The organism is Brevibacterium sp. LAARM2_SD2, assembly GCF_057364785.1.
This window is the reverse complement of the sequence record NZ_JBNFOM010000024.1, coordinates 1-55857: the sequence shown is the minus strand read 5'-3', so window position 1 is coordinate 55857 and position 55857 is coordinate 1. Positions and strand designations below refer to the sequence as shown.

Genomic DNA, 55857 nt, shown 5'->3' with positions numbered 1-55857 from the left:
CGCTGCAGCGCCTCGTCAGCGAAGGCAGCGTCAGTCATGCGCCGGGGCGCGGAGCCTGGGTCAAGCGGATGGAGGCCGCCGACATCGACGACGTCTATGCCGTGCGGGAGGCGATCGAAGTCCAGGCGGCCCGCCTCATCATCCGCGGGAACCGACGGACGGCGCTCATCGACGACGCGCTCGCCGATCTCGAGGCGGCCATCGACGGCAATGTCGCGCGCGCCATCGGCGACGCCGACCTCGACTTCCATCACGCGATCGTCGCGTGCTCGGGCTCGCCGAGGCTGGGCTCCCTCATGCAGGCATCGATGGTCCACACCCGCCTGCTCTCACTGTCGGCCCCTGACGGCTACGAGGTCCGCTGCGACCTCGTCGACGTCCACCGCAGGCTTGCCGAGGCGATCGCCGCTGGCGACGAAGGCGCAGCCGTCGAGCTCATCGGCAGGATCTCCGCCGAAGCCGTCGCCCGCCTCCACCATGAGAAGTCCGACCCCGAGCCCGTCGTCGTCCGCGGGGAGGGCTCCGCCGCCGGCGATGACCAGTGGTCGAGCCTGCGGGATACGATGAGGCCATGACCGCCTCGCCGACCTCGTTTCCCGCCCGCTTCCGGGTGCTCGTCGGCGAAGCCATTGTCGTCCTCCTCATCGCCATCGCCGTCGTCATCGTCCTCGTCCGCCCGTCCGTCGGGTCATCGACGGTCATCGTCGCGTGGTTCGGTCTCCTCTTCGGCACGAGCGCGGTGGCGGCCTCGCTCGGCCTGGGGTCGTCATCGCCCGCACCGCCCTGCCGCTGACGACCGTCATGCGCCTGGGCTGGCTGGGTCTCGTCGGACTCAGCGCCGCCCTGCTCTCGGTGCTCACGATGAGCGTGCTGGCCACCTCGGCGGGGGACGGGTCACCGCAGCTGGCGGTGAAGTTCCAGGCCGTGCATTCCCTCATCTTCTGCGGGGCCATGCTCGTCACCGGCGCCGTGTGGCACGCGTGGCTCATCCAGCGCGAGCGCGGACTGCCGTTCGGACGGCATGCGGACTGACCGCGCCGCGACGAGGCGGCGGGATACGATGAGGCCATGAAGGTCGTCTGCCCCGGTTCCTATGACCCGATCACCATGGGTCATCTCGACATCATCGCCCGTGCCGCGAAGCTCTTCGACGAGGTCGTCGTCGCCGTCGTCCACAATCCGTCGAAGACTGGGCGCTTCGCCCCCGAGGTCCGCGCCGACCTCATCCGCGCCTCCCTCGCCGCCGACGAGCGCACCCGGGACGCCGAGAACATCACGATCGATCTCGTCCCCGGCGGCCTCCTCGTCGACTACTGCCTGCAGATCGGCGCACCCGCCGTCGTCAAGGGCCTGCGCTCGGGCACGGACTTCGCCTACGAGCTGCCGATGGCCCTGATGAACCGGCACCTGACGGACCTCGAGACGATCTTCGTGCCCGGCAACCCCGAGTTCGAACACGTCTCGTCCTCCCTCATCAAAGAGGTCCACAGGAACGGCGGCGACATCACCGGACTCGTGCCGGCCCCGGTGCTCGACGCGCTGAACGCCGACGCCTGAGGCATGGGGGCAGCGGCACACTCCTCTCGGGCCTGGTTCACCGGCCTCGTCCTCCACACGGTCATCGCGCACGCCACCTACAACGGCGTGCGCGTCCTCATCTCCTACCGCACCCTCGAACTCGGCGGCTCCGGGGTCGTGCTCGGCCTCATGACCGCGTGCTACTCCCTCGTCCCGCTGCTCACCGCGCTCTTCGTCGGTCGCCTCGTCGACCGCGGGTACGCGACCGCGGTCCTCTGGGTCGGCACCGTCCTGTCGATCGCCCCGGTCGCGCTCGCGGCCCTCGCCCCCAACCTCGGCGTGCTGCTCATCGCGACGATGAGCCTCGGGTTCGGGCAGCTGCTGACGACCGTGGCCTCCCAGGCGCTCATCCCGCAGTCCTTCCCCGCCTCCCGGCTCACCGCGAAGTTCGGCCACCTCACCCTGGGGGTGTCGATCGGGCAGACGATCGGCCTGCCCCTGGCGGGCATGATCGCCGACGCCACCGGCGGGTCCCCGCACATCGTCGGCGCCCTGTGGTTCATGACCGGGCTCTCCTCGCTCATGCTCATCGCCGCCGTCGTCGTCATGCTCCGCGGGCGGACCCCGCACGTCTCCCGCGCCGAGGCGGCCCAGGGTGTGCGCACCCCGTGGGCTCTCCTGGGGATCCGGGGGATGAAGCCGGCGATCCTCGCCTCGATGGCGACGCTCGCCGCCGTCGACCTCATGACCGCGTACCTGCCGCTCATCGGGCAGGAGAACGGGCTGAGCGTGACGACGGTGACGTGGCTGCTCGCACTGCGGACGTTCGCCTCGGTGATCTCCCGGATGATCATCGGCGTGCTCGCCCGCCGGTGGGGGAGTCTGTCGCTGCTGTGGACGGCCTCGGTGACGGCGGGCATCTGCGTCATCCTCATCCCCGTGCTCAGCCAGACGTGGACGCTGGCGATTCTGCTCGCGGTCGCCGGCTTCTGCTTCGGGCTCACGCAGCCGCTGACGATGACGTGGGTCTCGACGCTCGCGGATCCGGCGAACCGAGCCGCGGTGCTCTCGATCAGACTGGCCGGGAATCGGCTCAGCCAGGTGGCGATCCCCTCGGTCGCCTCGGTGCTGACGATCGTCGCGGGATCGGGGATCGTCTTCGGCATCTCCGGGGCGCTCCTCGTCCTCGCCGGGGCGGTGACCTGGCGCAACAGCCACGAGAAGTGGTGAAGGTCCGGCTCAGGGACGTCAGCGGCGTCGTTCGGTCCCGGTCGCCTCGGCGAGCTTCCTGCGGCGCCGGCTCCGACTGCGCAGGACGATGTACGCGCAGAAGCTGGTGACGACGGACCAGATGCCGACGATGACGGCGATGGTCTTCCACATTCCGCGCGGCTCATCGAGGTAGACGACCGGGGTCTCGGTGTCGCCGTTCCACAGGACCTGCTGGGTCTGCGCCGCGTCGGCGGCAGAGAGGTCCACGTCGAGGAGGGCGTCCTCCACGGTCGTCCCGTCGGCGGCGGTGTACGTTCCCCGCCACGAGCACAGGAGGTCCCCGCTCTTGGGCTGACCGCAGTCGCGGGTGATCGCCTCGAACCGCCCGGGCCTGCCGTCTCCGGCGAAGACGCTGCTGACATCGGCGATACCGATGGCGGCCAGGAGCGTGGCGACGGCGAAGATCAGCACGCCGACGGCGATCCAGGCGGCGTGGGCGATATTGACGGTCAGTCTCGAGGGCACGAGGACACTGTAGCGAGATTCGTCCCCCATCCGGACCTCCGAGGCCGGCAACCGCGCGTAGGCTGAGGTGACCAGGAACACCTCGGCGACGCCGGGCCTGCGATTGGCAATGGTCGCCGGTGTTGATTAGAATGGTGAGTCGCGTGTGAACGCAGGAGCGCACTTCTCATTCGCATACGGAGGAGAGAGCATGAAGAAGCGGTCAGAGTTCGTTTACGATCTCCGGTCAATGGGATTGCTCGGTCATCCGGGGGAATGGGAACGTGTCAACGCCACAGTGCCGGCTCCAGCGGACCTCAGGATCGAAGTGATCGGGGTCGCCGAAGGAACGCCTATGACCCTCGAGCTGATGTTCGAGAGCGTTTCCGAGGGGATCTACGTCACGGGCACGGTTTCGACCGTCGCCCACGGCGAAGACGCGAGGACGCTCGACGAGATCGAGCTGCCCATGGATGTCGACATCAACGAGATGTACGTCTATGAGCAGATCGAGGGCGACGAGGACTCCTACGTCATCGACCGTGATCAGCTCGATCTCGAACCCGCGATCAGAGACGCAGTCGTGATGGCTCTGCCCTTCAGTCCGGTCAAGGACGGAAGCGAAGAGTTCAGCTACACCCTCGGTGAGGACATCGAGGACGGCGACAGCGAATCCGATTCGCCGTTCGCACAGCTGCAGAACTTGTTGGATGAGAAGAAAGAGAGCTAGACGTGGCTGTTCCCAAGCGTAAGATGTCGCGCAGCAACACCCGCCACCGTCGTTCGCAGTGGAAGGCTCAGGCTCCGAACCTGGTCAAGACTGTGGAGAACGGTCGCGTTGTGTACTCGCGCCCCCACCAGGCCAAGGTCGTCGAAGACGCAGCCGGCACCCCGCTGTTCCTTGAGTACAAGGGACGCAAGGTCGCTGACGCCTGACCTGTGGAGACTGACACCACAGCAGAACTGAAGGAGAGTCTCGGGATCGACATCGATCCCGAGACTTTTCGTCTTGCCCTGACCCACCGGTCCTTCGCATTCGAAGCCGGCGGCATCCCGACGAACGAGCGCCTCGAGTTCCTCGGCGACTCCGTCCTCGGCCTCGTCGCCACCGAATCGCTCTACTACGACAACCCGGACCTGCCCGAGGGTCAGCTGGCGAAGATGCGCTCAGCCGTCGTCAACACGCGGGCGCTCGCGGCGATCGCTCGCCGCTACGGCATCGGCCGCCACATCCTCCTCGGCAAGGGCGAAGAGCTCACCGGGGGTCGTGAGAAGGATTCGATCCTCGCCGACACCGTCGAAGCCCTCATCGGAGCGACCTTCGTCTCCCGCGGCCGCGAGGCCGCGTTCGCCTTCGTCCACCGCCTCATCGACGGGATGCTCGCCGACGCCGTCAACCTCGGCGCGGGCATGGACTTCAAGACGACGCTTCAGGAAGCCGCCGCTGACCTGGGGCTCGGCGCCGTGAGCTACGAGATCACCTCGACCGGTCCCGACCATGCGATGGTCTTCACCGCCACCGCCCGCCTCGGCGAGAACGGCTGGGGTTCCGGGGACGGCTCCTCGAAGAAGGCCGCCGAGGCCGCCGCCGCCGAAGTCGCGGTCAAGGCGATCCGCACGCTCTACCCCGACTACCGGCGCTGAGGCGCTCAGTCTCCGATGCCTGAGCTGCCCGAGGTCGAAAGCGTCCGCCGCGGGCTCGCGGAGTGGACGACCGGGGCGCTCATCACCGGCGCCGAGGTGATCGACCACCGGATCCTCGGCACCACCTCGGCGCGGCGGATCGATCCCGGTCTGGCCGCCGACTTCACCGACCGGATCGTCGGCGAGCGGATCACCGGCGCCGAGCGCCGCGGCAAGTTCATGTGGCTGACCGTCGGCGGGGAGTCGGGCCTGCTCGTCCATCTCGGAATGAGCGGACAGATGCGCGTCCATCCCTCTCACGCCGAGGTGCACCGCCACACCCGTGCCGTGTTCCGGCTCGAGAAGGGCGGGGATTTCGCTGCGGAATCTTCCGAGGCGAGCGCACCGGAGCGCTATGATCTGCGCTTCATCGACCAGCGGATCTTCGGGCATCTCAGCGTCCAGCCGCTCGCGCTGGCCCACGGCCGGCTCGTCCCCGCCTCGGCGATCCACATCGCCCCCGACCCGCTCGAGGACTCCTTCGATCTCGATGCCGTCGTCGACGCGCTCGCGCGCAAGCGCACCCCGCTCAAGGCCGCCCTGCTCGACCAGACCGTGGTCAGCGGGATCGGCAACATCTACGCCGATGAGGCGCTCTTCCGCGCCGGGGTCCACCCGCTGGCCATCGCCTCCCGCACCCGGCGGTCCCGTCTGGTCGCCGTCGTCGAATCCGCCGCCTCGGTGATGGGCGACGCCCTGGCCGTGGGCGGGACGAGCTTCGACGCGCTCTACGTCAACGTCAACGGCGAATCCGGGTACTTCGACCGCGCGCTGCTCGCCTACGGCCGCGACGGGCAGGAGTGCGTGCGGTGCGGAACCGAGATCGCCAAACTCACCGTCGGCGGCCGCGGCAGCCATTTCTGCCCGACCTGCCAGCGGATGCCGCGGTACCGGTGATGTGCTCTCCGCTCATCTCACGGTGATGCCGCGATCCTCGAGCGTCTTCCGGGCACGCGGACCGAGGAAGCCACCGACGTCGTCGACCGACCGCAGTTTGGCGAATGGCGCAACATCGTCGTCTTTGAGGCTCCTGATGTCGAAGGACTCGTCCTCTCCGTCCCATTGCGGGATGAGCTGGAGGTAGATGTCATTGCCGCCGTCAAGAACGAGGTGCTCGATGTTCTCCGCCAGGGCCGCGGGGACGGGCAGCTTCCGGAACCAGGTGCGCACAGAGGGGATCATCTCTCCCATGTAGTCCTGGGGATCGAAGGAATGCGGTCCGCGGTCCCGGGCGAAGTCGTCGACGTCGAACCGCGGCTCGAGCACACCCTGTTCGTACATGAGCTCCTGAATGATCGCTGCCCGCCAAGCAAACGTGGGAAGCTTCACGACCGGGACCGTGGGTGGGGACTGTTTCCATTTCCCCGAGGGCTTCGTGGTCGGCTTTCTCCTTCGACCCGGCGTGAAGCTGCCGATGGCCAGTTCGCGGAACGGGTTGGCGATTGCTCTGAGCGCGTCGGCGACACCGTCAGCACCCTGCTCGTCGACCGTGCCGTTGAGAGCCGATCCCATGACGCCTGCAAGCTCCGTGTGGTTGAGATAGCAGAGGACCTCCCATTCGCCGGCCTCCGCCATGACGCCGGTCTGGGCATTCCGGAGCTTCTCGATCGGCACCGCGTCGACTGGCTGCGCCCCTGACACGGTGACCGTGCCGGCGAAGACGGTCTCGGGGACGATGCGAGTCCGCGCTCGCGGATCGTGGCCCTCGCGCTGCGGATCCTCGGCGAGCCTGACCCACAGATCACCCGGTTCACCCGAACGCGAGAGTCCTGCCGCCACACCCTTCTCATCCCAGACCATCCAGCTGCGGGCCAGCTGTCTGTCGGGGTCGGCACTGGGGTCGCCGGGTTCGACGATGCGAGGTTCGCCGAAGATCTCCGTGAGGACACCGCGTTCGAGCTGAGCGACGAGAGCGCCGTCGATGACGAGGCCATCTGCTGTGACATCGATCGTGTGGGTCATGCCACGGATTCTGTCACGGCCGAGGCATATTCGCACCGGTGCGAGCGAGGACAGATGATCGGGCAGTCAGCCCTTCGGATCCGCCTCGGCGCCGGTGTCATCCGGTGGATCGCTCTCACCCGCCGGTGGTGCGTTCCCGCCCTTGCCGACACCCGCGTGCGTCCGAGTCGCCTCGGTGCCGCCTGTATCCGACACACCCGCCTCGGCGCCGTCGGTCGGGACCTGCCGCAGCTCCGAGGTCGCCAGACCGAAGGCGTGACCGTCGTATTCGCTCACCCCGGTGGCGACGGACTGGTCGAGCAGGTGCGTGGCGAGTTCGCGCTGGATGACGAGCGGATCCTGGCACAGGTCCTTCCACAGCGCCACGCAGAGAAGGAGCATGACGACGACGAACGGCAGCGCGGACACGATCGTGATGTTCTTCAGCCCGTCGAGCGCCTCGGCGGGATCACTGCCCCCGGCCAGGAGCATGACCGCGGCCACCGCACCGGTGGCGACACCCCAGAAGATGACGAGGCGCTTGCCCGGTTCGAGTGCGCCGTTGGCCGAGAGCGTGCCCATGACGATCGACGCGGAGTCGGCGCCGGTGACGAAGAAGATCGCGATGAGGATGACCGTGACGATCATGAGGATGATCGCGATGAGGTTCGGCAGGGGCAGGGCACCGAGGAGGTCGAAGAGGATCGTGTCCATGTTGATGTCCGGCTCCCCGTCGACGATGTTCGCCAGCGCCTGCACGGTGCCCTCGCCGCGTTCGGCGCGCTCCTGGATGCCGATGGCGCCACCGCCGAAGATCGCGAACCAGAGCGTCGAGACGACCGAGGGGACGATGAGGACGCCGGTGACGAACTGGCGCACGGTCCGCCCGCGGGAGATGCGGGCGATGAAGAGACCGACGAAGGGCGACCACGAGATCCACCAGGCCCAGTAGAAGACCGTCCACGACGACAGCCATTCGTTGACGCCCTCACCGCTGGCCGCCGTCCGCGACGCCATCTGCGGCAGATCCTGGATGAAGGAACCGACCGCCGAGGGCACGACATTGAGGATGAAGAGCGTCGGACCGCCGATGAAGACGATGGCCGCGACGATGACGGCGAGCACCATGTTGATGTTCGACAGCCACTGGATGCCCTTCTCGACACCGGAGACCGCCGAGGCGACGAACGCCGCAGTGAGGATCGCGATGATGATGACGAGGACGGGGGAGGAGACATCGGGAAGAATCCCCGCGGTCTCGATGCCGCCGCCGATCTGGATCGCCCCGAGGCCCAGCGAACAGGCCGAGCCGAAGAGCGTGGCGAGGATCGCGAGGATGTTGATGATCTTCCCGCCGATCCCGTTGACGACGCGTTCGCCGAAGAGCGAGGTGAACATCGAGGAGAACAGCTGGGAGCGGCCGAGCCGGAACGACCCGTACGCGACGCCGAGCCCGACGATCGCATACATCGCCCACGGGTAGAGGGTCCAGTGGAAGAGCGTCGTGCCCATCGCCGTACCCATCGCCTCCGATGTCGAGCCGTCGACGGTCGCCGGCGGCGGGGACATGTAGAAGAACAGCGGCTCCCCGACACCGGAGAAGACGAGGCCGATGCCCATGCCGGTCGCGAACATCATCGCGATCCACGACGACGTCCGGAACTCCGGGGTCTCCCCGTCCTTGCCGAGCGGGATCCGGCCGAACCGGCTGACGGCGACGACGATGACGAAGATCGTGAAGACCGTGGCCGCGATGACGAAGAGCCACCCGAAGTTGTCCATCACCCCGGTCAGGGCGGCCCCGGCGACGACGCCGAGGCTCTCCGGGGAGACGAAGCCCCAGATGACGAACGCGACGGCGAGGATGCCGGCGGTGAAGAACACCGTCTTGTCGAGGCCGATGCGCCGCAGGTACCGCTTCTTCGTCGGCGGGTTCTGCAGATGCGTGATGAGCTCGCGGGTCCTGTCCAGCGGTGTGGTCGGGGTGTCCGCCTGCCCCTCGCTGCCGGGACTGCTCGGTGCGCCGGAGGTGTTCGGTGAATCGCTCATGGGTCCGGTTGCCGCAACCACGCCCTGGTGCGGCGTTCCTTCCTTGTTGTCGACGGCGGTGGAAGGCCCGACCGCCGTCGCCGACGGGTCGGGTGGAACCGTCGTTCGTCCCCACACCGGTCGACGTCGCTGTCGACCGTGCGGCGCCCGAACGGCGACGTGCAGCACGTGAGACGAAACACTACCAAAATGCGGGTCTTTGACAAGAGGGCGTCTGCGCCCGGCCCGGCAGGGCCCGCCCCGCTATGCTTGGGGACACGATGCATCTGAAAAGCCTGACCCTGCGCGGATTCAAATCCTTCGCCTCGGCCACGACCCTGAAGTTCGAGCCGGGCATCACGTGCGTCGTCGGCCCCAACGGCTCAGGCAAGTCCAATGTCGTCGACGCCCTCTCCTGGGTGATGGGGGAGCAGGGGGCGAAGAACCTGCGCGGCGGGAAGATGGACGACGTCATCTTCGCCGGCACCTCGAAGCGCCAGGCCCTCGGACGCGCCGAGGTGACCCTGACGATCGACAACACCGACGGAGCCATCCCCGTCGACTACACCGAGGTGACGATCTCCCGGACCCTCTTCCGCACCGGCGGCAGCGAATACGCCGTCAACGGGGCACCGGCCCGCCTCCTCGACATCCAGGAGCTCCTCAACGACTCCGGCCTCGGCAAGGAGATGCACGTCATCGTCGGCCAGGGCCGCCTCGACGCGATCCTCCACGCCGACCCGATCGAACGCCGCAGCTTCATCGAGGAGGCCGCCGGCGTCCTCAAACACCGCCGCCGCAAGGACAAGGCCGTCCGCAAGCTCACCGGCCTGCAGACGAACCTCGACCGCCTCTCCGACCTGCGCACCGAACTCAACCGCCAGCTCGGCCCGCTCGGCCGTCAGGCCCAGGCCGCCGCCCGCGCCGCCACCGTCCAGGCGACGCTGCGCGATGCCACGGCGAGGCTGCTCGCCGACGACGCCGTGCGCCTCCAGGCCTCCCTCTTCGCCGCCTCCGACGGCGGCGGCGACCACACCGAGCGCATCGCCGACCTCGAGAGCCGCCGCGCCCGCACCGAGGCGCGCCTGGCCGAGATCGAGACCCGACTGACCGCAGTCGAGACCGAACTCGAGGCGATGCGCACCGCAGAATCCCGTACCCAGACCCAGTCCGTGCGCGCCGCCGGGCTCGCCAGCCGGGCCGGGGACAAACGCTCCCACCTCCTGTCCGAGATCGCGAGCCTCGGCCGGCGCGAGGGCCGCTCACCGGACGAGCTGCGCTCCCAGGCCGAGGGCATCCGGACCGAACTCGCCGCCGCCGATGAGGCGGTGAGCGAATCCGCTGCCGCCCTCGACGCCGCGAACTCCCGCAAGGACGAGCTCGCCGGTGAGCTGAAGGACGCCGAAGCCGCGGTCAAGGCCGCGCAGATCGCGATCACCGAGGCGGTGAAGAACCGCTCGAGCCTCCACGCGCGGCACGAGCAGGCACAGTCGCGCATCAGCGACCTGCAGGCGCGCATCGACACCGGGCAGGCGGAGATCGCCGCCCTCGAGGCGAAGATCCGCGACCGAGAGACGGCACTGGCCAGCGCCGAGTCCGCCGTCGAGAACGTCGAAGAGGGCGAGAGCACGCTCGACGAGACGTACGAAGCGGCGACCGCGGCCCAGACCGCCCTCGAAGAGCGACTGCGCGACCAGCGGACCGCCCGCGCCGAGGCGGCCTCGGAACTGGCCTCTGCCCGGGCCCGGGCCGAAGCGCTCGCGCTCGGCACCGCCCTCGAGGCCGACCTCGACGACATCATCACCGCGGGCCTGCCCGGCGTCGACACCGCCGTGACGGAGAAGCTCACCGTGACCACCGGCTACGAGATGGCCGTCGCCGCCGCCCTGTCGACGACCGTGAGCGGCGTCCTCGTCGACTCCGGACGGGCCGCCCTCGGCGTCCTCGACCACCTCGGCGAGGACACGAACGTCTCCCTGACGATCCCCACCGGCACGCTCGCCCCGACCCACCCCGACCCGGACCCCGCCGCGGCGGCGCTGCGCTCCGGAGGCAAGGGCGGGGACACGGAGACGACCCGACTCGCCGACTTCGTCCGGGCCGAGGATCCCGCGCTCGACACGCTCGTCAAGACCGCGCTCGCCGCCGTCGTCTGCGCCCCCGACGCCCCCACGGCGCTCGCCCTCGTCGACGCGCACCCGCAGCTCACCGCCGTCACCGTCGACGGCGAGGTCATCACCTCGACGCGCGTCAGCCGCGCCCGCACCGCCTCGGGCACCCGGCTGGCCTCCCAGACGGCGCTGACGGAGACTCAAGAGACCATCGCCGGGCTCGAGCAGACCGTCGCCGGCCTCGACGCCGCCATCGCCGAGACCGACGCGCAGCTGGAGGAGGCGAAACCCGTCACCGCTGCCGCCCTCGAGGCCCTCCACTCCTCGGACGCCGCGATCATGGCCGCCGGCGAGGAGGTGTCCCGGATCGCCGGAGAGATCGACGCCGCCCGCACCCGGCTGGCCCGCGCCCAGGACAACGACGCCGAACTCCACCGCCGTCTCACGCCTCCCAGCAGGAGGCCGAAGCCGCCGAGGCGGCGCTGGCCGGGGCCGACGACGTCGACGAAGTCGTCGACACCTCCCAGCGCGACGAGCTCAGCCGCGCGGTCTCCGCGACCTCCGAGGACGTCATCGAGACCCGCATCGCCCACAAGGCGGCAACCGACCGCGCGCGGTTCCTCCGCGACCGCGTCGACTCCCTGCTCCGCCAGGCCGGCGCCGAGGAGGCCGCCCGGGAACAGGCCCAGCGGGCGATCGCGCGGAAGACGGCAGCGGCCGCCTCGGCGGGCATCATCGCCGAGATCGCCGAGGAGGCCGCCACCCTGGCAACGGACACGGTCGCCGAACTCGGCGAGACCATCACCGTCCTCGTCACCGAGAGAGGGGGCCTGCGGGAGGAGAAGAACCGCCTCGGCGAGGAGATCGGTCGACCCGCACGGAGCTCGGCAGGCTCAAGGACGCCGCCGCGGAAGCGGAGCTCGCGAAGGAGCGGTACCGTCTCAAGCTCGAAGAGGTCGAGCACCGGGCCGAACAGGAGACGGGGCTCGGACTCGAACGCCTCATCGCCCAGTTCGGGCCCGACACCCCCGTGCCCGGGTTCGAGGAGGGGGAGGAGGAGCGGCCCTACGTCCGCGCCGACGTCGAGAAGCGGCACAGGGAGGCGACGAAGCAGCTCAACCGGATCGGCACCGTCAACCCCCTCGCGCTCGAGGAGTACGAAGCGCTCAAGGAGCGCCACCAGTTCCTCGAGAAGCAGATCGCCGACATCGAATCCTCCCGGAAGGACCTCATGCAGCTCGTCGAGGAGGTCGACCGGCACGTCGAACGCGTCTTCGCCGAGGCGTATGCGGACACGGCGCGGGAGTTCGAGGACATCTTCTCCCGTCTCTTCCCCGGCGGTGAGGCAGTCTCAGCCTCACCGACCCCGACGACATGCTCACCACCGGCGTCGACGTCCACGCCCGACCCGCCGGCAAGAAGGTCAAGCGCCTCTCCCTGCTCTCCGGCGGGGAGCGTTCGCTCGTGGCCGTGGCGATGCTCGTCGCGATCTTCAAGGCCCGGCCGAGTCCCTTCTACGTCATGGACGAGGTCGAGGCCGCCCTCGACGACCTCAACCTCTCGCGCCTGCTCACGGTGTTCAGGGAGCTGCAGGATTCGAGCCAGCTCATCGTCATCACCCACCAGAAGCGGACGATGGAGATCGCCGACGCCCTCTACGGCGTGACGATGCACGGCGACGGCGTCTCGAAGGTGATCTCGCAGCGCATCCCCGCCCAGCCGGAGCAGTGACGCACAGCGGAGTCCCAGGGAATTCTCCACGAGCCACGCGACCCCGGATCACTCCCGACGTGGTCTGGGGCGATAGACTGGGCCGTTGAAGCAGCATTGTCGAAAATCTTTGAGGAGCGGGACGTCCATGGCCGAGTCGGCTGAAGCACGGGGTGACTGCCGGGCATGAATGCAGTTCTCGTCGTCATCGTCGGCCTCGCCATCTCCTTCGCTCTCGCTCTCGTCGTCGTCCTCCTCGTCGCCCTGCCCGGCCTCAAGGCCGAAGGGCGGCTGCGCTACTCCTCCGATGTGCAGCGCTTCCGGCTGCCCGGACAGTGGACGGGATACGACGACGAGGTCCACGAGTTCTTCGGCCATGACGACGGCACGTCCCACCTGGCCACCCGCGAACAGGCAGCCGTCACCGCGATCCGCGACCACTCCTATGTGCTCCGACCCCAGCCGCGCAGACACGCGGCGCCGTCGCTGCTCACCGTCAGGCCGCGCACCCGCCACTGGAAGATCCCGGACTCCGGAACCGGCTGGCGCACGACCGCGGGACTGCTCTTCGGCTCACGCGGCACCTGAGGCCCGCGCGCCCGACGCCGTGAGACCGACACAGCACTGACACCGCCGTGAGACGAACACGGCACACCGACAGCAGACCAAGGAGGACGTCCACTCATGGACCAGCCGGTTATCCTGCTCATCGTCGCAGCCATCGTCTTCATTCTCATCGTCGCCGTGGGCATCAGCCTGCGCATCAACGCCCGCCGCAAGGGGCTCGACGACTCCCAGACGATCGACGCCGACTTCACCGGTGAGCTGACGATCGATGAGATCTCCGAAGCCGTCACCAAGGAGCGGGAGGCGGCGAAGGGCTCGGAGGTCCCGACCGAACCCGCCAGCCGTCTCGTGCGGCTGCGCGAACGCCTCGCGAAGTCGAACTCGGGCCTCGGCCGCGGCCTGCTCAACCTCCTCTCCCGCGACACCCTCGACGAGGCGACGTGGGAGGAGATCGAGGACACCCTCATCCTCGCCGACGTCGCGTCGAACCGACGAGCGAACTCGTCGACACCCTGCGCGAACGCGTCAAGGTCCTCGGCACCCGCGACCCCGATGAGGTCAGGGGCCTGCTGCGCGAGGAACTCGTCAGACTCGTCGACCCGACGATGAACCGCGAGCTCGCCACCGACGGCGCCTCCGGGGACCCGGCCGTCATGCTCGTCGTCGGCGTCAACGGCGCCGGGAAGACGACGACCGTTGGCAAGATCGCCCGCGTCCTCGTCGCCGAGGACAAGTCCGTCCTCCTCGGCGCCGCCGACACCTTCCGCGCCGCCGCCGCCGAACAGCTGACGACGTGGGGCTCACGCGTCGGCGTCGACACCGTCCGCAGCGACGAGGGCGCCGACCCCGCCTCGGTGGCCTTCTCCGCCGTCGAACGCGGCAAGGCCGAGGACGCCGACGTCGTCCTCATCGACACCGCCGGCCGCCTCCAGAACAAGGTCGGGCTCATGGACGAGCTGCGCAAGGTCAAGCGCGTGGCCACCCGCCCGCTGTCCGAGGGCCACGACATCGACGAGGTCCTCCTCGTCCTCGATGCGACGACCGGTCAGAACGGCATGCAGCAGGCCAAGGTCTTCGCCGAGGCGGTCGACATCACCGGCATCGTGCTGACGAAGCTCGACGGGACGGCGAAGGGCGGCATCGTCATCGCCGTCCAGCGCGAGCTCGGCGTCCCCGTCAAGCTCATCGGCCTCGGCGAAGGCGCCGACGACCTCGCCCCCTTCACGGCCGAGGGCTTCGTCGACGCGCTCCTCGACTGAGGATCCAGCCGGTCCGCAACGAAATCGGTTGCGGTCGTGTTCGCCCGTTGAGACGGTTCCCTCAACCGCCTCGGCGGGCTTTCACTGCCTCTCACCAGGTGCTTCGCTTTCTCCGAGGCTCCCGTCACATTCCTGAAACATCGGCGAATCATTCCCGTGACCTCAGTCATGAAGACTGATTCCGTTCGGTTCGAACCGGGACCGACGGAGACGAATGAGAGACGACAATGGAACTCGATGCAGTGAATGTGTGGATGATGGTCGCTGCGGGGTTGGTGCTGCTGATGACCCCCGGTGTGGCCTTCTTCTACGGAGGGATGACTCGAATCAGCTCGAGCATCAACATGATGATGATGGTCTTCTCGGCCATGGCCGTCGCGGCGCTCGTCTGGGTGCTCTTCGGATACGGGCTGAGCTCGGGGGACTCGATCGGCGGCATCGTCGGCAACCCGCTGAGCGAACTCGGACTGACCGGAGCGGTCGAGACCGACCCGACGACGCTCATCTCGATCGGCTACGGATCGACGTTCGCGATGATCGCGATCGCCCTCATCGCCGGAGCCGTCGCCGACCGCGCGAAGTTCTCCACCTGGCTCGTCTTCTCCGCCGCCTGGGTCACCCTCGTCTACTGCCCGCTCGCGTTCATGGTCTGGGGCGACGGTCTGCTCAGCGCCGACGGAGCGATCGGCAGCATCTTCGGTGAGGCCATCGACTTCGCCGGCGGCACGGTCGTCCACATCAACGCCGGCATCTCCGCCCTCGTCCTCGTCGTCGTCATGGGCCGCCGCGCCCGCTACTCGACGCCGCACAAGCCGCACAACATCCCCATCACCGTGCTCGGTGCCGCGCTGCTGTGGTTCGGCTGGTTCGGGTTCAACGGCGGCGCGCCTCGACGATCGAACAGGCCGGTCTCATCTGGATCAACACCCTCGTCGCACCCGCCGCGGGCATGATCACGTGGATCACCATCGAGCGCCTGCGGGCCTCGCGGCCGACGAGCATCGGCAGCGTCTCGGGACTCATCGCCGGCCTCGTCGCGATCACCCCCGCCTGTGCCGACGTCGAACCCTACGCCGCGATCCTCATCGGCGTCGCCGCCGGAGCCGGAGCCTACTTCGCGGTCATCGCGAAGAACCGCCTGCGGTACGACGATGCGCTCGACGTCGTCGCCGTCCACCTCGTCGCCGGCATCATCGGCACCGTGCTCATCGGCTTCTTCGCCGTGCCGAGCGAGGAGACGGCCGCCGGACTCTTCTACGGCGGAGGCCTCGGACTCCTCACCGCGCAGATCGTCGCATGCCTCGTGGCGCTCGTCTACGCCGGACTCGTCACGCTCGTCATCGCCCTCGTGCTGCGCACGACGATGGGCCTGCGCATCGATCCCCGCGACGAGCTCGGCGGCATCGACAACTTCGAACACGCGGAACGCGCCTACTCGTTCCGCTGACGCCCCAGGCTCCCGCGCGGGGAAGCCGGTCGGTCTCGCCGGCCGCCCGGCGCGGGGGAGTACGCCGGAGTGCTCACAGCTCACCCCACCCACGGTCCCAGCAGACATCGTGGGTGGGGTGTTCTGGCATCTGAAAGGGATTCGGCCCCGCCCAGGGGGAGTTGTTAGTCTAGAGAGTCGACCAACACTGACGAAGAAGGCCTGCACGTGTTCAACTCTCTCTCCGATCGGCTCACCGCGACATTCAAGAATCTGCGCGGCAAAGGTCGGCTCTCCGAAGCCGACGTCGATGCCACCATCCGCGAGATCCGTCGTGCCCTCCTCGATGCCGACGTGGCCCTGCCCGTCGTCCGCGCTTTCACCGGTCGCATCCGCGACAGGGCCCTGTCGGCCGAGGTCTCGGGGGCGCTCAACCCCGGCCAGCAGGTCGTCAAGATCGTCAACGAGGAACTCGTCGGCATCCTCGGCGGGCAGACCCGGCGGCTGACCTTCGCCAAGCGCCCGCCCACGGTCATCATGCTCGCCGGCCTCCAGGGCGCCGGCAAGACGACGCTGGCGGGCAAGCTCGCCCACTGGCTGAAGTCCGAAGGCCACCGACCGATGCTCGTCGCCGCCGACCTGCAGCGGCCCAACGCCGTGAATCAGCTGCAGATCGTCGGTGAGCGCGCCGGTGCCGTCGTCTACGCGCCGGAACCCGGCAACGGCGTCGGCGACCCGGTCAAGGTCGCCACCGATGCGATCGACGTCGCGAAGTCGAAGCTCCACGACGTCGTCATCGTCGACACCGCCGGTCGCCTCGGCATCGACGAAGAGCTCATGCAGCAGGCCGCCGACATCCGCGCGGCCGTCAACCCCGACGAGGTCCTCTTCGTCATCGATGCGATGATCGGTCAGGACGCCGTGAAGACCGCCGAGGCGTTCGCCGACGGCGTCGACTTCACCGGTGTCGTCCTCTCGAAGCTCGACGGCGACTCCCGCGGCGGTGCCGCGCTCTCGGTCGCCGAGGTGACCGGCAAGCCGATCATGTTCGCCTCGACCGGTGAGTCGATGACGGACTTCGAGCAGTTCCATCCCGACCGAATGGCCGACCGCATCCTCGACATGGGCGACATCCTCACGCTCATCGAGCAGGCCGAGAAGAACTTCGACGAGAAGGAGACGGAGAAGCTCCAGAAGAAGTTCGAGTCCGGTGAGGACTTCGACCTCAACGACTTCCTCACGCAGATGTCGGGCCTGAAGAAGATGGGGTCGATGAAGAAGATGCTCGGCATGATGCCGGGCATGAGCCAGTACAAGGACCAGATCGAGAACTTCGACGAGCGCGAGGTCGACCGGGTCGAGGCGATCGTGAGATCGATGACACCGTACGAGCGCAGCAACCCGAAGATCCTCAACGGTTCCCGGCGGGCCCGCATCGCCCGCGGCGCCGGGACGACGGTGACCGCGGTCAACCAGCTCATGGAGCGGTTCACGCAGGCGCAGAAGCTCATGCGCGGCATGGGTCGCGGCGGCGGCATGCCGGGGATGCCCGGAATGGGAGGCATGCCCGGAATGGGCGGAATGCCCGGTGGCGGCGCCGGCAAGGGCAAGAAGAAGGCGGCGGGGAAGAAGAAGGGCCGCAAGGGCGGCCAGTCGGGCAACCCGGCCAAGCGCGCCGAGCAGGCGCAGGCCGCCCTCGACCGGAAGTCGGGGAAGACCAAGGACCCGGTCGGCTCCGCGTTCGGCGGCGTCGACCTCGGCGGGGACGAGGACCTCGATCTCGCGAAGCTGCCGAAGGGATTCGGCGGCATGTTCCCAGGTGGCAAGAAGTAGGCCTTTCTGGCACAATGATCTCTTGTACTTTCGCCTCGGCGCGGGCCCTCTCTTCTGCCTCGAGTCGATAGTCCAGGTCGCAGACTCCGTCACGTCAACCCCACGACTGTGCGGTGCCTCTGTGCAAACAGAACACAAAAGGAGACACCACTACAGTGGCAGTCAAGATTCGTCTGACCCGCATGGGCAAGATCCGTGCACCCTTCTACCGTGTCGTCGTCGCCGACTCGCGCACCCGTCGCGACGGCCGCGCGATCGAGCAGATCGGCATCTACCAGCCGACCCGCAATCCCTCGGTCATCGAGATCGATTCGGATCGTGCGCAGTACTGGCTCTCCGTCGGCGCCCAGCCGACCGACCAGGTCCGCAACCTGCTCAAGCTCACCGGCGACTGGCAGAAGTTCACCGGTGAGGGCGAAGCCGTCAACACCGTCCAGCCGCAGCCGGAGAAGGAAGCCTACGTGGCTCCCAACGCCGACTCGGTGATCAAGGAAGCCATCACGAAGAAGGGCTCCGACAAGGCTGAGGTCGAGACCGAGGACGAGGCCGCCGACGACGCCGCCAAGGCGACCGAGGCGGAGTACGAAGCCGAGGCCGTCGCCGCGGAGGACAACGCCTGACATGTTGGCAGATTCGCTCGAACATCTGGTTCGCGGCATCGTCGATCATCCCGACGACGTCGCAGTTCGATCCCGGTCGTCCCAGCGCGGGACGACGCTCGAGGTCCGGGTCCACCCCGACGACCTCGGACGGGTCATCGGCCGCGCGGGTCGCACCGCGAAGGCCCTGCGCACCGTGATCAACTCCCTCGCCGGCCGTGAGTCGGTGCGGGTGGACCTCATCGAAGCGTAGATCTTCCACACACGAGGGGGACGTCGGCGGGCAGCCGACGTCCCCCTCGGGCATTCATCCGCGGCCGCGGAGCCCACGACTGCGGCGAACTACACTGAATGCTGATGAGAACGCATTCCCCCGACCACGAGGAGCACGCATGGACACGGTGATCGCCCGGCTGGGCAAGCCGCACGGGATCAGAGGCGAATTCACCGTCGAGGTGCGCACCGACCGCCCCGAGGAACGGCTCGTGCCCGGGATGACGTTCGCCACCGACCCCGACATCGGCGAACTCACGCTCAAGTCCGCGCGCTGGCACCGTGACCGTCTCCTCCTCACCTTCGACGAGGTGGCCGACCGCACCCGCGCCGAGGAGATCCGCAACACGCTCATCCTCAGCCCCCAGGACGACGAGGACGACGACGCCGAGGCGTGGTACCTCGATGACCTCATCGGACTGGCCGCGTTCGTCGGCGAGACGCAGGTCGGCGAGGTCGTCGACGTCACGAACGGCACCGCACAGGACCTCCTCCACATCAGGCACGTCGACGGACACGAGGTGCTCGTGCCCTTCGTCGCAGCGATCGTCCCCGACATCGACATCGAGGCCGGGCGCATCATGCTCACCCCGCCCGCCGGTCTCCTCGACGCGGAGTGAGCCTGCGCATGCGCATCGACGTCGTCTCGATCTTCCCCGACTACCTGGCCGGACTGCGGCTCTCCCTCATCGGCAAGGCGATCGAGCAGGGACTGCTCGGCCTGAGCGTCCACGACCTGCGCGACTTCACCTTCGACCGCCACAACACCGTCGACGACTCCCCGTACGGGGGAGGGGCCGGCATGGTGATGAAGGCCGAACCGTGGGCACTCGCCCTCGACCACATCCGGCAGGCCGGAGAGCCCGCGCCTGCGGACACGTCGGGCAGCCTCGGCGCGGGCCCGGCGAAGCCGATCCTCATCGTCCCGAGCCCCGCGGGGGAGGTCTTCGATCAGCGGATCGCCGAAGAGCTCAGTGCAGCTGAGCACCTCGTCTTCGCGTGCGGACGCTATGAGGGCATCGATCAGCGCGTGCTCGACTGGGCGCGGGAGGACTTCGAGGTGCGGCCGATGAGCATCGGCGACTACGTCCTCAACGGGGGCGAGGTCGCATCGATGGTGATGATCGAAGCCGTCAGCCGCCTCATCCCCGGCGTCATCGGCAACCCCGAGTCCCTGGCCGAGGAGAGCCACGAGGGCGGTCTCCTCGAGTACCCGATCTACACGAAGCCGGCGGTCTGGCGCGGTCACGCGGTGCCGGACATCCTGCTCAGCGGCAACCATGCGGCGATCGCCCGGTGGCGACGTGACCGACGTCTCGAACGCACCGCCGAGGTCAGGCCCGACCTGCTCGACGACCGTGACGATCTGAACGCCCGCGACCGCGAGGTCCTCGACCGGTTTGAGTCTTCCGACCCCGCCGTGACAGAATAGATCGTCGCGTTTGTTGGCATCCGCCTGCTTCAGGGGGTCGGATGTCCGCGCCGCCGGCCGGAATCCTCGGCCGACACCTGGGGAGCGATCCCGACAGACGATCCGAATACCGGTTCTCACCGGTCCTACATGCGTGTCCTCGACCTGGAGCAGAGGCCACAGGAGAAGCACAATGCAGAAGCTCGATGTTGTCGATGCAGCCTCGCTGAAGACCGACGTCCCCGATTTCCGCGCCGGTGACACCCTCAACGTCCACGTCCGCGTGGTCGAGGGCAACCGCTCGCGCATCCAGGTCTTCAAGGGTGTCGTCATCCGCCGTCAGGGCGACGGCGTCCGCGAGACCTTCACCGCCCGCAAGATCAGCTTCGGCGTCGGCGTCGAGCGCACCTTCCCGGTGCACTCGCCCATCGTCGAGCAGATCGAGGTCCTCTCCCGCGGCGACGTCCGCCGCGCGAAGCTGTACTACCTGCGCAACCTGCGCGGCAAGGCCGCTCGCATCCGCGAAAAGGCCTGAGCGCCCCAGCTGCCTGGCACCGGCGAACGTGAAGAACGCTGACGAGAACGCGACCTCCGGGTCGCGTTTTCGCGTCTCTGGCCGGATGTGGAGGATCGTCGGCATCATCGCCGTCGTCATCGTCATCCTCGGCGCCGCGGTGCGCGGATTCGTCGTCCAGCGCTTCACCATCCCCAGCGAATCGATGCAGCCGACCCTGACCGTCGGCGACACGATCACCGTGTGGCGCCCGGACGCGCTGACCGGCACGATCGAGCGCGGCGACATCGTCGTCTTCGACGGCCGCGGCTCCTTCATCGACGATCCGCTGCCGACCCCGCTGCAGAAGATCGGTTCCTGGGTGGGTGTCGGCAGTCGCGACGTCTACTATGTCAAACGCGTCATCGCCCTCGGCGGGGACACCCTCGAGTGCTGCGACGCCGAGGGCCGGCTCCTCCTCAACGGCGAACCCCTCACCGAGGACTACGCCCCGCTGCCCGCCTCACAGGTGCCGTTCTCCATCGCCGTGCCGGCCGACACGATGTGGGTGATGGGCGACAACCGCGACGACTCCACGGACTCGCGCGCGCTGCTCGGACGCCCCGGCGGCGGCTTCATCCCCCTCGACCGGGTCATCGGCCCCGTCATCGGGCACGGCTCGACGATCGACTGATACGCTCGTTCCAGCCAGCCCGCGCAGGTCGCGCACCGATGCGAAAGCGAACGAATGACCTCCGAACCACAGCCCTCCCCACGTGCGTCCAAAAAGCTCCTCCGCGGACTCCTCGAGACCCTGGTGATCATCGTCATCGCCCTCCTCATCTCCACGGCGCTCAAGACCTGGGTGGTTCGGTCCTTCTACATTCCCTCCGGATCGATGATGGAGACCCTCCAGATCGACGACCGGGTCCTCGTCAACCAGCTGGCGCCGAAGTTCGGTCCCGCCGACCGCGGCGACATCATCGTCTTCGACGACCCCGACGACTGGCTCTCGGGCTCCGAATCCTCCGGGTACGCACCCAACCCGTTCCTCGAGTTCATCGGCCTCGCACCCTCGGACGCAGGCAACCAGCTCATCAAACGCGTCATCGGCGTCGGCGGGGACACCGTCGAATGCTGCGATGCCGAGGGGCGGATCCTCGTCAACGGGTCACCGATCGACGAGACCTACCTGGCACCGGGCACGCAGCCCTCGGAGATGGAGTTCTCCGTCACCGTGCCCGAAGGCAGCTACTGGGTGATGGGCGACAACCGCGGCAATTCCGCAGACTCCCGGTACCACCTCGACGGACAGCCGTTCGTGCCTGCCGACAACGTCGTCGGCACCGTCTTCCTCATCAACTGGCCGCTGAGCAGCTTCGCTTGGGTGTCCAACCCCACGGACGTCTTCGCCGACGTCCCGGCGCCGCAGGGAATCACCGTCAACTGATGGCAGCACGCGGACTGCACGACGTCTCGGTGGAGAGGGCGCTGCTCGCCGAGGGATTCGACACCGTCATCGGCGTCGACGAGGTGGGGCGCGGGGCGCTGGCCGGTCCCGTGAGCGTGGGGGTCGCCGTGTTCTCGCTGACCGAGGTGTGCGGGAGTCCGGTGCCCGAGGGCATCCACGATTCGAAGCAGCTCGATGCCGTCTCCCGTGCTGCCGCCACCGCGCGGGTCCAGGACTGGGCGCAGGCGAGTGCGGTCGGGTCGACGCTGCCTGCGGAGATCGACGCACTCGGGATGACGCTCTCCCTCGGACTCGCCGCCAGGCGGGCCCTCGCACAGGTGCCGGGGCTTGTCGATGGGCAGGGGCTGATCGACGGGCAGGGGCGGACGATGGTCCTCCTCGACGGCAAGCACGACTGGCTCTCGGCCCCACTCACGCTCGACTGCCTGGGGATATTCGGCGCCTGCGCCGACATGGATCTGCCGCCGGTGCGCACGATCATCAAGGGCGACGGCAGCGTTCCGGTCATCGCGGCGGCGAGTATCGTGGCGAAGGTGGAGCGCGACGAAACGATGATCGGCCTCGCCGAGGCGCACCCGCAGTATGGTTGGGAGTCCAACGTCGGCTACGGCACCGCCGCCCACCGGCAGGCGATCGTCGACCACGGACCGAGCGTCCACCACCGCCGAAGCTTCCGCCTGCACGCCGTGCCACCGGCCGGTGCCGGGCGGGTTGCCCCTGATACTGACCCTGTCCCCGAGTCCTGACCCTGTCCCCGAGACGAAGAGAGGAACCCCGTGAGCGCAGACGATCTCGATGACTACGAGGCCCAGCTCGAACTCCAGCTCTACAAGGAGTACCGCGACGTCGTCGGCCTGTTCGCCTACGTCGTCGAGACGGAGAGGCGCTTCTACCTCGCCAACCACGTCGACCTCAAGGCCCACAACGACGCCGGCGACGTCTACTTCGAGCTGACCCTGCGCGACGCCTGGGTGTGGGACAGCTACCGGTCGGCCCGCTTCATCAAGATGGTCCACGTGCTCACGTTCAAGGACGTCAACATCGAGGAGATCGCGAAGTCCGACCTCGAACCCCCGACCTCGATCGGGCGGTGACCCCGCGCGGGTGAGCCAGCGGCGGTGAGGTGAGCCTGCAGCAGTGAGGTGAGTCGTCTCCGACTAGCGTGCGGTCGAGGTGTGGACACCCGCTCACTCATGTGCCCTGGGCCTGTGGACGCCCACGCGTCGTCCACAGGCCGATTCTCTGCTCTTCCCTCGGCACGATCGAACGTGGTGCCGTGGTGGGCATGTCGGGAACGAGAGGGACAACGCGAGGCGAGAGGCAGATCGCCCTGGGCCGTGCCGGGGAGGACCTCGCCGTGGCGCGCCTCGAAGCCGAGGGCATGGTCATCCTCGCCCGCAACGTCCGCTGTGCCCGCGGTGAGATCGACATCATCGCCAGGGACGGGGCCGCCGTCGTCTTCGTCGAGGTCAAGACCCGCCGCACGATGAGGCAGGGGTCGCCACTCGAGGCGATCACGCCCGTGAAGCTGCGGAAGATCCGGATGCTCTCGGGACTGTGGCTGCGCGCCCAGACCGAATTCTTCCCAGCCGCCCGGATCGATGCGATCGGCATCGTCATGGAGCCGCGCGTCGTCCTCTCCCACCTGAAGAACGTGCAGGTCGACTCATGAGCGAGCCGCTGCCGGTGACCGGCGACGACGACTTCGACCCGGAACTCCCTGCCGAGGCCGACCCCTGGCTCGATGCCGCCGAGGAGGTCGGCCCTGCGCCCCCGCTCGTGGTGGCGACCCCGGAGACGACCATCGTCGGGCGGGCCTCGGCCGTGGCCCTGTGGGGACTGACCGGCAAGATCGTCTCGATCGAGGCCAGCGTGAGTGCCGGCCTGCCCGGCATCGACATCGTCGGACTGCCGGACACCTCGGTGAGCGAATCCCGGAAGCGGCTGCGAGCGGCGCTGGCCTTCCTCGGCACCCCGGTGGCCACCGAGCACCTGACGGTCAACCTCACTCCCGGTAGCGTCCCGAAGATCGGCACCGGATTCGACCTCGGCATCGCCGTGGCCGTGCTCCGGGCGCGCAGAACGATCACCTCACCCGATACGGAGCGGGTCATCCACTGCGGCGAGCTCGGACTCGACGGTCGGATCCGCCCGGTCAGCGGAGTGCTGCCGACCCTCCACAGCGGTCTGCTCGCCGGGTTCGACCGCTTCGTCGTGCCCGCCGGCAACGCGAGCGAAGCCGGCCTCATCAGCGGCATCGAGGTCATCCCGGTCTCCTCGCTCGCCGAACTCGTCAACCTCTACGGCGGTGCACTCACCGTGCCCGCGCTGCCGCCGGTCATCGACGCCGCCGGTCCCGCGGCCCACAGTCCCGACCTCCACGACCTCGCCGAGGTGCAGGGCCAGGAGGAAGCGCGCTTCGGCCTCGAAGTCGCCGCGGCCGGGGGCCACAACCTGCTCATGCGGGGCACGCCGGGAGCGGGCAAGACCCTGCTCGCCCAATGTCTGCCGGGAATCCTCCCGTCGCTGTCCGACGCCGAGGCCCTCGAGGTCGCCGCGATCCGGTCGCTGCGCGGGGAACTCACCGCCGGTGACGAACTCGACCACCGTCCCCCGTTCGAGGCGCCCCACCACCGGAGCACCGCCTCGGCGCTCGTCGGCGGACGCCGACCGGGAACCGTCGGGATCCTCAGCCGAGCCCACCGGGGAGTGCTCTTCATGGACGAGGCGCCGGAGTTCTCCCGGGACGTGCTCGAAGCGCTGCGCCAGCCGCTCGAGGCCCGGCAGGTCCACATCCACCGGGCGTGGGGGTCGATGGTGCTCCCGGCCGCGTTCCAACTCGTCATGGCCGCCAACCCGTGTCCGTGCGGCGCCGGGATGCCGGCCGGCGGCCAGGGCGCATGCCAGTGCACGCCGATGGACAAGCGCCGCTACCGCAACCGGCTGTCGGGTCCGCTCCTCGACCGCGTCGATCTGCAGCTCGAACTCTTCCCCGTCTCGCCTGCCGACCTCCGCCTCGGCGGGGACCAGGAGGCGAGCGCTGTCGTGGCCGACCGCGTGCACGCGGCCAGGCACGCCCAGGAGGCGCGCTATGCCGACTGTGCTTGGTCGCTCAACGCGAATGCGCCCGGTTCGTGGCTGCGCGACCACTTCGGCATGCGGCCCGAGGTGCTGCGCGGTCTCGATCGGGCGCTCGAGACCGGCCGGATCACGATGCGCGGCTACGACAGGGTGCTGCGCGTCGCGACGACGCTGACGGACCTCGCCGGTGCCGAGACTCCCGATGCCGACAGGATCGCCGTGGCTCTGGCGCTGCGGACGCAGGAGACGTGAGCGAGACGGAGGACGAGGTCATGGACGACGAACGGATCGAGGGCACGGCCAGCGAGTCGCGGCAGCGCAGCGCGCTCGCCGCCCTACTGCGGATCGGCGAACCCGGTGACGGGCTGCTCAGAGCCGTCGTGATCGCTGTCGGCCCGATCGCGGCCCTCGAGATCATCCGCGCCGTCGCTGCCGAACCCGTGAGCACCGGGGATGCCGCGGCCCACCTGAGCGCCGAAGTCGGGGAACCGGCCGCCGGCAGTCAGCTCGCCGAGGCGCTCGCCCGGTGGGCGGTGCGCTCCGCCGATGCCGACGGCGACCACGACCTCGAGGGAATGCTGCGCCTCGGCGGGCGACTCGTCATCCCGGGTGACGACGAGTGGCCGCGGTGTCTTGACGACCTCGGGCCGGCGGCGCCCCTGGCACTGTGGGTGCGGGGACAGGCCGGACTCGATGCGACGCTGCGCCGGGCCGTCGCCGTCGTCGGGGCGCGGGCGGCGAGCGGGTACGGGACGAAGTGCGCGTCCGACCTCGCGTGGGATCTCGGCGCCGAGGGGTTCACCGTCGTCTCCGGCGGTGCGTTCGGCATCGACGCGGCCGCCCACCGGGCGGCGATCGCCCGGGACGCCCCGACGATCGCCTTCATGGCCGGAGGCGTCGACCGGTTCTATCCGGCGGCGAACGCCGATCTCTTCACCCAGGTGCTCAATGGGGGAGCGATCGTCTCGGAGACCGCGCCCGGGATGACGCCGATGCGGCACCGCTTCCTCCTGCGCAACCGGCTCATCGCCGCGTCCGCCCTCGTCACCGTCATCGTCGAAGCCGGGTGGCGCAGCGGGGCGCTCAACACCGCCCGGCATGCGCTCGAGCTCTCCCGCGCCGTCGCCGCCTATCCGGGGTCGGTGTACTCGGCGTCATCGGCGGGAACGCATCGGCTCATCCGCCATCACGAGGCCGAACTCGTCACGACGGCCGCCGACGTCCTCGACCTCCTCGACGACGACGAACTGCCGCTCGATCTCGGACCCGACCCGGACGGCGGCTCACGCGGCGATGATCGGCTCGAGGACCTCAGCGAGCGGGAGAAGATCTGCCTGACCTCGCTGTCGGCGACGAAGGAACTCGACGTCGGGACGCTCGCCGCACGAGCCGGACTGACCGTCCAGGACACCCTCTCCGCGCTCGCCCTCCTCGAACTCGCAGGGCTCGGCAAGAGGCACGGCTCCGGCTGGATGAAAGTCCGAGGCGGCTGACCGCAGCCGGCTGCGAGTCCCTCACTCCGCCGGCCTCCGCCGTCGCGGTGCGCAACCGCGTAGTCTGGGGACTGTGACCAACGCACACCGCTTCCCCACGGTGGTCGACGCCTACGCCGACCACCTGCGCTCCCGTGATGTCTCCGACCACACGCGCCGCGCCTACGTCGCCGACATCACGGACTTCTTCGACCACGTCCGCACCACCGACGTCGCCGACATCGGCCTCGGCGAGCTGCGGTCGTGGCTCATCGCCCTCGATGATGCGGGTGCCGCGAAGTCGACGGTGGCGCGCAAGATCGCCGCCCTCAGATCGTTCTTCGGCTACTGCGTGAACTCCCTGGGACTGGCGACCAACCCCGCGGCCCGCCTGCGCACCCCGAAGAAGGACTCCCGCCTCCCGACCGTGCTCAAACCGAAGCAGGCGGCGAACCTCATCGCAGCGGGCCAGACCGCCGGAGCGGACCCGGGAGACGACGCGCCGCCCGAGGACGAGGCCGATGAGGCCATGCAGGCCCGGGATACTGCGATCCTCGAGATGCTCTACGCGACCGCGGTCCGCGTCTCCGAGCTCTGCGGACTCGACCGCGCCGACGTCGATGACCACCGCTCGATGATCACCGTCCTCGGCAAGGGCAACAAGGAGCGCCGTGTCCCGTTCGGGACACCCGCCGCCCAGGCCCTCAAGACATGGCTGCGGATGCGGGAGAGGATCGCCACTGACAAGAGCGGAGACGCCCTCTTCCTCGGCCGGCGCGGAGGACGGATCGGGGCGCGTCAGGTCCGCGACCTCGTCCACCGGTACGGCGCCCTCAACCCGGAGGCCCCGGACATCGGGCCGCACGGACTCCGTCATTCCGCAGCCACGCACATGCTCGACAACGGCGCCGACCTCCGCCAGATCCAGGAACTCCTCGGGCACGCGACGCTGAGCAGCACACAGATCTACACCCACGTGTCGATGCAGCGACTGCAGGAGACCTACCGGCAGGCGCACCCCCGGGCGTAGCCTCCCCGTCCCTCACTTCCGGAACTCCCAGTGCCACGGTTCGGGCAGGGAACCCGACTGTCTCGCCCACGACGGGTGCACCCAGCCGAAGGTCGGCGCATTCGCGCGCATCCACTCGTGTTCGGCACTGCCGAACGCATTGATCCCACCGCCCAGATCGACGGCGAGCGCCCACCCGTGGTTGGAGGTCCCGGGTGTGGCCGCCATCCGGCCCTTGCGCTTCTTGAGGATGACCTGCGTGTCGTAGTCGCGATAGGCGTCGGTGACGGAGATCGGCCGACCGAACCGCGCCTCGAACGCGAAGGAAAGCCGGTCGAACGCCGCCTGCGCGTCACAGCGCAGCAGCTGTCCCGGGGCGGTCTTGAGCTCACACATCGCCGAGGCGGGGATCCGGCCGTTCCGGTGCCCGCCCCAGGACCCGGCCCCGGAGTCACCGTCGTCACCGGCCGGCTCCTCGGCGGGTTTGCGAGAGAGCGGCAGGAGCACCGAGGCGTCCTGCCCGAAGAACGGCGCCGGATCGACGTACGCGCGGTCGCTGCCGGTCGGCCACACCCCGACGTGGAGACAGTCCTCGTCACAGTGCGCCCCGTCGGTGACCTCGCCGATCTGCTCACCCGCGGCGATTGCGTCACCGACGGCGAGGTCCGTCGTCGCCGGCTGGAACGAGACGGTGCGGCCTGAGTCGGTGGTGATGCTCACCGTGTCGGTGCCCGCGACCGAACCGCGGAAGCGCACCGCTCCGCTCGTCGGAGCCCGCAGCGGTTCACCCGGCAGGGCGCGGATGTCGATGCCCCGATGCCCTGCCAGCCAGGTCTCCTGCGGTGGATCGAAGGCGGTGACGATCTCCATGACGGGCACGGGGGAGACCCACGTCGTCGCCTCCGGACCGGTCTGGTCCGCTCTGGCGTTGGCAGGCAGACCGAAGGCGACGACGACGAGTACGGTGACGGCGAGCGTCGCGAACGCAGTCGCTCGGAGCGACTCCGAGATGGGATGCGCTGGCGAGGAGTGAGCGGTCGGGGAGGATTCGGCATGCGTCCATCTCACCCCGTACCGATGCGCCTGTCACGGCCGCCGCAACCGCCTGTGGACGGCCTCTCAGCCTCCACAGTTCAGGTGCACACGAGTCACACAGGCATCCACAGATCGCCGCACGCGAGTGCGGCCGAGCCCAGTGGCGCCGGATGGGATGATGCGCGCCGGCCGCGGCGCGGCGGCACCGCCCGCCGCGACCCGTTCGCCACGACGCGTGGCGAACCGCGAACCACCTCGGCGACGGGGACGCACCGTCACCTGGTCAAGGTGCAGTGCCGCGTCCCCGCGGGGACCACCGGCTCGACCATCCACAGGTCCTGGCACTCGAGTCGATTCGGCGCGGCCGCCCCGCAGACCCAGCCCCCGCGTCACCTCGATCGGGACCCGGGACCGCAGGGCCGCCTCGGCGCGGGGGACCGATTGGAAATGGCTTGGTCACCCGCGATAGACTGGCTCCAGCAGAAGCGTGTCTTCTGACTACGCGCATCCGATTTCTTCTCCATCCCTTGGTGCACGCCTGCAGTGCGTGTGGGGCGGATGAACCGGATGCCAGGAATCAACCGAAACCGTCACAGGCGTCGTCGGCTCACAGCCGGCGGCTCACCGTGGCACAACGCACCCGCAGCAGGGTGCTCGAGAAAGGAGGGCGTCGGCATGGCCGTCGTCACCATCCGCCAGCTGCTCGACAGCGGCGTCCACTTCGGACACCAGACCCGCCGTTGGAACCCGAAGATGAAGCGCTTCATCTTCACCGAGCGCAACGGCATCTACATCATCGACCTGCAGAAGTCGCTGGGCTACATCGACACCGCGTTCGAGTTCGTCAAGGAAACCGTCTCGCACGGTGGCTCGATCCTCTTCGTCGGCACGAAGAAGCAGGCTCAGGAATCCATCGCCGAGCAGGCCAAGCGCGTGGGCCAGCCCTACGTCAACCAGCGCTGGCTGGGCGGCATGCTCACGAACTTCCAGACCATCTCCCTGCGTCTGCGCCGCCTCAAGGAACTCGAAGAGATCGACTTCGACGACGTTGCCGGCTCCTCGCACACGAAGAAGGAACTCCTCATCCTCCGTCGTGAGAAGGACAAGCTCGAGAAGACCCTCGGCGGCATCCGCGACATGCAGCGGACCCCGTCGGCCGTGTGGATCGTCGACACGAAGAAGGAGCACCTCGCCGTCGACGAGGCGAAGAAGCTGGGCATCCCGGTCATCGCGATCCTCGACACGAACTGCGACCCCGACGACGTCACCTACCCGATCCCGGGCAACGACGACGCCATCCGCTCGGTGTCCCTGCTCACCCGCGTGATCGCCGACGCCGTGGCCGAGGGCCTCATCGCCCGCCACTCCGGCGACGACGAGTCCGGTGAGAAGAACGTCTCCGCCGTCGAGCCGATGCCCGAGTGGGAGCGCGAGCTCCTCGAAGGCAACGCCGCTGAGGGCGAAGCCAACACCGCCGAGGCCGAGGCCAAGGTCGCCGCGGACGCAGCCACCGCTGACGCCGCTGCCGGTGACACCTCCGCTGCCGACGCCGAGGCCGAGACGGCCAAGGCCGACGCCGCCACCGCTGAAGCCGACGCCGAGGCCAATGCCGACGCGAACGCTGACTCCACCGAGTCCTGATCTCACTCACCTCCACCACCACTAGGAGAAAGAATGGCAAACTACACTGCCGCTGACATCAAGGAACTGCGCGAGAAGACCGGCGCGGGAATGATGGACGTCAAGAAGGCCCTCGACGAGGCCGACGGCGATCAGGCGAAGGCCGTTGAGCTCCTCCGCGTGAAGGGCCTCAAGGGCGCCACCAAGCGCGAAGGCCGCGCCACCTCCGACGGACTCGTGGCCAGCTTCGTCGACGGCGGAGTCGGCACCATGATCGAGCTCGACTCGGAGACCGACTTCGTCGCGAAGTCGCAGCGCTTCATCGACCTCGCCGACGAAGTCCTCGCCCTCGCGGTGTCGAACAAGTCCGAGTCGGCGGAGTCCCTCCTCTCGGTCGAGGCCGACGGCAAGACTGTCGCCCAGTTCATCACCGAGTCCGGCGCCGCCCTCGGCGAGAAGGTCGACCTGCGCCGCGTGGGTCGCCTCGAGAGCCAGAAGGTCGAGTCCTACCTCCACCGGACGAACAAGGACCTGCCCCCGCAGGTCGGCGTTCTCTTCGGCTACGAAGGCGACGACCAGACCGTGGCCCACGATGTCGCCGTGCACATCGCCGCGATGGCTCCGAAGTACTTCTCCCGTGAGGACGTCCCCGCCGAGCTCGTCGAGAACGAGCGTCGCATCGCCGAGGACACCGCGAAGAACGAAGGCAAGCCCGAACAGGCACTGCCGAAGATCATCGAAGGCCGCGTCAACGGCTTCTTCAAGGAGAACTGCCTGCTCGACCAGGGATTCGCCAAGGATCCCAAGCAGTCCGTGGGCAAGGTCCTCGAAGCTGCCGGCCTCAAGGCCACCGGTTTCCTCCGCTTCCGCGTGGGAGCCTGAACCGCAGCACGATCGCTGACGGGATCACCATGATCCCCGCGTGATCCGATGACGGGGTCGGACCGATTCGGTCCGGCCCCGTCTTCGCTAGACTGACCCAGACGAACCACCCCGGAACGGCGCTGCCCACAAGGCGGCGCCGCCCGCATGGAAGAAGGACCTCAATGACATCGACCCCGGTACACGAATCGAGCCATGCCAGCCGACCCCTGCGCACCCACCGTCGGCGGGTGCTGCTCAAGCTCTCAGGCGAGGTCTTCGGCGGAGGCAGCATCGGCGTCGATCCCGACGTCGTCGCTGCCGTCGCCCGGGAAGTCGCCCCCACCGTCGACGACGTCGAGGTGAGCATCGTCGTCGGCGGCGGAAACTTCTTCCGCGGCGCCGAACTCTCCCAGCGCGGCATGGACCGCACCCGCGCCGACTACATGGGCATGCTCGGCACCGTGATGAACTGCCTCGCACTCCAGGACTTCCTCGAGCAGCTCGGCGTCGACACGCGCGTGCAGACCGCGATCCCGATGTCCCAGGTCGCCGAGTCCTACATCCCGCGCCGCGCGATGCGGCACATGGAGAAGAACCGCGTCGTCATCTTCGGCGCCGGTGCCGGTCTGCCCTACTTCTCCACCGACACGGTGGCGGCGCAGCGTGCGCTCGAGATCCACGCCGACGAGGTGCTCATCGCGAAGAACGGCGTCGACGGGGTCTACACCGCCGACCCGAAGCTCGACCCCAACGCCGTGAAGATCGACGAGATCAGCTACCAGGAGGCTCTGCAGAAGGGCCTCAAGGTCGTCGACGCGACCGCGTTCTCCCTCTGCATGGACAACCGGCTTCCGATGCATGTCTTCGGCATGGAAGGGGAGGGCAACCTGCGCAAGGCGATCTCCGGCGAGAAGATCGGCACCGTCGTCAAGTAGCCTGCGCGGCGGGGTCATCCCGGGGGCTCGCCGACCAGGATCCGCTGGTCAGGCACCCGCAGCCGACACACCGGCGGACGCGAATCCGCCGTGGTCCGAGTGCGCCAAACGCGAGCTCGGACACATAGAATGTTCACACAGCTCCAATCGACTGAAAAGAGTGTCTCGTGATTGAAGAAACACTGGCAGAGGCCAGGGAGAAGATGGACAAAGCCGTGGAATTCACGCAAGAGGACTTTGCGTCGATCCGCACCGGCCGGGCCAACCCCGCGCTCTTCGCGAACATCGAGATCGAATACTACGGAGCGCCGACGCCGCTCCAGCAGCTCGCCTCGTTCCAGACGCCGGAAGCCCGCACGATCCTCATCACTCCCTACGACAGGGGCACCCTCGGCGACATCGAGAACGCGCTGCGCAACTCCGACATCGGCGCCAACCCCGCCAACGACGGCAACGTCATCCGCGTCGTCCTCCCCGAACTCACCGAGGAGCGCCGCAAGGAGTACGTGAAGATCGTCAAGGGCAAGGCCGAGGACGGCAAGGTCTCGATCCGCAACATCCGCCGCCACGCCAAGGAGACCCTCGAGCGAATCAAGAAGGACGGCGAAGCCGGCGAGGACGAGGTCACCCGGTCGATCTCCGAACTCGACGACATCACGAAGAAGAAGGTCGATTCGATCGACAAGCTCCTCGATCAGAAGGAAGCTGAGCTCCTCGAGGTCTGATGATCGCGTTGTCGACACCTGAGACTCCCGCATCCGATCCGACCCCGGCAGAGGGGTCGGATCGGGGCGCGTCTGCGCAGGCCCCGTTCCCGAAGAGGCGTGACCTGCGCGGCACCGACACGGTCTACTCCGCCGCCGAGGTGGAGGTCGAGGTCGCTCCGGCGCCGAAGGACTACGGGCGGGCGGGTCGCAACCTTCCCGCCGCGATCGGCATCGGACTGCTCATCGGCGGAGTCGTCCTCGTCTCCCTCATCTTCTTCCCCGAGTCCTTCATCTTCGTCATCCTCATCGCCATCGTCGCGGCGATGTGGGAGCTGGCGAACGCGCTCTCCCGCTCGGGCTCCCTCGTCTCCCGGATTCCCGTGATGATCTCGGCGGCCTGCATGGTCGTCGCCACGTACTTCGGCGGTCGCGAAGCCCTGTGGGTGACCTTCGCCGCCAGCGCCGGCGCCGTCATGCTCTTCACGATGGTCGAGCGCCGGAAGAACGCCGTCAAGGACGTCTCCCTCTCCCTCTTCGCGCTCACCTACGTGGGCCTCATGGCGTGCTTCGTCGTCTATCTCCTCACCCTGCCCGACGGCAACCTCTACGTCATCATCTTCCTCGCCAGCGTCGTCGCCTCCGACATCGGCGGCTACGTCTTCGGCGTCCTCTGGGGCAGGCACCCGATCGCCCCGCGGATCTCGCCGAAGAAGTCGTGGGAGGGCTACGCCGGATCCGTCGTCTTCACCGCCGCCGTCGCGACGACGCTCGCGGTCACCCTCCTCGGCGCCCCCTTCTGGGCAGGTCTGATCATCGGCGTCGTCATTCCCGCCTTCGCCACCCTCGGCGACTTCAGCGAATCGATGATCAAACGCGATCTCGACCTCAAGGACATGGGCACCCTGCTGCCCGGACACGGAGGGGTGATGGACCGTCTCGACTCGATCCTCCCGACCGCTCCCGTCGCGCTCGTGATGTTCTCCGTCCTTCCCGGATTCCTCTGAGCCCCACCCGCTGAGCCGGTGGCCGCCGAGGCGGTCGCGGCCGGCTCCGGGTGGTCCCGACCACAACCCGCCTGTCCACAGACCATGAGACAATGGGCGGGTGAGTGCATCAGGTGGAAGCAGACAAGTCAGACCCGTCGTCGAGCATGCCGACGGCACGACGTCGACGACCCCGATGCGCGACGGTCGTCCGCTGCTCAACTTCAAGTCACCGCGCGTCGCGCAGCCGCAGCAGCACCTCGCGGACATGACGATGGACGAGCGCATCGCCGCCGTCGAGGAGATGGGGCTGCCCGCCTTCCGCGCGAAGCAGCTGTCCAACCACTACTTCACCCGGTACCACACCGACGTCGAGTCGATGACCGATCTGCCCAAGGACCTGCGCGGACCCCTGGCAGAGCGCTTCTTCCCGCCCCTGCTCACCGAGGTGCGCCGCCTGACCACGGAGAACGGCGACACGATCAAGTTCCTCTGGCGGCTCTTCGACGGTGCTCTCGTCGAATCGGTGCTCATGCGCTACCGCAACCGCATCACCCTGTGCGTGTCGAGTCAGTGCGGCTGCGGCATGAACTGCCCGTTCTGCGCGACCGGCCAGCAGGGGCTGACCCGGAACATGTCGACGGCCGAGATCGTCGAACAGGTCATCCGCGCCAACCAGGCGATCGCCGCCGGTGAGCTCGCACCCCTGACGTCGGGTGCGGTCGCCGACGATGAGGTCGCCCTCGGCGCTGAAGCCGACGAAGAGCAGGGGGAGACTCCGGACGGTGCCACCGGGGCGGCCGCAGGTCAGGCGGGGGCCGCCTCGGCGAACGGGCCCGAACGGGTGACGAACATCGTCTTCATGGGCATGGGCGAACCCCTGGCCAACTACAAGCGCGTGATGAACGCGGTGCGGCACTTCGTCGCCCCGGCACCCGAGGGCCTGGGCATGTCGGCCCGGCGGATCACGGTCTCGACGGTCGGGCTCGTGCCCGGCATCAACAAGCTCGCCGCCGAGGATATCCCCGTCACCTTCGCCCTCAGCCTCCACGCGCCCGACGATGAGCTGCGCAATGAGATGATCCCCGTCAACACGCGCTGGAATGCCGACGAGGCGATCGACGCCGCCTACAACTACTACAAGGTCACCGGCCGGCGGGTGAGCATCGAATACGCGCTCATCAAGGACATGAACGACCATGCCTGGCGCGCCGACCTGCTCGCGAAGAAGCTCAACGCGCGCGGCCGCGGCTGGGTCCACGTCAACCCGATCCCGCTCAACCCGACGCCGGGATCGGTGTGGACGGCCTCGGAACCGGAGGTCGCGAACGAATTCGTCCGCCGCCTCGTCGACGCCGGCGTGCCCACGACGATCCGCGACACCCGCGGCTCCGACATCGACGGAGCATGCGGACAGCTCGCCGCCGCTGACTGAACGCTGGCAGGCGGCCCACGGGCCCGCCGCTGACACGGCATCGGCCGGACACTCCATCTATCATGGTGGAAACGACTTATTGTGCGATTCGCTTCTGGAGGAATCATGGCGGACACGACGTTCCCTCGAATGTCGGGTTGGAAGAACGGCTACGACCCCAAACAGGTCGACAGCTTCTTCAAACGGGCTCGGGAATCGTTCGAACGGCCGACCCCGCAGCCCGGTGACCTCGACTCGCGTGCCGTGCGCACCGTCGGCTTCGACCTCGTCCGCAAGGGCTACCATGTCGCCGTCGTCGACGCCGCCCTCGACCGCCTCGAGGACGCCTTCGCCAAGCAGGCCCGCGACCGTCTCATCGCCCAGTCCGGACAGGACGCCTGGGTGCAGGAGCTCACCCGCGTCGCCGCGTCCCTGCGCGGCCGGCTCGTCCGCGACGCGGGGGAGCGGTTCGACAACCCGGCCCCCGGGGTCATCGGCTACGACATCGCCCAGGTCGACGACATGTGCGAGAAGGTCAACTCCTACTTCACGCAGGGAGTGGCGATGAGCGTCGACCAGGTGCGCCGTGTCCTGTTCAAGACGGCGAAGGGCAACAAGGCCTACGACGAGGACCAGGTCGACGCGTTCATCGACCGCGTCGTCGAGGTGATGGCCTCCGTTGACTGACATCCACTGGTTCAGCAAGCCCGCCGGCGACAACGCCGGGACCCTCAACCCGGTCTACGACGTCCTCGACCATCCGATCGCCATGGGGGGCGCCGATGACATCGTCATCACCGGAGACACGCCCGAAGCGCCGCTCATCGACGGGCGTGAGGTCACGGATCCGCGGCTCATCAGCGCCCTGTCCAAGCCCGTCGAGCTTGATCGCGCCGAGGTGCTCGACCGCAGTGCGAAGCTCGGCGGCATCCTGCGCGCCATGGGAGTCGATCCTGAGCGGACTCAGGTGCGCATCGACGCCGAGGTGCCCGCGGCGGCACGCGCCCTGAGCACGCTCGCGGCGCTGCGCATCGGGATGGTCGTCGACGCCCGCAGCGGCGAGAGTGTCGGTGACGATCGTGCGGATGATGTGACCGTCGTGCGCATCCACCCGATCGACGCGGACGCGATCGCACCCGGGCGGGCCGTCGTCAAGGTGATCCGTTCGCGCTTCGAAGGCGTGGGCATCACCGTTGACGGGCAGACGGCGAACCTCGATCAGGCGATGCGCGATTCCCGCGTCGAATCCGCCGTCGTCGTCCCCCTCGAGGCGAAGCGCACGATCGCCCTCACCGACGCTGGCGCCGTTGCGGCCGCCGACGGAGTGGAGTGGCTGCAGGAGACCGTCCTCGACGAGCAGTGATGCCGGCGCTGGCTCTCGGGCGCCGTTGCTGGGCGCCAGAAGTCGTTCTGCGTGCCGAATGTCTCTGAACCCGCCGAAGGTGTGCTCAGTGCTCGCCGCAGGTGTGTTCGCCGAAAGTGGGATTGCCAGCCAGAAGTCGTCCTGCCTGCGAGAAGTGCGCGGACAAACAGAAATGTCGGCCAGAAGTGCGAATGCGGGGAACTGGTCTCCCGCATTCGCATTTCTGGCCGATAGTCGCAGGCCGCAGCGGCGCGTCAGTTCGCGAAGGCGTTGATGCCCGTCAGCGCGCGACCGATCGTGAGCTGGTGAACCTCGTGGGTGCCCTCGTAGGTGAGGACGGTCTCGAGGTTGACCGCGTGGCGCAGCGGCGGGTACTCGCTCGTGATGCCCGAACCGCCGAAGAGCGCCCGCAGGTCGCGGCAGACGTTCATCGCGGTGTCGACGTTGACCATCTTGCCGAGGCTGATCTGCTCGGGACGCACGCCCTTCTCCGAGTCCTTGAGCTCGCCGAGGTGGGCTGCGAGCAGCGTGATCTGCGAGTACTGGCCGAAGGCCTTCGCGAGCTTCTGCTGCGAGATCTGGAACGAGGAGATCGGGCGGTCGAACTGGATGCGGGTGCCCGTGTACTCGATCGCCGAGAGCAGAGCGTCGCGGGCGGCGCCGGTGACGCCGAAGACGATGCCGAAGCGCGCCTCGGACAGGCACGACAGCGGCGCCTTGAGGCCCTTCGCCTCCGGCAGCATCGCATCCTCGGGGAGGCGGACGTTGTCGAGGACGATCTCACCGGTGATCGAGGCGCGCAGGGAGATCTTGCGGTGGATCTCCGGGGTCTGCACCCCCTCGGTGTTCGTGGGGACGACGAAGCCGCGGATGACCGGGCGGCCCTTCTCATCGGTGTCCTCGGTCTTGGCCCACACGACCATGACATCGGAGACCGGCGAGTTCGTGATCCACATCTTCGCGCCGTTGAGGATCCAGTCGGACCCGTCCCTGCGCGCCGTCGTCTTCATGCCCGAGGGGTCGGAGCCGACATCGGGTTCGGTGAGGCCGAAGCAGCCCAGAGCCTTGCCGGCGGCCATCTTCGGCAGCCATTCGTGCTTCTGCTCCTCGGAGCCGTAGCGGTGGATGGCGAACATCGCGAGCGAACCCTGCACAGACACGAGCGAGCGCAGACCGGAGTCGATGGCCTCGAGCTCCCGGCAGGCGAGCCCGTACTGCGTGGCCGTCGACCCACCGCAGCCGTAGCCGTCGAGGTGCATGCCGAGGACGCCGAGCTCTCCGAGGCCTTCGGCGAGTTCACGGGCGGGAATGGTCGCATCGAGGAAGTAGCCGCCGATCTTCTCCCGCACGTTCTCATCGAGCCACTTGCGGACGACGTGCGCGAATTCGAGGTCATCGGCGTCGAAGACCGAATCCAGTCCCAGGATCTCGTCGGGGCTCATCGTTGCACTCATCTATACCTCTCTCGCCATTGATCGCATGTGCATCGCCCACGCCGAGAAAGCCGCTGTCGAGTCATTTCCCAGAGAACTTTGGCATCATCGGTAGGCGTGAGCGAACGTAAGATCATTGTAGTCGGGTCGACCGGATCGGTCGGTACGCAGGCCCTCGACGTCCTGGCTGAGAACGCAACCGATTTCGCAGTCGTCGGGCTTGCCGGAGGGTCCCAGATGGACCTCCTCCTGGGACAGGCCCTCGACTTCTCCGTCCCCGTCATCGGGCTGACGACGCCTCCGGCAGGAGGCGAGGACGAGGTGCGGAACCGGTTGTCCGAACTCGCCGCTGAGCGCGGAATCAGTGTTCCCGTTCGTGAAATCCATCTCGGAGACGATGCCGCCGAGGCGGTCGCCGGCCGACCGGCCGACATCGTCCTCAACGCGGTGACCGGAGCCGCCGGGCTCGGGGCGACGCTCGCGGCGCTGGCGACCGGCACCGATGTCGCCCTGGCGAACAAGGAGTCCCTCATCATCGGCGGCTCCCTCGTTCTCGACGCCGCGAAGCGGACCGGGGCCCGACTCATCCCCGTCGACAGCGAGCACTCCGCGATCGCCCAGGCTCTGCGCTCGGGCACGCACGGCGAGGTGAGCAGGCTCGTCATCACCGCCTCGGGCGGGCCGTTCCGCGGCATGACCCGCGACGCCCTGCGCCGGGTCACGCCCGCCCAGGCGCTCAAGCACCCGACCTGGTCGATGGGCTCGATGATCACAATCAATTCGGCGACCCTGGTCAACAAAGGCCTCGAGGTCATCGAAGCCCACCTCCTCTTCGACATCGACTTCGACCGCATCGAGGTCGTCGTCCACCCGCAGAGCCAGATCCACTCGATGGTCGAGTTCACCGATGCCTCGACGATCGCGCAGATCTCCCCACCGGACATGCGCCTGCCCATCGCCTACGCCCTCGGCACCCAGGACGACGGGAGCACGCGTCGGGTGACCTCCGGTGCGGTCCCGAACAACTGGGGCCAGCCCATGCACTGGTCGTTCGAGCCGGTCAACCATGTCGCGTTCCCCGCGCTCGGGCTCGCCATCGAAGCCGGAAAGCGCGCCCGCAGCTACCCGGCGGTGTTCAACGCCGCCAACGAGGTGCTCGTCTCGGCCTTCATCGCCGGGGACATTCCGTTCACGGGCATCGACTCCGGTCTCGAGAAGGCACTCGCGGCGCACGAGCCGGCACCCGAGCACACGGTGGAGACCGTGCTCGCCGCCGACGCCTGGGCGCGGGACTTCGCGCGCGAGCACGTGGCGGCCCAGGCAGCGGAGGGCGATGCGGTCCGCACCGCCTCGGCGGCCTCCGGTTCGCAGCCGGCCGGCGTCGGCGTGAGCACCGGCGGGGAGTGAGATGACCGTCGTCCTCTTCATCGTCGGGATCATCCTCTTCCTCCTCGGCATCTCGATCTCGATCGCCCTCCACGAACTCGGCCACCTCACCCCGGCGAAGCGGTTCGGGGTCAAGGTCACCCATTACATGGTCGGATTCGGGCCGACGCTCTTCTCGTTCAAGCGCGGTGAGACCGAGTACGGGATCAAGGCGCTGCCGCTCGGCGGCTTCATCGCGATGCCGGGCATGTACCCGCCGCTCGATGCGACGAAGCAGCGCGCCGAGGCACCCGCCGTGCAGACGGGCACCGCCGGGCAGTCGGCCACTCAGGAGCAGTCGACCGCCGACCTCGGCGGCGCCACCGCTGCCGCTCCCGTCGACGGGGCCACCCCGCACGACGCCACCGCACCCGGCGACCACCTCGGCGACGGCGATGAGGCGACCCTGCGACCGCGGACGAAGCGGAAGGGACGGCTGTTCGAGAACACGATGGCCGACGCCCGGGAGATGTCGAACGACGAGATCGAGCCGGGGGAGGAGCACCGGACGTTCTACGCCCTCAGCGTGCCCAAACGGCTCGTCGTCATGTTCGCCGGCCCCTTTGTCAACCTCGTCCTCGGCATCGTCATCATGGCGATCTCGCTGCTCGGCATCGGCGTGATGACCCCGACGACGACGGTGCAGACCGTCGTCGAATGTGCGGTCCCCGCCACCGAGGCCGCCGAGCGACCGGCCGCGGACCGCAACGCGTGCCTGCCCGGTGACCAGCTCACCCCCGCGTGGGAGGCCGGTTTCGAACCCGGCGATCGGATCACCTCGGTGGCCGGTGTGGAGACGGAGAACTGGGACGAGCTGTCCTCGGTCATCAAGGACCATGCGGGGGAGAGCGTCGAGGTCGACTTCGTCCGCGACGGTGCCGCGCAGACGGTGAGCGTGCCGATCATCGCCCACGAGCGCCCCCGCGTCGACGACCGCGGCAACCTCATGACGAACCCCGACGGCACCCCGCAGACGGTGACGGAGGGCTTCCTCGGCATCGGCCCCGTCCAGGAGCGGCAGCCGCTGCCGCTCAGCGAATTCCCCGGAGCGGTGTGGGACCAGGTCACCGGCGTGTTCACGGCCATCGTCACACTGCCCGTCAAACTCGTCGACATCGCTCAGGTCGCCACGGGTGCGAAGGAGCGCGACCCCGAGGGCCTCGTCGGCATGGTCGGCGTCGGTCGCGTCGCCGGTGAGATCGTCTCGACCGATGACCTGCAGGTCGTTGAGAAGGCGCAGCTGGGCCTCGGCGTGCTCGGCTCGCTCAACATCTTCCTCTTCGCGTTCAACATGATCCCGCTGCTGCCGCTCGACGGCGGCCACATCGCCGTCGCGCTCTACGAAGGCGCGAGGCGCCGGATCAACCGGTGGCGCGGGCGCGGGAAGATCGGACCCTTCGACACGGCGAAGCTGCTGCCGCTGACGTACGTCGTCATCGGCCTCATGCTCTGCATGACCGCGCTCCTCGTCTACGTCGACCTCGTCAAACCGATCACCCTCGACGCGATCTTCAACTCGGCCCGCTAGGGGCGGTCGTTTCGGCGGCCTTTGTGCCGGGCGACTTTCAGTCGCTCAGGGTGATCGCCTGGACATCGCCGAGGTGGTCGAGCCGGACCGTGATTGACGCCGTGTCCGTGATCGCCACGGTTCCCAGCAGGCGGTTCTCCATCGTCAGGTCGTCGACGGTCACCGGTGTGGTCGGGGCGACGCCGTGGTCGCGGCACCAGGCGACATGGCGTTCCCTCCTCTCCTCGCGCGGCTCGTCGAGGTCCATGTTCACGGCGAAGCCGGCGTCGGCGAAGGCCTCATCCCAGTCGAGCACCGCAGCGGCGGCCCCGAGGACGGTCCGGCCGGTGCGCGGTCCCGCCGGCAGCGGGTGGGTCGGCGCGGGCGTGCTCTCGCGCGGGAGGACCGGCGGGGCCGAGGTCAGCGGGACGTCCGCCGGCACCTCCGGGATCTCGTCGGCGCGCCCGATCGCGGCGAGCCAGCCGGCGTCGACGGCGTCGCGGACGATGCGTTCGGCCGGGTAGTACGTGGTGTTGCCGAGGACGACGATCCCGAGGTTCAGCCCGGGGAACCACCGCATATGGGAGCCGAAGCCCGGGTAGCCGCCCGAATGGCCGAGCACCGGTCCGAACCGGGAGTCCTCACGGTGGATGAGCCCGTAGCCGTAGGCGACGTCCTCGGTGTGCAGGCGGCTCGTCTCGACGGCTATGGGGCGGTGCGGCCGCTGGCCCGCGGTGAGCACCGTGGACCAGGCTCCGGGAGCGCTGCTCGCTTCGGCGTCGAGGGAGTCGAGGTGGACGTTCATCCAATTGCAGACATCGGCGGCGGTCGAGACCATGCCGCCGATCGCGGAGAATGCGCCAGGCCTCGTCGGTTCGAGGACGTGGGCGCGTCCGCGCCTGTCGATGCGCAGGCCTGGGACGAGATCGGGGAAGTCGGCGACATCGAAGCCGGTGCGGGTCATCTGCAGGGGAACGGTCACCTCGGTGGCCACCATCTCCGGCAGCGTGCGACCGGTGACGGACTCCGCGGCGAGACCGAGCAACGCGTACCCGAGGTTGCAGTACTCGAAGCCGGTGCCGGGTTCGGCGATCGGCACGAGCGGTCCCTGGAGGTATGTGAGGAAGTCGAAGGTGCTCATCGACTCCATCCGGTCCGCCCACGGATCGTCCTTGCCGAACCCCGTGCCCATCGTCAGGCACTCGCGGCTGGTGAGCTCACGACCGCCGTGCCCTTGAGATCCGGCACGAGGAAGTACATCGGATAGTCGAGGTTGAGGCCCGAGGCCTCGAGCGACCCGATCATCGCAGCGGTGAACGACTTCGTCATCGACGCGATGCGGTAGGGCCGGTGGGCATTGGTCAGCTTCGCCTCGGCGTTCTGGACGCCATGCCGCTCGAGGACGCCGTACGCCAACTCCCCGCCGAGCGCCGACAGCTCGTCGGAGGCACGGAGGAGGCGTCGCAGGACGACATCGATGTCGGGCGCGACCGGGGCGGTCATCATCGTTCCACCGAAGATTCGGTCTCGCTGCCGTCGTGACCGAGCAGGGTCGCGAGGGAGTCGCGCGGGTCGGTGCGTCGCGACAGGGCGAAGAGCACGACTCCGAGGATGATCCAGACGAGGAGGATGATGTACTCGTGCGGCCAGACCAGTGAGGATCCGGTTCCCGGCCAGAGCGCGAGAGCGATGACGCCGAGAGCGCCGATCGCGCCGAGGAGCGAGAATCCCGTGGCGAGCGCCGACCTCGGGGCGCGCGAGGCAGGCAGCCGGAGGTTGGCGATGACGACCATGATCCACACGACACCCAGATAGATACCGCCGGTGTCGAGGAACCACGTCACTGCCCCCGGGCCCAGCCAGCCCAGGCCCAGGGTGATGACGAGGGTGAAGATCAGCGCGGTGCGCGGTGTTCCCGAGCGCGCGTCGACGGCGGCGAGGCGGCGCGGGAGGAGATCGGCGCGGCCCATGGCGACGAGGATCCGGGACGAGGCGACGAAGAGACCGAGGAAGCTGGTGAGCAGCCCGAGCACCGCGATCGCGTAGGCGACGCCGCCGAGGGCTGGGAACCCGGCGGCCCGGAACGCGTCGACGGTGCCGAGCTCCATGCCGGCGACCTCCTCCCAGGGATGGACCCATGCCGTCGCGAGAAGGACGAGAACGTAGAAGCTGCCGGCGATGATGACCGTCCACACCACTGTGCGACCGATCCTGCGCGGGGAGATCTTGGCATCCTCGGCGAGGACGGCGACGAGTCCGAACCCGGAGAGGAACGTCATGCCCGGCACGACGAAGCGCAGCGTGTCCGTCACCGGAGTCGCTTCGGGGGCGAAGGCGGGGAAGAAGTTGCCCGGGCTGCCGGCGGTGAACCCGGTGACGATGAGGGCGAGGCCACCGGCGATGATGAGGCCGAACATGAGGATCTGCACCTGCGCACCCACACTGATCCCGTACCAGTTGAGGGCGAAGAACGCGAAGGTCAGCCCGATCCCGATCGCCAGGCCGGGCAGGTACACGGTCTCGTCGTTGATCGTGTAGAGGGGAATCGTGTTGAGGCCGGGAACGAAGCGGCCGAGCAGGTAGCCGAACGCCGTGACGTAGAAGGCCAGCGAGGAGACGTAGGCACCGAGCAGCATCCATCCGGTGAGAAACGACGCGCCGCGCCCGAGCGCGGCGAAGGAGAACACGACCTCACCGCCGGCGCGCGGAAACGCCTGCGCGAGGCGGGCGTAGGCCAGCGCGACACAGGCCGCCAGCGCCACACCGAGGCAGAGGCCGAGGATGACGCCCCCGGCCCCGTAGGCATCGAAGAACGTCGAGTTCGTGTAGATCCAACTCGCTCCGACGACGCCGGCGACTCCGAAGGCGAGCAGCTGGACGGTGCCGAGACTCCGCCTCAAGTCCGTCATGGGACCTCCATCCTCAGGCTGTCTGTTCTTGTCACCGCACATTACCGAACGCCCCTGACGCGGCTGCCCGACACTGCGCTGCGCACTGCCTCCCGCGGTCACCGCTGTACAAACCCCTCCCGCGGCCACCGAGCGCGCTCCGGTGACGTCGCCCCACCTCGGCGCTGACAGGGAACCTCCAGGTCGTGAGCGATCACACCGGAGCCGGCCGACCGGGACGATGGTTGTCGTCCTACAATGAGAAGGACTCGTACTATCGGGCTGTCACGGCTGCCGATCCAGCCGCACAGCCCCAATGAAGGGATCGTCTTCGTGACATCGGTCAACCTCGGCATGCCAGCTCCTCCGCCTCCCGTTCTCGCACCTCGGCGGAAGACCCGGCAGATCCACGTCGGCAAGGTGGGAGTCGGATCCGACTACCCCATCAGCGTCCAATCGATGACGACGACGCCGACGACGGACATCAACGCCACCCTCCAGCAGATCGCCGAGCTCACGGCCTCCGGCTGCGACATCGTCCGCGTCGCCTGCCCGTCCGCCGACGACGCCGCCGCCCTTCCCGCGATCGCCCAGAAGTCGCAGATCCCCGTCATCGCCGACATCCACTTCCAGCCGAAGTACGTCTACGCGGCGATCGACGCCGGCTGCGCGGCCGTGCGCGTCAACCCCGGCAACATCCGCAAGTTCGACGACCAGGTCAAGGAGATCGCCGCCGCCGCGAAGGACGCCGGCACCTCGATCCGGATCGGCGTCAACGCCGGTTCGCTCGACAAGCGGATCATGGAGAAGTTCGGCAAGGCCACCCCCGAGGCGCTCGTCGAATCCGCGGTGTGGGAGGCCTCCCTGTTCGAGGAGCACGACTTCCACGACTTCAAGATCTCCGTCAAGCACCACGACCCGGTCATCATGGTCCGGGCGTACGAGATGCTCGCCGAACGCGGCGACTGGCCGCTCCACCTCGGCGTCACCGAGGCGGGACCGGCGTTCCAGGGCACGATCAAGTCCGCCACCGCGTTCGGGGCGCTGCTGTCGAAGGGCATCGGCGACACGATCCGCGTGTCCCTGTCGGCGCCCCCCGTCGAGGAGGTCAAGGTCGGCAATCAGATCCTCGAGAGCCTCAACCTCAAGCCGCGCAAGCTCGAGATCGTCTCGTGCCCGTCGTGCGGTCGCGCTCAGGTCGATGTCTACACGCTCGCGGAGAAGGTGACCTCGGGCCTCGAGGGCATGGAGGTTCCGCTGCGCGTGGCCGTCATGGGCTGCGTCGTCAACGGTCCCGGTGAGGCGCGCGAAGCCGACCTCGGCGTGGCCAGCGGCAACGGCAAGGGCCAGATCTTCGTCAAGGGCGAGGTCATCAAGACCGTGCCGGAGTCGCAGATCGTCGAGACCCTCATCGAAGAGGCCATGCGCATCGCCGAAGAGTCGGACATCCCGTCCGGGCCGCCGGAAGTCGTCGTCGGCTGATCGAGCCGATGTGTTGAGACTAGCTCCCCTCGGGCACCGGCACACGGCATGGCTGACCAGCCTGCTCGCCCTCAATCCCTGCGAGAACGTCTACCTCCTCGCCCTCCTCGACGTCACCGGCACCGCGGCGACGAACTCCCCGGGCGGCACCATCTACGGCGTCTTCGACGGCGACCGGCCCGTCGCCGCCTACTGGGTGGGCGGCAACATCATCCCCGTCAACGCGAGTCCCGAGACGAACGCGGTGCTCGCCGCGAAGCTCAACGCCGACGGCCGGTCGTCGTGTTCGCTCATCGGGCGGCGCGAGATCATCATGGACCTCGACAGCCGCCTGAGCTGGGGCCGGCCGCGCGGCGTGCGCGAACGCCAGCCGCTGCTCGCGATCAGCTCGGACCCTGACGTCGAACCCGACCCCGAGGTGCGACTGGCGACCCTCGAACAGCTGCCGACGGTCTTCCCCGCCAGCGTCGACATGTTCACGAAGGAGGTCGGCTTCTCGCCCATCGAAGGCGGGGAGTCGAGCTACCTCGCGCGCGTGCGCGGCATCATCCGCGGCGGCAACTGCTTCGTCCGGATCTCCCCGACCCTGCCCAGCGGCAGTCCGGCACCGAGGTGGCCCGCCACCGACCGTGCCGAACAGGTCCTCTTCAAGGCCGACATCGGCATCCGCTCGCCGCGCATCGTCCAGGTGCAGGGTGTGTGGGTCCACCCCGACACGCGCAACCACGGGCTCGGTGCCGCAGGGATGGCCGCCGTCGTCACGCAGACGCGGGCGGCCGGACATCCCACGGTCAGCCTCTACGCCAACGACTACAACGAGGCGGCTCTGCGGATGTACAAGCGCGTCGGCTTCGATCAGGTCGGCACCTTCGCCACCGTGATGTACTGAGGCGCGCGGCCTCGCTACCGCTGAGAGTCGCGGCCGCGGAGCCGGTCGAGGTCGCGGCGATCCTTCTTCGTCGGCCGCCCCAGCCCCTTGTCGCGCTTCGGGACGAAACCCCGCAGCGCGGGGTCGGGGGCGGGAGTGAGATCCTCGTAGGCGCCGACGGCGATCGCGGCACCCGGCCGTGTGGGGAGGATGCCCGTGATCTTCCAGATGAACTCGGTGCCGGCCTTGCGGACGCGGACCTCCTGACCGATCGTCACCTTCTGCGCGGCCTTGACCCGCTGCCCGTCGACTTGGACATGTCCGCCGCGGCACGCCTGCGTGGCGAGATTGCGGGTCTTGAACATCCGCGCCGTCCACAGCCACACGTCGATGCGCACCGCCGCCCCGGGCGTCCGGTCAATCTCCATCGAGACCGCCCCTGGCATCCTGTCGCAGCGCGATCTCCGAGCGTCGCGTGAACGTCTGCGCCGGCCGCCCGCGTCCCTGCGTCACCGCGCGCCCCGTCGCGTCGAGCAGCGGCAGCATCGTCCGTCGGAAGGTGTCGGCCTGCATCTCCTCACCGGCGACGACCTCGTGGAGGGCCCGCAGCTGCCGGAGGGAGAACTCCGCAGGGAGCAGGCCGAAGGGGTCCGGGGTCCGCTCGTGGAGAGCGCGGAGGCGGTGGACGGCGACGCGGACGATCTCCTGATGCTCCTCGCTGAGCTCGTGGACCGTGTGGACGGGGACGAGCTTCCGCCGACCGGACTCGGCAGTGGGGCCTGCGGTCTCTGTGGTGCCGGGGGAGCCGACAATGGCACCCGCTTCGGCAGCCCCGGTCGCAGGGGAGTCGGCCGCGTGCTCGGACCCGCGCGCATCCGCCTCGGCGAGAGGCTGGTCGGATACCTCGTCATCGCCGTTCGCGGTGCCGGTGTCGCCGTCGGCGAGGCCGACATCGGCGGCCGAGAGGACGTCGAGGTGGGCGACCGAGATCACCCATCCGCGGTCATCGCGGTCGGGCTGGTCGAAGACGTGGAGCTGGACGGGGGAACGGTCGACGAGCTGCGCCTTCTCGCGCAGACACCGGGCGACCGCCTCGGCGAGGCGCTCCTGCGGACGCAGAATCGACCCGGGCAGCTGCCACCGACCATCCCGGGACCGGGTGAGGAGCACGTGCAGCCCACGACCGGGCACGGGGCAGAGGACGGCAGTGTCGACGGCGACCGAGGGTCGGGGGAACTGCGAGAGGGTTGTCGTGTCAGGCATGCTCTTTATGATCGGGTCAGCGGAATCGGCAGCGCTGACCAGTCTAGTTCGCCCGCCGACTGCCGCCGAACGCACACCGCGCAGGCCGCCGAACGCACACCGCGCAGGCTGCGGGTGCGCTCCATGGCTGCCGCGGGCGAAGGAGCCCGCGACCGCGTTGCGGGGGACCGCCTCGGCGAAGGGAGGGATCGATGACAGGACACGCACCGACGTCGGCCGCGCCCCGATGATCGGCGAATGGACGCGCGCGCACGCAGGCGGATAATGTTCGGACTGATACCCCCACGTCGCCCGAGGAGAAACATCCATGGCCCTGCGCATGTCGTCGCTGTTCGTCCGGACTCAGAAGGAAGACCCGGTCGGCGCCGAGGTCGCCAGCCACAAGCTGCTCCACCGGGCCGGCTACATCCGCAGGTCGGCCCCGGGCATCTACACGTGGCTGCCGCTGGGACTCGCGGTGCTCGGCAAGATCGAGGCGATCGTCCGCGACGAGATGTCTCGGGCCGGATCGCAGGAAGTCCACTTCCCGTCCCTGCTGCCGGCCGAGGTCTACAAGCAGTCCGGCCGCTGGGAGGCCTTCGGGCCCGACCTCTTCAGCCTCCAGGACCGGAAGAAGAACGACTACATCCTCGCGCCCACGCACGAGGAGTTCTTCACCCTGCTCGTCAAGGACCTCTACTCCTCGTACAAGGACCTGCCGCTGTCGATCTACCAGATCCAGACGAAGTACCGCGATGAGGCCCGCCCCCGCGCCGGACTGCTGCGCGGTCGCGAGTTCATCATGAAGGATGCCTACTCCTTCGACATCGACGACGCCGGCCTCGACGCCTCCTACGAGGCGATGCGCGTGGCCTACATCCGCGCGTTCGCCCGCCTCGGCATCCCGAGCCTGCCCGTCAAGGCGACCCCCGGGGCGATGGGCGGATCCGGCACCGAGGAGTTCATCTACCCCTCCGAGGTCGGCGAGGACACCTTCGTCCGCTCACCCGGCGGCTACGCGGCCAACGTCGAAGCCGTCACCTCGATCGTGCCCGAGGCGATCCCGTACGAGAACTCGCCGGCCGCCCACGTCGAGGACACCCCCGACACCCCGACGATCGAGACGCTCGTCGCCGCCGCGAATGCGAATCACCCCCGCTCCGACCGCGAGTGGACGGCCGCGGACACCCTGAAGAACGTCGTCTGCGCCGTCACCCACCCTGACGGCACCCGTGAGGTCATCGTCATCGGCCTGCCCGGAGACCGCGAGGTCGACCTCGACCGCGCCGCCGGCACCGGCATGCTCAGCAACGGCGAAGTCGACATCGAAGCCGCGACCGCCGAGGACCTCAGCCTCCACCCGGAACTCGTCAAGGGCTACATCGGCCCGGGCCTCGACCTCGACAACCCGGTCCTGGGGACCGAGGGCAGCACGAAGATCCGCTACCTCCTCGACCCCCGCATCGTCGACGGCACACGTTGGATCACCGGCGCGAACGAACACGGCAAGCACGTCTTCGACCTCGTCGCCGGGCGTGACTTCACCGCTGACGGCACGATCGAAGCCGCCGAGGTCGTCATCGGCGACCCCGCCCCCGACGGCTCGGGTCCGCTCGAGCTCGCCCGGGGCGTCGAGATCGGCCAGATCTTCAAGCTCGGCCGCAAGTACGCCGAAGCCCTCGACCTCACCGTCCTCGACCAGAACGGCAAGGCCACGACCGTGACCATGGGCTCCTACGGCCTCGGCGTCACCCGGGTCATGGCCTGCATCGCCGAGGAGTACCACACCGAGGGCGGTCTGCTCTGGCCCCAGCACCTCGCTCCCGCCGATGTCCACATCATCGCCGCCGGCAAGGGCGAGGAGATCAACGCCGCCGCCGAGGAGCTCACCGCCCAGTTCGAGGCCGACGGCGTCAGCGTTCTCCTCGACGACCGGACGAAGGTCTCGCCCGGGTTCAAGTTCGCCGATGCCGAGCTCATCGGCATCCCCACGGTCGTCGTCGTCGGTCGCGGCCTGAGCGAAGGGGTCATCGAGGTCCGCGACGTCTTCGCCGGTGAGAAGCAGGAGCTTCCCGTCGCCGAGGTGGTCCCCACGACCGTGGCTAAGGTCCGTGCCGCCTATGCCGCCGCCGCTGCCGCAGCCGACGAGGCCGTCATCGAGGACTCGATCGAGGCCGCCGTCGACTCGGCCGAGGTCGCAGCCGACACTGCCGAAGCCGAGTCCGCCCGGACGGAGTGACCCGCCGACGATGAGCGAAGTCCTCACCGGCGGCATCGACGTCACCCTCGTCATGCTCCTGTGGCTGCTCGCCGCGGGCGCCCTGGCGGGCTGGATCGATGCCGTCGTCGGCGGTGGGGGCCTCATCCAGCTGCCCGCGCTGCTCCTCGTGCCGGGGATGACCCCGGTCCAAGCCGTCGCGACGAACAAGGTCGGGTCGATCGCGGGGACGACCGCCTCGGCGGTGACCTATCTGCGCCGCGTCACCCCTGACCGGTCGGCGACGATCCCGGCGGCGGCGACCGCGTTCCTCGGGGCGGTGCTCGGGGCGAAGCTCGCGACCCTCGTCCCCGCCGAGCTCTTCACCCCGATCATCCTCGCCGCGCTCATCGCCGTCGGCATCTTCACCCTGCTCAACCCCAGCCTCGGCACCGACGCCCGCCTCCGCTTCGAGGAGTCCTCGAAGCGCCACCACGCCGTGTCATGGCTCATCGGCCTCGTCATCGGCATCTACGACGGAGTGCTCGGGCCGGGCACCGGTTCGTTCCTCGTCATCGCCTTCGTCTCGATCATCGGCTTCTCGTTCCTCCAGGCCTCGGCGACGGCAAAGATCGTCAACTGGGCGACGAACTTCGGGGCACTCGTCTACTTCGTGCCCGACGGCCAGGTCGTGTGGCTGCTCGGTCTCGTCGTCGCCGCCGGCAACGTCACCGGCGGGATCATCGGGGCGCGGACGGCGATCGCGAAGGGCTCGGGCTTCGTGCGCATCGTTTTCATCGTCGTCGTCTCCGCGATGGTCCTCAAGCTCGGCTACGACGTCGTCGCCGACCTCATCCGGTGAGCCCGGCCCTAGGCTCTCGGCTCGCAGCGCTCAGCCCCCAGCGCTCAGCCCTCAGCCTTGTGTCCTTGGCCGAGGACCATCCTGTGCCCTTGACCGCGGGTAGCCCTGCGCCCCTGACCTCGGGTCGCCCTGCGCCCCTGACCGCGGGTCGTTCAGCGCCTCTGACCGTGTGCCGGGAAATTTCAGGTCGCGGAGTGTCGATCCGCCGTGCGGATATCGGCATTCTGCGTCCTGAAGTCGGAGCGGAGGGTTGTGTGTGGAGGGGGAGGTTGTGTGTGGAGCTGGAGGCACGATGTGCGGCGCTCCAATGGAGTTTGAGCGCCTCCTCCATGGCGATTTCGGGCCAGTGATCACCTCGAATGTGGCGCAGAATTCCCAGGGCCGTCTGGACCGCGTGCCGGGAAAGTTCAGGTCGCAGAGTGTCGATCCGCCGCGTAGAAATCGACACTCTGGGTCCTGAAGTCGGAGCGGGAGGTTGCGCGTGGGGCGGAGGGTTGTGTGTGAAGCGGAAGGTTGTGCGAGGCGGGCAGAGTTGCGCGTGGAGGGGAAGGTTGTGCGTGTGGTGGCGCGGAAGCCCGGCGGCCGGTCACCCGATGGGTTTGAGGGCGTGCGCGTCGACGCCGTTGACGTCGGCGCCGGAGAGCGCGCGGGCCACCCACAGCGACCGTGCGGCATCGGCGAGGGAGCCGTTCGTCCCACCCCTGGCCGAGCGCAGGTACCAGAACATGTTCGTCACCTCGCGGGCGATCGCCGCGCCGATCCCGTACTGCGGGTCGATGCCGGCGAAGAGCGCGAGGTCCGCGGCGAAGCCCCGCAGCCATCCTGCCTGATCGCGGGGCGTGCGGGCGGGAATCTCGCCGAGGCGGTTCCACAGCACCGGCGCCACCGTGTACGCCGTGGGACCCGACAGCGGCTGCGGGTCGATCGCCTTCCACGTCGCGACTCCCGAGGCGTCCGGATTGCCGGCGAGGATGTTGTAGTAGTGGAGGTCGGCGTGGATGAGGGTGCTCTCCTCCGACGTCGCGAGCGTGTGCATCCACGTCCGCGCGATCGAGAGCAGACGGGCGTCGTCGCGAACAGTCTCCGACCAGCCACTGAGCATCGCGGCATCCGTGTCGAACGTCGTCAGCCAGCCGGCCGCGAGGTCCTGCACCCGGATGAAGTCGGGGCCGGCGGGGATCTCGAGCGACTTCTGCAGCGCACCCCACACCGGGGGCACATCAGGCAGCGGCAGCACCGAGAGATTGTCCTTCGTCCGCAGCCGCTCCTGCAGGGTGACCCGGAAGCTGCGGTCGTCCCTGATGACGCGCACCGCACCGTGTCCGTTCCACATCTTCAGCGCCCGCAGGGCCTGCGCGTGCGCGGCGGTGTGCGCCGAGGTGGGGGCCGCGAACCGCAGGACCCCTGGTAGCTCTCCTGGGTGAGGACGGGAATGACGAGGCTCTCGCATCCGGCCCACGGGGCTCCGGGAACGTCGTCGAAGCGCAGATTCCACCGGTCGACGACCTCGTTGGCCATGAAGTCCAGCGCGGAGACCCACGCTTCGGTGCGCCCCTCGCCGATGATGTCCTTCGTCGAGCGGTAGAGGACGGGTGGGACCTTCACCGGTCCGCCTCTGCCCGGTCCGCCTCCGCCTGCTCGGCACCTCCGGCATAGGAGTAGCGCAGCGCCTGCGGGGCGGCGAAGACCGCGCGCGTGCGCGCCGACTCCCACACCCGCAGGGCGGCCTGCGGGTCCGTCTGCAGCCAGGGGAGCAGTGCGGCGGCGACCGCATCCTCGAGGTTGAGGGCGAGCTGTCCCGCCGACTCCGGATCGGTCGGGGAGGGGTCGAGCTGCCACGCGGGAGTGTCGGGCTGGGCATCCTCCTTGCCGAGCCTCTCGAGCATCTCGCCGGCCAGGGAGCCGAGCGACTCGAGGCGGGCGACCGCCTCGGCGCGCTCAGGGCTCTGCCGGTCGAAGCGCACTGCGAGGCGCTCGTAGCCGTAGGACGCGGCGCGGGCCTGGTCGAGGATCGTGTTCCACTCCGCGGCGGCCGGGGCGCTCGGGGTTCCGGCGTCGTCGCCGGCCTCGGCGGTCGGAGACGGCGTCGCGTCGCCATCGACTGCGGCGAAGGCATCGCGGAGGCGGCCGTCGGCGTCGTCGCGGATGGCTCCGTCGACGGTGCCGGCGGTGAGCGCGCAGCCGGTCGCGACGTCGACGAGGACCGGGATGAGACCCGAGCCGAGATCAGCCACCGCGTCGAACACGGCGGTGGAGACCGCCTCGGCGGCTTGGATGTAGGTGCGCCCCTGCTCCGTCGGGGGAGGGGAGGTGGCGAGTTCGGTCGGGGGCGCCCAGACGGGGCCGATCGCGTCCCGGAACTTCTGCAGGTCCTCCCCGGCGGTGGCGGGGTCCCCGTCGGCGACGTTCGTCGATGCGAGGATCCGGGCGATGCGGTTGCGCAGCTCTGCGCTCGCGTCGAGCTCGGGAACCTCCGGGGGTGCGTCGATGCGCAGCCCGCAGCCGGAGAGGAGGGAGAGCCCCGCTCCTGCCGCGCCGACGATGAGGACGGAACGGCGACTGACGGGGAAACGCATACGCCAATCGTAGCGGATGCTTAACGTACGTCCGGGCTGTCGCATAGGGTGGGATGAACCCACGCGAGCGATGAGATCGGCAGGCGTTCCCGGGCCTCCTGAAATCCTCGCCCGAGCCGAGAAGAAAGAGATGGTGGAGAGCATGCACGAGGACGTCGCCCGGATCGAAGAGCTGCTGGAAGGTCCCCTGACCGCGGCCGGATTCCACCTCGAATCCGTCAAGGCCGTCGCCGCCGGACAGCGGCGCACGCTCACCGTCGTCGTCGACCTCGACGAGTCGAGCGCGGAGCCGATGTCGATGGACAAGATCGCCGAATCGACGCAGATCGTCAGCGACGCCCTCGACACCGTGGAGATCTTCCGCGACAAGCCCTACCAGCTCGAGGTCACCAGCCCCGGAGCGACCCGCAGGCTCGAGTGCCCGCGCCACTTCAAACGGGTGCTCGGGCGCCGACTCGATGTCAGCACGAAGAAGGAGAACTTCAAACTCGACCTCGAGGAGGTCGGCGAGGACGCGATCACCGGCACCGATCCGGCCCGCCGCGAGAAGCGCACCGTCGGCCTCGGCGACATCGTCAAAGCCCACGTCGAACTGCGCTTCCGCTGATTTGTCCCGGCATGGCCGCTGATCCGGCAGGGGATCCGGCGGGCGCCGAGGCGGGGGCAGGGCGGCACAACCGCTGATCCAGCGGGCGCCGAGGCGGGGCTGTCGTCGCACTGCCCGCGACCGATCCGCGGTGCTGGTGTGGGATAGAATGGTGTGCTTGCATAAGTGAAGACCGACAATTCAATGCTCGTGGGCGACCCCGTTCGCTGGAGCCGGAGAGGATATGGGCTATGGATATCGACCTCGATGTTCTGCGCGTCATCGAACGTGAGCGCGAGATTCCGTTCGACACCCTGATCGAACTCATCGAACAGGCGCTCTTCCTTGCCTACCAGAAGACCGAGGGTGCGTGGCAGGATGCCCGCGCCGAACTCGACAAGAAGACCGGCGAGGTCCGGATCTGGGCCGTCGAGTTCGACAACGACGACAATCCCATCGGCGAATTCGACGACACTCCCTCCGGGTTCGGCCGCATCGCCGCGCAGACGGCGCGCCAGGTCATCCACCAGCGCCTGCGCGACGTCGAGGACGAATCGGTGCTCGGCAGTTTCAAGGGCCGCGAGGGCGAGATCGTCTCCGGCACCATCCAGCAGGGCAGGGATCCGCAGATGGTCCAGGTCGACCTCGGCGAGGTCGAAGCCGTGCTGCCCCCGCACGAACAGGTGCCCGGCGAGGAGTACGGCCACGGCAAGCGCCTGCGCGTCTACATCGCCGACGTCCACAAGGGACCCAAGGGCACCTCGGTGACGGTCTCGCGCACCCACCCCAACCTCGTCCGCCGCCTCTTCGCGCTCGAAGCCCCGGAGATCGCCGACGGCACCGTCGAGATCGTCTCCTGGCCAGGGAGGCCGGACACCGGACGAAGCTCGCGGTCCGCGCGACGAAGCCCGGCGTCAACGCGAAGGGCTCGTGCATCGGCGAGCTCGGCTCCCGGGTGCGCGCGGTGATGAACGAACTCGGCCAGGAGAAGATCGACATCGTCGACTACAGCGACGACCCCGCGAAGTTCGTCGCCCATGCGCTCTCCCCGGCGAAGGCGACGCGCGTCGACATCCTCGACGCCGGCGCCCAGGAGTCTCGGGCCGTCGTCCCCCGCGACCAGCTGTCCCTGGCGATCGGCAAGGAGGGGCAGAACGCCCGCCTCGCCGCGAAGCTCACCGGCTGGAAGATCGACATCGTCGCCGAGGACTGAGACCGCAGGCCGGCCCACCGTCACCAAGGCGCCATCGCCGAGGCGGTCGTCCGGTGGGTCGTGGAGCGAGGTCACAAGGGTCCCTGAGGAAACCCGGCGGCGCCTCCGTGACCCCGGACACAGTCGCCGGTGGCGCGGCGCGGAATAGAAGTGCGGTAGAATTGTTGACTGTGAATGTCGGCAGTGCACCTCGAAGGACGTGCATCGCCTGCAGGAAGACTGCGAACCGGGACGAACTCGTGCGTTTCGTGTATCGACCCGATGAGCAGCCGGCCATCGTCCGCGACGTGTCAGCGACACTGCCCGGACGTGGCGCCTGGATCCACCCGGACGTCGAGTGCCTGATGAAGGCGCGGACCCCGGCACCCTTCGCTCGAGCCTTTCGAACGAAGATCACCGCTTCGGATCTCCCGGAGCTGGACATCGAACCCCAGAAGAACGGGTGAGCTAAGAATGGCTGACAAGTAGTGAGTGTCGTGCGATGACACCCTCACCGGAATTCGAGAGAGCAGTGTAATGAGACCTGCTCTTCACTGATGAGGTTCTTTCCTGACCGGGAAAGAACCCGGACAGGAGAACTGTGGCAAAGCCCCGTGTCCATGAGCTCGCGAAAGAGCTCGGCACAACCAGCAAGATCGTCCTCGAGAAACTCCAGGACATGGGCGAATTCGTTCGCTCCGCCTCCTCGACGCTCGAAGCCCCCGTCGTCCGACGGGTGAAGGAGGCGTTCGCCGATTCCGCGCCTGCCTCCGGCAAGGCGAGCGGCGATTCCGCCAAGAAGCCGGCTGCCAAGCCCGGCCAGAAGTCTGCGGCCAAGCCCGGCGCCCCGGCGGCGAAGCCTGCCGCGAAGCCCGGAGCCAAGCCGGCACCGAAGGCTGATACCGCCGACGCGAAGCCGGCTGCCGCGAAGCCCGCGGCGAAGCCTGCCGCCAAGCCCGCTGCGAAGCCCGCCGCCGAGGCGGAGGCTCCTGCCGCACCGCCGGCCGCCGACGAGTCGGCTGCCCGTCCCGCGGCTCCCAAGCCCGGCGTGCACGACGCCCGGCAGCCGCCGAAGCC

57 protein-coding genes and 3 pseudogenes (1 of these 60 only partly in view) are annotated in these 55857 nt (G+C 68.6%); 47 read left to right on the top strand and 13 right to left on the bottom strand.

Annotation, left to right across the window (positions count from 1 at the left end; all coding sequences use genetic code 11):
- The 5 genes in view from AC2W7K_RS14420 to AC2W7K_RS14400 are tightly spaced (at most 36 nt apart) and all read left to right on the top strand, a layout consistent with a single transcriptional unit that may run on beyond the window.
- Positions 1–575 carry the 3' portion of a GntR family transcriptional regulator gene (locus AC2W7K_RS14420; RefSeq protein WP_344251679.1) on the top strand. Its footprint begins 184 nt before the window's first position, so only the last 575 of its 759 coding nucleotides appear in the window; its start codon lies off the left edge, out of view; the stop codon is at positions 573–575.
- On the top strand, positions 572–793 hold the full coding sequence (locus AC2W7K_RS14415; protein ID WP_486006316.1) for a hypothetical protein: 222 nt from the start codon (positions 572–574) through the stop codon (positions 791–793). Before AC2W7K_RS14420 ends, AC2W7K_RS14415 begins: the two co-directional genes overlap by 4 nt.
- Before the next feature lie 8 nt (positions 794–801).
- Positions 802–1032: a hypothetical protein gene (locus AC2W7K_RS14410; protein WP_486006315.1), complete on the top strand. Its 231-nt coding sequence runs from the start codon at positions 802–804 to the stop codon at positions 1030–1032.
- A 36-nt stretch (positions 1033–1068) separates the two neighbouring features.
- Positions 1069–1557 carry a pantetheine-phosphate adenylyltransferase gene (coaD, locus tag AC2W7K_RS14405; protein WP_198499167.1) on the top strand — a complete coding sequence of 163 codons (489 nt, stop codon included), beginning with the start codon at positions 1069–1071 and terminating at the stop codon, positions 1555–1557.
- Positions 1558–1560: 3 nt separating this feature from the next.
- Complete coding sequence (locus AC2W7K_RS14400; protein ID WP_344251681.1) at positions 1561–2748, top strand: MFS transporter; 1188 nt, start codon at positions 1561–1563, stop codon at positions 2746–2748.
- 18 nt (positions 2749–2766) lie between these two features.
- On the opposite strand, the gene AC2W7K_RS14395 is transcribed toward AC2W7K_RS14400, so the two are convergent.
- Positions 2767–3255, bottom strand: coding sequence for a hypothetical protein (locus AC2W7K_RS14395; protein ID WP_344251682.1), 489 nt, complete (start codon positions 3253–3255; stop codon positions 2767–2769).
- A 190-nt stretch (positions 3256–3445) separates the two neighbouring features.
- Between AC2W7K_RS14395 and AC2W7K_RS14390 the strand changes: the two genes are divergently transcribed.
- Genes AC2W7K_RS14390 through mutM form a run of 4 tightly spaced genes read left to right on the top strand, consistent with a single transcriptional unit; the run spans position 3446 to position 5814 of the window.
- Entirely contained in the window at positions 3446–3964 is a 519-nt protein-coding gene (locus AC2W7K_RS14390) for a YceD family protein (protein WP_198499164.1), read from the top strand.
- 2 nt (positions 3965–3966) lie between these two features.
- Positions 3967–4170, top strand: coding sequence for a 50S ribosomal protein L32 (gene rpmF / locus AC2W7K_RS14385; RefSeq protein ID WP_063249041.1), 204 nt, complete (start codon positions 3967–3969; stop codon positions 4168–4170).
- Positions 4171–4173: 3 nt separating this feature from the next.
- Entirely contained in the window at positions 4174–4878 is a 705-nt protein-coding gene (rnc, locus tag AC2W7K_RS14380) for a ribonuclease III (protein ID WP_344251683.1), read from the top strand.
- A gap of 15 nt (positions 4879–4893) precedes the next feature.
- The gene (gene mutM, locus AC2W7K_RS14375; protein ID WP_344251684.1) at positions 4894–5814 is read left to right on the top strand and encodes a bifunctional DNA-formamidopyrimidine glycosylase/DNA-(apurinic or apyrimidinic site) lyase; all 921 of its coding nucleotides are present in this window, start codon (positions 4894–4896) and stop codon (positions 5812–5814) included.
- 12 nt (positions 5815–5826) lie between these two features.
- On the opposite strand, the gene AC2W7K_RS14370 is transcribed toward mutM, so the two are convergent.
- Complete coding sequence (locus AC2W7K_RS14370; RefSeq protein WP_344251685.1) at positions 5827–6879, bottom strand: DUF6892 domain-containing protein; 1053 nt, start codon at positions 6877–6879, stop codon at positions 5827–5829.
- A 66-nt stretch (positions 6880–6945) separates the two neighbouring features.
- Positions 6946–8907 carry a BCCT family transporter gene (locus AC2W7K_RS14365; RefSeq protein ID WP_344251686.1) on the bottom strand — a complete coding sequence of 654 codons (1962 nt, stop codon included), beginning with the start codon at positions 8905–8907 and terminating at the stop codon, positions 6946–6948.
- Between the two features lie 260 nt (positions 8908–9167).
- Here AC2W7K_RS14365 and AC2W7K_RS14360 point away from each other — a divergent pair, with 260 nt between their 5' ends.
- The 20 genes and pseudogenes from AC2W7K_RS14360 (at position 9168) to AC2W7K_RS14265 (ending at position 27622) form a co-directional block, all read left to right on the top strand.
- Positions 9168–12341: a chromosome segregation SMC family protein gene (locus tag AC2W7K_RS14360; RefSeq protein ID WP_486006314.1), complete on the top strand. Its 3174-nt coding sequence runs from the start codon at positions 9168–9170 to the stop codon at positions 12339–12341.
- Positions 12342–12371: 30 nt separating this feature from the next.
- The gene (locus AC2W7K_RS14355) at positions 12372–12728 is read left to right on the top strand and encodes an AAA family ATPase (protein ID WP_486006313.1); all 357 of its coding nucleotides are present in this window, start codon (positions 12372–12374) and stop codon (positions 12726–12728) included.
- Positions 12729–12893: 165 nt separating this feature from the next.
- Positions 12894–13295: a hypothetical protein gene (locus AC2W7K_RS14350; RefSeq protein ID WP_198499157.1), complete on the top strand. Its 402-nt coding sequence runs from the start codon at positions 12894–12896 to the stop codon at positions 13293–13295.
- Between the two features lie 96 nt (positions 13296–13391).
- A pseudogene (ftsY, locus tag AC2W7K_RS14345) lies at positions 13392–14533 on the top strand (signal recognition particle-docking protein FtsY).
- A 227-nt stretch (positions 14534–14760) separates the two neighbouring features.
- Complete coding sequence (locus AC2W7K_RS14340; RefSeq protein WP_486006312.1) at positions 14761–15486, top strand: ammonium transporter; 726 nt, start codon at positions 14761–14763, stop codon at positions 15484–15486.
- Positions 15483–15980, top strand: coding sequence for an ammonium transporter (locus AC2W7K_RS14335; RefSeq protein ID WP_486006311.1), 498 nt, complete (start codon positions 15483–15485; stop codon positions 15978–15980). Before AC2W7K_RS14340 ends, AC2W7K_RS14335 begins: the two co-directional genes overlap by 4 nt.
- A 207-nt stretch (positions 15981–16187) precedes the next feature.
- Complete coding sequence (gene ffh / locus AC2W7K_RS14330; protein ID WP_198499154.1) at positions 16188–17792, top strand: signal recognition particle protein; 1605 nt, start codon at positions 16188–16190, stop codon at positions 17790–17792.
- Positions 17793–17947: 155 nt separating this feature from the next.
- Positions 17948–18412: a 30S ribosomal protein S16 gene (gene rpsP, locus AC2W7K_RS14325; protein ID WP_198499153.1), complete on the top strand. Its 465-nt coding sequence runs from the start codon at positions 17948–17950 to the stop codon at positions 18410–18412.
- Position 18413: 1 nt separating this feature from the next.
- Complete coding sequence (locus AC2W7K_RS14320) at positions 18414–18644, top strand: RNA-binding protein (protein ID WP_009378338.1); 231 nt, start codon at positions 18414–18416, stop codon at positions 18642–18644.
- Positions 18645–18783: 139 nt separating this feature from the next.
- On the top strand, positions 18784–19284 hold the full coding sequence (gene rimM, locus AC2W7K_RS14315; RefSeq protein WP_344251693.1) for a ribosome maturation factor RimM: 501 nt from the start codon (positions 18784–18786) through the stop codon (positions 19282–19284).
- Between the two features lie 8 nt (positions 19285–19292).
- A complete protein-coding gene (gene trmD, locus AC2W7K_RS14310; protein WP_344251694.1) occupies positions 19293–20096 on the top strand; it encodes a tRNA (guanosine(37)-N1)-methyltransferase TrmD in 804 nt (267 codons plus the stop codon).
- Positions 20097–20268: 172 nt separating this feature from the next.
- A complete protein-coding gene (gene rplS / locus AC2W7K_RS14305) occupies positions 20269–20610 on the top strand; it encodes a 50S ribosomal protein L19 (protein WP_137825202.1) in 342 nt (113 codons plus the stop codon).
- Between the two features lie 85 nt (positions 20611–20695).
- Positions 20696–21262, top strand: a complete 567-nt coding sequence (gene lepB, locus AC2W7K_RS14300; RefSeq protein ID WP_376904111.1) for a signal peptidase I — start codon at positions 20696–20698, stop codon at positions 21260–21262.
- Between the two features lie 54 nt (positions 21263–21316).
- Positions 21317–22018, top strand: coding sequence for a signal peptidase I (lepB, locus tag AC2W7K_RS14295; RefSeq protein WP_344251696.1), 702 nt, complete (start codon positions 21317–21319; stop codon positions 22016–22018).
- Positions 22018–22785, top strand: coding sequence for a ribonuclease HII (locus tag AC2W7K_RS14290; protein ID WP_344251697.1), 768 nt, complete (start codon positions 22018–22020; stop codon positions 22783–22785). Before lepB (AC2W7K_RS14295) ends, AC2W7K_RS14290 begins: the two co-directional genes overlap by 1 nt.
- A gap of 30 nt (positions 22786–22815) precedes the next feature.
- On the top strand, positions 22816–23133 hold the full coding sequence (locus AC2W7K_RS14285; RefSeq protein ID WP_137826023.1) for a DUF2469 domain-containing protein: 318 nt from the start codon (positions 22816–22818) through the stop codon (positions 23131–23133).
- 191 nt (positions 23134–23324) lie between these two features.
- Positions 23325–23711, top strand: coding sequence for a YraN family protein (locus AC2W7K_RS14280; RefSeq protein WP_198499147.1), 387 nt, complete (start codon positions 23325–23327; stop codon positions 23709–23711).
- Entirely contained in the window at positions 23708–25372 is a 1665-nt protein-coding gene (locus AC2W7K_RS14275; RefSeq protein ID WP_344251699.1) for a YifB family Mg chelatase-like AAA ATPase, read from the top strand. Before AC2W7K_RS14280 ends, AC2W7K_RS14275 begins: the two co-directional genes overlap by 4 nt.
- Complete coding sequence (dprA, locus tag AC2W7K_RS14270) at positions 25369–26613, top strand: DNA-processing protein DprA (RefSeq protein WP_344251700.1); 1245 nt, start codon at positions 25369–25371, stop codon at positions 26611–26613. Before AC2W7K_RS14275 ends, dprA begins: the two co-directional genes overlap by 4 nt.
- A gap of 73 nt (positions 26614–26686) precedes the next feature.
- Positions 26687–27622 carry a tyrosine recombinase XerC gene (locus tag AC2W7K_RS14265; RefSeq protein ID WP_344251701.1) on the top strand — a complete coding sequence of 312 codons (936 nt, stop codon included), beginning with the start codon at positions 26687–26689 and terminating at the stop codon, positions 27620–27622.
- 12 nt (positions 27623–27634) lie between these two features.
- On the opposite strand, the gene AC2W7K_RS14260 is transcribed toward AC2W7K_RS14265, so the two are convergent.
- Positions 27635–28669, bottom strand: coding sequence for a peptidoglycan DD-metalloendopeptidase family protein (locus tag AC2W7K_RS14260; RefSeq protein WP_486006310.1), 1035 nt, complete (start codon positions 28667–28669; stop codon positions 27635–27637).
- A 642-nt stretch (positions 28670–29311) separates the two neighbouring features.
- Here AC2W7K_RS14260 and rpsB point away from each other — a divergent pair.
- The 8 genes from rpsB to AC2W7K_RS14220 all read left to right on the top strand — a co-directional run bounded on the left by rpsB (position 29312) and on the right by AC2W7K_RS14220 (position 36522).
- Positions 29312–30277, top strand: coding sequence for a 30S ribosomal protein S2 (rpsB, locus tag AC2W7K_RS14255; protein WP_344251703.1), 966 nt, complete (start codon positions 29312–29314; stop codon positions 30275–30277).
- Positions 30278–30310: 33 nt separating this feature from the next.
- Complete coding sequence (tsf, locus tag AC2W7K_RS14250) at positions 30311–31138, top strand: translation elongation factor Ts (RefSeq protein WP_137826028.1); 828 nt, start codon at positions 30311–30313, stop codon at positions 31136–31138.
- A 164-nt stretch (positions 31139–31302) separates the two neighbouring features.
- On the top strand, positions 31303–32055 hold the full coding sequence (gene pyrH, locus AC2W7K_RS14245; protein WP_137826029.1) for a UMP kinase: 753 nt from the start codon (positions 31303–31305) through the stop codon (positions 32053–32055).
- 167 nt (positions 32056–32222) lie between these two features.
- Complete coding sequence (gene frr, locus AC2W7K_RS14240) at positions 32223–32780, top strand: ribosome recycling factor (RefSeq protein ID WP_137826030.1); 558 nt, start codon at positions 32223–32225, stop codon at positions 32778–32780.
- Positions 32780–33766 carry a phosphatidate cytidylyltransferase gene (locus AC2W7K_RS14235; protein ID WP_376871938.1) on the top strand — a complete coding sequence of 329 codons (987 nt, stop codon included), beginning with the start codon at positions 32780–32782 and terminating at the stop codon, positions 33764–33766. Before frr ends, AC2W7K_RS14235 begins: the two co-directional genes overlap by 1 nt.
- A 175-nt stretch (positions 33767–33941) precedes the next feature.
- A complete protein-coding gene (rlmN, locus tag AC2W7K_RS14230; RefSeq protein ID WP_376871966.1) occupies positions 33942–35180 on the top strand; it encodes a 23S rRNA (adenine(2503)-C(2))-methyltransferase RlmN in 1239 nt (412 codons plus the stop codon).
- Positions 35181–35285: 105 nt separating this feature from the next.
- Entirely contained in the window at positions 35286–35846 is a 561-nt protein-coding gene (locus AC2W7K_RS14225) for a DivIVA domain-containing protein (protein ID WP_137826032.1), read from the top strand.
- Positions 35839–36522: a hypothetical protein gene (locus AC2W7K_RS14220; protein WP_376871944.1), complete on the top strand. Its 684-nt coding sequence runs from the start codon at positions 35839–35841 to the stop codon at positions 36520–36522. The genes AC2W7K_RS14225 and AC2W7K_RS14220 overlap by 8 nt, the downstream gene beginning before the upstream one ends.
- A 254-nt stretch (positions 36523–36776) precedes the next feature.
- On the opposite strand, the gene AC2W7K_RS14215 is transcribed toward AC2W7K_RS14220, so the two are convergent.
- On the bottom strand, positions 36777–37976 hold the full coding sequence (locus tag AC2W7K_RS14215) for an acyl-CoA dehydrogenase family protein (RefSeq protein WP_376904108.1): 1200 nt from the start codon (positions 37974–37976) through the stop codon (positions 36777–36779).
- 96 nt (positions 37977–38072) lie between these two features.
- Between AC2W7K_RS14215 and dxr the strand changes: the two genes are divergently transcribed.
- Together dxr and AC2W7K_RS14205 are read left to right on the top strand one after the other, a co-directional pair.
- Positions 38073–39362: a 1-deoxy-D-xylulose-5-phosphate reductoisomerase gene (gene dxr, locus AC2W7K_RS14210; RefSeq protein WP_376871950.1), complete on the top strand. Its 1290-nt coding sequence runs from the start codon at positions 38073–38075 to the stop codon at positions 39360–39362.
- 1 nt (position 39363) lies between these two features.
- Complete coding sequence (locus AC2W7K_RS14205; protein WP_376871953.1) at positions 39364–40908, top strand: M50 family metallopeptidase; 1545 nt, start codon at positions 39364–39366, stop codon at positions 40906–40908.
- A 37-nt stretch (positions 40909–40945) separates the two neighbouring features.
- Here the strand turns inward: AC2W7K_RS14205 and AC2W7K_RS14200 are convergent.
- The 3 genes and pseudogenes from AC2W7K_RS14200 to AC2W7K_RS14190 form a co-directional block, all read right to left on the bottom strand.
- Positions 40946–42121, bottom strand: a pseudogene (locus AC2W7K_RS14200) (serine hydrolase domain-containing protein); the annotation flags it as partial.
- Complete coding sequence (locus tag AC2W7K_RS14195; protein WP_486006319.1) at positions 42082–42390, bottom strand: serine hydrolase; 309 nt, start codon at positions 42388–42390, stop codon at positions 42082–42084. The pseudogene AC2W7K_RS14200 and the gene AC2W7K_RS14195, both read right to left, overlap by 40 nt.
- Entirely contained in the window at positions 42390–43796 is a 1407-nt protein-coding gene (locus AC2W7K_RS14190; protein WP_376871959.1) for an APC family permease, read from the bottom strand. Before AC2W7K_RS14190 ends, AC2W7K_RS14195 begins: the two co-directional genes overlap by 1 nt.
- 312 nt (positions 43797–44108) lie before the next feature.
- On the opposite strand from AC2W7K_RS14190, the gene ispG reads away from it, so the two are divergent.
- Complete coding sequence (gene ispG, locus AC2W7K_RS14185) at positions 44109–45257, top strand: flavodoxin-dependent (E)-4-hydroxy-3-methylbut-2-enyl-diphosphate synthase (protein ID WP_198499137.1); 1149 nt, start codon at positions 44109–44111, stop codon at positions 45255–45257.
- A gap of 10 nt (positions 45258–45267) precedes the next feature.
- Positions 45268–46146: a GNAT family N-acetyltransferase gene (locus tag AC2W7K_RS14180; protein WP_249121045.1), complete on the top strand. Its 879-nt coding sequence runs from the start codon at positions 45268–45270 to the stop codon at positions 46144–46146.
- A 14-nt stretch (positions 46147–46160) separates the two neighbouring features.
- On the opposite strand, the gene AC2W7K_RS14175 is transcribed toward AC2W7K_RS14180, so the two are convergent.
- Both AC2W7K_RS14175 and AC2W7K_RS14170 read right to left on the bottom strand, forming a co-directional pair.
- Entirely contained in the window at positions 46161–46553 is a 393-nt protein-coding gene (locus tag AC2W7K_RS14175; protein WP_198499135.1) for an RNA-binding S4 domain-containing protein, read from the bottom strand.
- Positions 46543–47388, bottom strand: a complete 846-nt coding sequence (locus AC2W7K_RS14170) for an NrtR DNA-binding winged helix domain-containing protein (RefSeq protein WP_344258274.1) — start codon at positions 47386–47388, stop codon at positions 46543–46545. The genes AC2W7K_RS14175 and AC2W7K_RS14170 overlap by 11 nt, the downstream gene beginning before the upstream one ends.
- A gap of 307 nt (positions 47389–47695) precedes the next feature.
- Here AC2W7K_RS14170 and AC2W7K_RS14165 point away from each other — a divergent pair, with 307 nt between their 5' ends.
- The gene (locus AC2W7K_RS14165; protein WP_344258276.1) at positions 47696–49606 is read left to right on the top strand and encodes a proline--tRNA ligase; all 1911 of its coding nucleotides are present in this window, start codon (positions 47696–47698) and stop codon (positions 49604–49606) included.
- A gap of 10 nt (positions 49607–49616) precedes the next feature.
- Complete coding sequence (locus AC2W7K_RS14160; protein ID WP_344258279.1) at positions 49617–50426, top strand: TSUP family transporter; 810 nt, start codon at positions 49617–49619, stop codon at positions 50424–50426.
- Positions 50427–51012: 586 nt separating this feature from the next.
- Here the strand turns inward: AC2W7K_RS14160 and AC2W7K_RS14155 are convergent.
- From AC2W7K_RS14155 to AC2W7K_RS14145, 3 genes are read right to left on the bottom strand one after another with little or no spacing between them, the layout of a single operon-like run.
- Positions 51013–51759 (bottom strand): aminoglycoside phosphotransferase family protein, encoded by a 747-nt coding sequence (locus AC2W7K_RS14155; protein ID WP_486006309.1) that lies wholly within the window; start codon positions 51757–51759, stop codon positions 51013–51015.
- Positions 51760–51761: 2 nt separating this feature from the next.
- Positions 51762–52031, bottom strand: a complete 270-nt coding sequence (locus AC2W7K_RS14150) for a hypothetical protein (protein WP_486006308.1) — start codon at positions 52029–52031, stop codon at positions 51762–51764.
- Positions 52028–53002, bottom strand: coding sequence for a hypothetical protein (locus AC2W7K_RS14145; protein ID WP_344258282.1), 975 nt, complete (start codon positions 53000–53002; stop codon positions 52028–52030). Before AC2W7K_RS14145 ends, AC2W7K_RS14150 begins: the two co-directional genes overlap by 4 nt.
- Before the next feature lie 130 nt (positions 53003–53132).
- Between AC2W7K_RS14145 and AC2W7K_RS14140 the strand changes: the two genes are divergently transcribed.
- The 4 genes and pseudogenes from AC2W7K_RS14140 to AC2W7K_RS14125 all read left to right on the top strand — a co-directional run.
- On the top strand, positions 53133–53609 hold the full coding sequence (locus AC2W7K_RS14140) for a ribosome maturation factor RimP (protein WP_232623634.1): 477 nt from the start codon (positions 53133–53135) through the stop codon (positions 53607–53609).
- 230 nt (positions 53610–53839) lie between these two features.
- A pseudogene (nusA, locus tag AC2W7K_RS14135) lies at positions 53840–54801 on the top strand (transcription termination factor NusA).
- A 53-nt stretch (positions 54802–54854) separates the two neighbouring features.
- Positions 54855–55247 carry a YlxR family protein gene (locus tag AC2W7K_RS14130; protein ID WP_376873121.1) on the top strand — a complete coding sequence of 131 codons (393 nt, stop codon included), beginning with the start codon at positions 54855–54857 and terminating at the stop codon, positions 55245–55247.
- 134 nt (positions 55248–55381) lie between these two features.
- A partial coding sequence (locus tag AC2W7K_RS14125; RefSeq protein WP_486006307.1) for a translation initiation factor IF-2 N-terminal domain-containing protein occupies positions 55382–55857 on the top strand: 476 nt, incomplete at its 3' end.

What these genes read in the sequence shown, in the direction of transcription:
- rlmN (WP_376871966.1), top strand. Translation starts at nt 33,942, where the DNA reads ATGCGCGACGGTCGTCCGCTGCTCAACTTCAAGTCACCGCGCGTCGCG.
- AC2W7K_RS14160 (WP_344258279.1), top strand. Translation starts at nt 49,617, where the DNA reads ATGAGCGAAGTCCTCACCGGCGGCATCGACGTCACCCTCGTCATGCTC.
- AC2W7K_RS14165 (WP_344258276.1), top strand. Translation starts at nt 47,696, where the DNA reads ATGGCCCTGCGCATGTCGTCGCTGTTCGTCCGGACTCAGAAGGAAGAC.
- AC2W7K_RS14360 (WP_486006314.1), top strand. Translation starts at nt 9,168, where the DNA reads ATGCATCTGAAAAGCCTGACCCTGCGCGGATTCAAATCCTTCGCCTCG.
- AC2W7K_RS14205 (WP_376871953.1), top strand. Translation starts at nt 39,364, where the DNA reads ATGACCGTCGTCCTCTTCATCGTCGGGATCATCCTCTTCCTCCTCGGC.
- AC2W7K_RS14335 (WP_486006311.1), top strand. Translation starts at nt 15,483, where the DNA reads ATGATCACGTGGATCACCATCGAGCGCCTGCGGGCCTCGCGGCCGACG.
- AC2W7K_RS14275 (WP_344251699.1), top strand. Translation starts at nt 23,708, where the DNA reads ATGAGCGAGCCGCTGCCGGTGACCGGCGACGACGACTTCGACCCGGAA.
- lepB (WP_344251696.1), top strand. Translation starts at nt 21,317, where the DNA reads ATGACCTCCGAACCACAGCCCTCCCCACGTGCGTCCAAAAAGCTCCTC.
- AC2W7K_RS14400 (WP_344251681.1), top strand. Translation starts at nt 1,561, where the DNA reads ATGGGGGCAGCGGCACACTCCTCTCGGGCCTGGTTCACCGGCCTCGTC.
- AC2W7K_RS14390 (WP_198499164.1), top strand. Translation starts at nt 3,446, where the DNA reads ATGAAGAAGCGGTCAGAGTTCGTTTACGATCTCCGGTCAATGGGATTG.
- AC2W7K_RS14195 (WP_486006319.1), bottom strand. Translation starts at nt 42,390, where the DNA reads ATGACCGCCCCGGTCGCGCCCGACATCGATGTCGTCCTGCGACGCCTC.
- AC2W7K_RS14290 (WP_344251697.1), top strand. Translation starts at nt 22,018, where the DNA reads ATGGCAGCACGCGGACTGCACGACGTCTCGGTGGAGAGGGCGCTGCTC.
- rpsB (WP_344251703.1), top strand. Translation starts at nt 29,312, where the DNA reads ATGGCCGTCGTCACCATCCGCCAGCTGCTCGACAGCGGCGTCCACTTC.
- AC2W7K_RS14410 (WP_486006315.1), top strand. Translation starts at nt 802, where the DNA reads ATGCGCCTGGGCTGGCTGGGTCTCGTCGGACTCAGCGCCGCCCTGCTC.
- AC2W7K_RS14155 (WP_486006309.1), bottom strand. Translation starts at nt 51,759, where the DNA reads ATGTGGAACGGACACGGTGCGGTGCGCGTCATCAGGGACGACCGCAGC.
- coaD (WP_198499167.1), top strand. Translation starts at nt 1,069, where the DNA reads ATGAAGGTCGTCTGCCCCGGTTCCTATGACCCGATCACCATGGGTCAT.
- AC2W7K_RS14340 (WP_486006312.1), top strand. Translation starts at nt 14,761, where the DNA reads ATGGAACTCGATGCAGTGAATGTGTGGATGATGGTCGCTGCGGGGTTG.
- AC2W7K_RS14365 (WP_344251686.1), bottom strand. Translation starts at nt 8,907, where the DNA reads ATGAGCGATTCACCGAACACCTCCGGCGCACCGAGCAGTCCCGGCAGC.
- tsf (WP_137826028.1), top strand. Translation starts at nt 30,311, where the DNA reads ATGGCAAACTACACTGCCGCTGACATCAAGGAACTGCGCGAGAAGACC.
- AC2W7K_RS14190 (WP_376871959.1), bottom strand. Translation starts at nt 43,796, where the DNA reads ATGACGGACTTGAGGCGGAGTCTCGGCACCGTCCAGCTGCTCGCCTTC.
- AC2W7K_RS14320 (WP_009378338.1), top strand. Translation starts at nt 18,414, where the DNA reads ATGTTGGCAGATTCGCTCGAACATCTGGTTCGCGGCATCGTCGATCAT.
- AC2W7K_RS14145 (WP_344258282.1), bottom strand. Translation starts at nt 53,002, where the DNA reads ATGCGTTTCCCCGTCAGTCGCCGTTCCGTCCTCATCGTCGGCGCGGCA.
- rimM (WP_344251693.1), top strand. Translation starts at nt 18,784, where the DNA reads ATGGACACGGTGATCGCCCGGCTGGGCAAGCCGCACGGGATCAGAGGC.
- mutM (WP_344251684.1), top strand. Translation starts at nt 4,894, where the DNA reads ATGCCTGAGCTGCCCGAGGTCGAAAGCGTCCGCCGCGGGCTCGCGGAG.
- AC2W7K_RS14350 (WP_198499157.1), top strand. Translation starts at nt 12,894, where the DNA reads ATGAATGCAGTTCTCGTCGTCATCGTCGGCCTCGCCATCTCCTTCGCT.
- AC2W7K_RS14225 (WP_137826032.1), top strand. Translation starts at nt 35,286, where the DNA reads ATGGCGGACACGACGTTCCCTCGAATGTCGGGTTGGAAGAACGGCTAC.
- AC2W7K_RS14140 (WP_232623634.1), top strand. Translation starts at nt 53,133, where the DNA reads ATGGTGGAGAGCATGCACGAGGACGTCGCCCGGATCGAAGAGCTGCTG.
- AC2W7K_RS14235 (WP_376871938.1), top strand. Translation starts at nt 32,780, where the DNA reads ATGATCGCGTTGTCGACACCTGAGACTCCCGCATCCGATCCGACCCCG.
- AC2W7K_RS14175 (WP_198499135.1), bottom strand. Translation starts at nt 46,553, where the DNA reads ATGGAGATTGACCGGACGCCCGGGGCGGCGGTGCGCATCGACGTGTGG.
- AC2W7K_RS14280 (WP_198499147.1), top strand. Translation starts at nt 23,325, where the DNA reads ATGTCGGGAACGAGAGGGACAACGCGAGGCGAGAGGCAGATCGCCCTG.
- AC2W7K_RS14170 (WP_344258274.1), bottom strand. Translation starts at nt 47,388, where the DNA reads ATGCCTGACACGACAACCCTCTCGCAGTTCCCCCGACCCTCGGTCGCC.
- AC2W7K_RS14415 (WP_486006316.1), top strand. Translation starts at nt 572, where the DNA reads ATGACCGCCTCGCCGACCTCGTTTCCCGCCCGCTTCCGGGTGCTCGTC.
- AC2W7K_RS14215 (WP_376904108.1), bottom strand. Translation starts at nt 37,976, where the DNA reads ATGAGTGCAACGATGAGCCCCGACGAGATCCTGGGACTGGATTCGGTC.
- trmD (WP_344251694.1), top strand. Translation starts at nt 19,293, where the DNA reads ATGCGCATCGACGTCGTCTCGATCTTCCCCGACTACCTGGCCGGACTG.
- lepB (WP_376904111.1), top strand. Translation starts at nt 20,696, where the DNA reads ATGTGGAGGATCGTCGGCATCATCGCCGTCGTCATCGTCATCCTCGGC.
- AC2W7K_RS14370 (WP_344251685.1), bottom strand. Translation starts at nt 6,879, where the DNA reads ATGACCCACACGATCGATGTCACAGCAGATGGCCTCGTCATCGACGGC.
- pyrH (WP_137826029.1), top strand. Translation starts at nt 31,303, where the DNA reads ATGACATCGACCCCGGTACACGAATCGAGCCATGCCAGCCGACCCCTG.
- AC2W7K_RS14355 (WP_486006313.1), top strand. Translation starts at nt 12,372, where the DNA reads ATGCTCACCACCGGCGTCGACGTCCACGCCCGACCCGCCGGCAAGAAG.
- rplS (WP_137825202.1), top strand. Translation starts at nt 20,269, where the DNA reads ATGCAGAAGCTCGATGTTGTCGATGCAGCCTCGCTGAAGACCGACGTC.